Origin of the sequence: Streptomyces sp. NPDC001549, assembly GCF_042894025.1 — a bacterium.
Taxonomy (GTDB): Bacteria; Actinomycetota; Actinomycetes; order Streptomycetales; family Streptomycetaceae; genus Streptomyces; species Streptomyces kutzneri.
Genome location: NZ_JBIAVJ010000024.1, coordinates 1 through 55,346, shown reverse-complemented (window position 1 = coordinate 55,346; position 55,346 = coordinate 1). Strand labels below are relative to the sequence as shown.

Below are 55,346 nucleotides of genomic sequence, written 5' to 3'. Positions count from 1 at the left end.
TCGGTGGCGGCCATCAGCTCGCGCCCGTACCCCTTGCCCTGATGGCGCGGATGGACCATCACCGTGTAGGCCCACAGCCAGTGGAGCTGGAGCCGGTGCGTGTTGTGGGTGAGGAAGGCGGTCGCGGCGACCGTCCCGTCCTCGTCGGACCCGAGGACCAGTCGGCAGCTCCCGTCGGCGACGCCGGCGAGGTGGCTGTCGAGTGCGGGGCGGATGTCGTCGGCGGTGACCGGGGGCACGAAGCCCACGGCGCCGCCCGCGTTGGAGACGTCGGCCCACAGCGCCAGGATCCCCTCACGCAGGGAAGGGCCGACGACCGGGTCCAGGGTGAAAGTAAGAGTCACTCCACAAGATTATCTATTACCTCATGGGCCCGTCCAGAAAAAGCCGAACCCCGGCCCACGGGCCGGGGTTCAACTCATCGGGAAGCGGTCGGACGAGGCGTCAGACGCGCATCGCCTGCGGGGTCTCGCGCAGGTTCGCGTCCGGACCGGGGTACTCGCGGATGATCTCGTAGCGCGTGTTGCGCTCGACCGGGCGGAAGCCCGCTTCCCGGATCAGCTCCAGCAGATCGTCACGGCCCAGCTTGTTCGGGGTGCCGTAGTTGTCCGCGTCGTGCGTGATCTTGTACTCGACGACCGAGCCGTCCATGTCGTCCGCGCCGTGCTGCAGCGCGAGCTGGGCGGTCTGCACACCGTGCATCACCCAGAAGACCTTGACGTGCGGCACGTTGTCGAAGAGCAGTCGCGAGACGGCGAAGGTCTTCAGCGCCTCGGCGCCGGTCGCCATCGTCGTACGCGCCTGGAGCTTGTTGCGCACCTTGCCGTCCTGCATGTCCACGAAGTCGTGCTGGTACCGCAGCGGGATGAAGACCTGGAAACCGCCGGTCTCGTCCTGGAGCTCGCGCAGCCGCAGCACGTGGTCCACGCGGTGGCGCGGCTCCTCGATGTGCCCGTAGAGCATGGTCGAGGGGGTCTTGAGACCCTTCTCGTGCGCGAGCCGGTGGATGCGCGACCAGTCCTCCCAGTGGGTGCGGTGGTCGACGATGTGCTGCCGGACCTCCCAGTCGAAGATCTCCGCACCGCCGCCGGTGAGCGACTCCAGGCCGGCCTCGATCAGCTCGTCGAGGATGTCGGAGGCCGACATCCCCGAGATCGTCTCGAAGTGGTGGATCTCGGTCGCCGTGAACGCCTTCAGCGAGACGTTCGGCAGCGCCTTCTTCAGCTCGGAGAGCGAGCGCGGGTAGTAGCGCCACGGCAGGTTCGGGTGCAGGCCGTTGACGATGTGCAGCTCGGTGAGGTTGTCGTTCTCCATGGCCTTGGCCAGGCGCACGGCCTCCTCGATGCGCATCGTGTACGCGTCCTTCTCGCCCGGCTTGCGCTGGAACGAGCAGTACGCGCACGAGGCGGTGCACACGTTCGTCATGTTGAGGTGCCGGTTGACGTTGAAGTGGACGACGTCACCGTTCTTGCGCGTGCGCACCTCGTGGGCGAGGCCACCGAGCCAGGCCAGGTCGTCCGACTCGTAGAGGGCGATACCGTCCTCACGGGTCAGCCGCTCGCCGGAGCGGACCTTCTCCTCCAGCTCACGCTTGAGCCCAGCGTCCATGTGCCGGTCGCCTCCTCTAGATGCCTCTGCCTGTCCTGCGAACCCTGGCCAACCGTACTCTCAGGCTTCCTCGGGAAGTTCCCCGACCCGGTTCTCCCACTTGGTGGAGAGCACGATGGTGGTGCGGGTGCGCGATACGCCCTTGGTGCCGGAGAGCTTCCGGATGATCTTCTCCAGGCCGTCCACGTCATTGGCGCGCACCTTGAGCATGAAGGAGTCGTCGCCCGCGATGAACCAGCAGTCCTCGATCTCGTTGAGGTCGCGCAGCCGCCGGGCCACATCCTCGTGGTCGGCGGCGTCGGACATCGAGAGTCCGATCAGCGCCGTGACGCCGAGGCCGAGCGAACGCGAGTCCACCGTCGCGCGGTAGCCGGTGATGACGCCGGCCGTCTCAAGCCGGTTGATGCGGTCGGTGACGCTGGGGCCGGAGAGGCCCACGAGACGGCCCAGCTCCGCGTACGAGGCACGACCGTTCTCCCGGAGTGCCTGGATGAGCTGCCTGTCCACCGTGTCCATTTACGTGGAGCCTTCCATTATTCGGCGATCCTGCAAGTCTAGGTATAGAATCTAAGGCACACAGGGTCAACACCCTGTGAAATCTTTCAGCTGATCAATAACGATCTTCAGGAGTGGTTCACCGTGTTCACGATCGAGATGGCCTACGCACACATGCGGGAGCTCCAGGAGCTGGCCAACCGATCCCGTGCCCACCAGCCCGCCGCGGCCCACCGCGTCGACAAGGCCCGCAAGCCGCTGGGCCGCAAGAAGAAGGCCTAGTCACCGGCGCTTGCCTCCCGGGGAGTACGGGAGCCTCCCAGCTCCCCCTCCCAGCGGCGGTACAGCTGGTGCGGCACACCTGCCGCGTCCAGCACCCGCCCCGCGACGAAGTCCACCAGATCCTGGATGTGCGTCGCACCCGTATAGAACGCCGGAGAGGCGGGCAGCACGATCGCGCCCGCCTCGTCCAGCGCCACCAAGTGGCGCAGCGTCTGCCCGTTCAGCGGGGTCTCCCGCACCGCGACCACCAGCCGGCGCCGTTCCTTGAGCGTCACGCTCGCCACGCGCTGGAGCAGGTCCTTCGACAGTCCGAGCGCCACCCCCGCCACGCAGGCCGTGGACGCGGGGACGATGAGCATCCCCTTGACCGGATACGAGCCCGAACTCGGGCCCGCCGCCAGGTCCCCCGCACCCCAGTACCGGACGTCGTCCAGCTCCGGCCGCGCGAAGGTCTCGGGCTTCCCGTCGGCTCCACGTCCCAGCCACTCCCCCAGGTCCTCGCGCCAGTGTGCGTCACGGAAGGCGATTCCGGTCTCGTCCAGCAGGGTGAGGCGGGAGGCGCGGCTGACCACCAGGTCGACACTCTCCCCCGCGGCCAGCAGCCCGCGGAGCACCGCCGCCGCGTACGGCGTCCCGGACGCTCCGGAAACCCCGACCACCCACGGGGTGCGCTTGCGCTCAGTCATACCTCCGAGACTATCCGGCCACCACCGATGGGCACTCAGTAAGGTGTCGGGACGTTCCCGTGACGGGACGCGACGAGGGGGCGAAGATGAGCACGACGGTGGAACCGGGCTGGACGCAGGCCGACCGGACCAAGGCTGCGGCCAAGCTGATGCTGGGCTGGGTGGCCCTGCTGTGGGCCCTGGAGGCCGTCGACTACGCCACCGGCCACGCCCTCGACCAGTACGGGATCATCGCCCGCGACCCGGGCAGCCTGACCGGCGTCGTCTCCGCGGCCTTCCTCCACTTCGGCTTCGACCACGTCGCCTCCAACAGCGTGCCGCTGCTGGTCCTCGGCTTCATAGCGGCCCTGTCCGGGATCCGCCGCTTTCTCGCGGTGTGCGGCCTGATCGTGCTGGGCGACGGCCTCGGCACCTGGCTGATATCCCCGTCCGACACCCTGACGCTGGGCGCCTCCGGCGTCGTCTTCGGTCTCTTCGGCTACCTGCTCGTGCGCGGCTTCGTGGAGCGCAAGGTGCTGGGCGTGGCGGTGGCCGTGGGCGTCACCGCCGTCTGGGGCACCTCGTTCTTCGCCGGCATCCTCCCGACGAACACGGGCGTCAGCTGGCAGGGCCACCTGTGCGGGCTGGTGACGGGCATCGTGACCGCCCTGTACTTCCGCCGCCCGGCCCGCCGGCAGCCCGCCCTCACCGGCTGAGGCAGCTAGAAGGTCAGGCCTCGAACCGCCAGGTCTGCCAGGGCGCACACGAACAGGGCCATGCCGATGAAGCCGTTGACCGTGAAGAAGGCGCGGTTCAGGCGGGACAGGTCGTGCGGGGTCACGATGGTGTGCTCGTAGAAGAAGGCGACGACGACGATCGCCAGGCCCACCCAGAACAGTGCGCCCGCGTCGGTGGCGAGCGCGTACCAGGCCAGCAGGGCCGTGGTCACGACGTGCGCGCCGCGCGCGCCCCAGAGGGCCGCCGGGACGCCGAAGCGGGCCGGGACGGACTTGACGCCGTCCGCGCGGTCCGAGGCCACGTCCTGGGAGGCGAAGATCAGGTCGAAGCCGCCGATCCACACGCCCACCGCCAGCCCCAGGATCACCGCGTCCCAGGACCACTCGCCGGTGACGGCCAGCCAGGCCCCGATCGGTCCTATGGCCTGGGCCAGGCCCAGGATGGCGTGCGGGAAGTTCGTGAACCGCTTGCCGTACGGGTACACCACCATCGGGATCACCGCGACGGGCGCCAGCATCAGGCAGAGCGGGTTCAGCAACGCCGCCGAACCGAGGAAGACGACGAGCGCGATCCCGGCTCCGGTCCAGGCCGCGCGGACCGACACCGCGCCGGTGACCAGCTCGCGGTCGGCCGTGCGCGGGTTGCGGGCGTCGATCTCGCGGTCGATGATCCGGTTCGCGGCCATCGCGAAGGTCCGCAGACCCACCATGCAGAGGGTGACGAGCAGCAGTACGCCCCAGTGGACGTGCCGGTCGAGCTGGAACATGGCGGTGAACGCCGCGATGTAGGCGAAGGGCAGCGCGAAGACCGAGTGCTCGATCAGCACGAGCCTCAGAAACGCCTTGACCTTGCCGGTCGGCTGCGGCGCCGGGTCCCGCCCGATGACCTCGTCGGCGGTCGTCATCATGCGAGGGCTCTCCGGAATTCTTCGAGGCCGGCCAGCAGTTCCGCCGCCGGGAGCGCACCGAGCTCCAGGGTCTGGGGTGCGGCGGCGCCGTCCTCCTCGTCCTCGGGCGGGGTGACCCGGGCGGTCAGCCGCCAGGCGTCGGCCGCCGGGCGGGCGTCGATGCGCAGGAAGTCCCCGGCCTCGACCGTGAACGGCTCGCCCGAAGCCAAGGCGGCCTGGAGCTGCTCCGCGAAGCCGTCCGCCTCGACGTCCCGCGCGCCAGGGAGCTCGAACTCACCGTGGCCGGCGCCGTCCTCGTACATCAGCGCCCAGACGTCGCCGGATCCGGCGAACTCCTCGGGTGTGACGCCCGTCTGCTCGGCGGCCAGCCGGACGCCCGGGTCCGCCGGGTCGATCTTCGGGCGCAGCAGGGCCACGTAGACCTCGCCGGCGCCGAGGAAGAGCTCGGGCCCCCCCACGACAATCGGGCTCACAGGCCGTACTCCTTCCAGCGGCGGTCCACCAGGGCAGCGGTGGCCGGGTCGGACTCCACCATGTCGGGCCAGCCGCCGTCGCGGGTGTAGCCCTCCTCAGGCAGCTTCTTCGTGGCGTCGATACCCGCCTTGCCGCCCCAGAACTGCTGGTACGAGGCGTGGTCCAGGTGGTCCACCGGTCCCTCGACGACGGTGAGGTCGCGGGAGTAGTCGGTGTTGCCGAGGGCTCGCCAGGAGACCTCGTGCAGGTCGTGGACGTCGCAGTCCTTGTCGACCACGATGATCAGCTTGGTCAGCGACATCATGTGCGCGCCCCAGATGGCGTGCATGACCTTCTGCGCGTGCTTCGGGTACTTCTTGTCGATCGAGACGATCGCGCAGTTGTGGAAGCCGCCCGATTCCGGGAGGTGGTAGTCCACGATGTCCGGCACGATGATCTTGAGCAGGGGCAGGAAGAACCGCTCCGTCGCGCGGCCGAGCGGGCCGTCCTCGGTCGGCGGCCGGCCGACGACGATCGACTGGATGAGCGGACGCCTGCGCATCGTCACGCAGTCGATCTTCAGGGCCGGGAAGGGTTCCTGCGGGGTGTAGAAGCCGGTGTGGTCGCCGAAGGGACCCTCCGGGAGCATCTCGCCGGGCTCCAGCCAGCCCTCGATCACGACCTCCGCGTTGGCCGGGACCTGGAGGGGGACCGTCTTGCAGTCGACCATCTCGATCCGCTTGCCCGCGACGAAGCCGGCGAAGAGGTACTCGTCGATGTCGCCCGGCAGCGGCGCGGTGGACGCGTACGTCACCGCGGGCGGGCAGCCGAAGGCGATCGCGACCGGCAGCCGCTCGCCCTTCGCCGCGGCGACGGCGTAGTGATTGCGGCTGTCCTTGTGGATCTGCCAGTGCATGCCGATGGTGCGCTTGTCGTGGCGCTGGAGCCGGTAGAGGCCGAGGTTGCGGACGCCGGTCTCGGGGTGCTTGGTGTGGGTCAGGCCGAGGTTGAAGAAGTCGCCGCCGTCCTTGGGCCAGGTGAAGAGGGCCGGGAGCTGGTCGAGGTCCACGTCGTCGCCGGTGAGGACGACCTCCTGGACGGGCGCGGAGTCGCCCTTCACCTTCTTCGGCGGCACGTGCACCATCGAGCCGAGCTTGCCGAAGGCCTCGCGGACCCCGATGAAGCCCTGCGGGAGCTCCGGCTTCAGCAGGCCGCCGATCTTCTCGCTGATCTCGCCGTACGACTTGAGGCCGAGGGCCTTCAGGAGGCGGCGGTCGGTGCCGAAGACGTTCATGGCCAGCGGCATCGCCGAGCCCCTGACGTTCTCGAAGAGGAGCGCCGGGCCCCCCGCCTTGTTCACTCTGTCGACGATCTCCCCGACCTCCAGGTACGGGTCGACTTCGGCCTTGATGCGCTTGAGGTCGCCCTCCCGCTCCAGAGCCCGGAGCAGCGAGCGGAGATCGTCGTAAGCCATAGGGGTCAGTATCCGTCACCAACTACCCTGGAGGCGTCACCGGGGCCCTGACGCGGGCCCCCCGTCACTGACTGGGAGTCGGTCCCACACCGTGCTGCGCTATCTGCCGTTCCTGCTGATCCTCGCGCTGACCATCTACGCCTTCATCGACTGCCTGAACACTCCGGAGGCGGAGGTGAAGCACCTCCCCAAGGTGGTCTGGGTGATCATCATCCTGCTCTTCTCCATCGTGGGGCCGGTCGTGTGGCTGTTCGCGGGCAAGGACCGGGTGGCCTCGGGCGGGGGCCGGGCGCGCCGGACGCAGTGGGTGGCGCCCGACGACAACCCGGAGTTCCTGAAGTCGCTGCGCGACGAGCAGGAGAAGAAGGACAAGGACCAGGACAAGGACCAGGGCTAGGTCCAGGGCTAGGTCCAGGGCCGGACCGGGGCCGGGTCCTGCGCGTCCACCCGCCCTGCGCGGGCGTCTAGCACGCCCACGGCAGCACGCGGGTGCCCTCCTCCCCCGGGACCGAGACCACGCCGTCCGCGCGCATCACGACGTAGGCCTCGAAGGTCTCGGCGGCGTGGATGCGGCGCACCGTGTCCGGGGGCAGGACGAGGGTCCGGCCGGCGGTGACCTTCTCGGTGCGGCCGGCGCAGGTGACCTCCAGGGAGCCGGCGGTCAGGGTCCACACCTGCTCGCGGCTGACGGAGTGCTCGGGGCCGGTGCTGCCGGCGGGCATGGCCACGTGCCAGCTGCTGAGCTCGGAGCTGCCGCGGCTGGGGGCGGCGAAGCCGGTCATGGTGGCGTTGGGGGTGGCGGTGACGTTCTCGGGGGAAGCGCTGATCACGTGCAAGGCGGGTCCTCGTCTTCTCACGGCATGCGAGTAAAGCTCCTTTACTTCGAGTGAGTAAAGCAGCTTGACTCGACCGTGTCACCATATTTGCGTGACGAGAGACGAGAACGAGGGCGTCGAGCTGCTGTTCCTGCTCGGCCTGGGCTTCCAGATGCTGCTGGGGGAATTCACCCGGCGCGTCGCCGAGGCCGGATACCCGGACCTGCGGCCGGTGCACGGCATGGCCTTCCAGGCCCTCCAGGGCGACGGCGCGACCGCCACCGAGCTCGCCGAGCGGCTCGGGGTGACCAAACAGGCCGCCGGACAGATCGTCGACGACCTGGAGAAGCGCGGCTACGTGCGCCGCGAGCCGCACCCCGGGGGCGGCCGCCGCAAGCTGGTGGTCCTGACCCCGGCGGCCCGTGACCACCTCGCCGTCGCGGGCCGGATCCTGCACGAGCTGGAGGCCGAACTGGGCCGCGGCACCGACCTCACCGCCCTGCGCGAGGGGCTCGGGCAGGTCGTGCGCACCTTCCACGGGGAGGGGGGACTACCGCCGCTGCGTCCGGTGTGGTGAGAGCGGCCTGCGGGACGGGCCTCAGGCGCGGGCGAGGGAGGCGTAGGCCTCGCGCAGGGCCGCCCAGCGGGTGTCCGTCCAGGCGGACCAGTCCGCCGGCCGCCCGGCCAGGGCGGAGTCCAGCAGCTCGAAGTGCTCGTGCCAGCCCGCCAGGCAGTCCAGGCGCTCGTCCTCCGGCCCGCCCCGCTCGTTCACGAACCGGATCACGGTCGAATCGGTCCCGACGGGCTCCAGGTGGAAACGGATCCGCCCGTGCTCGGTGACCGTGTACTCGGCGACCCGCTCCACGTCCCAGGCGGTGACCCGCCCGGTCGCCACGGTCCCGGTGTTCAGCCAGCGCAGCGTGATCGCCCCGCCGAGCCTGCGCTCCAGGACGTCCGCCGCCGCCAGCCAGCCGCGCAGCCCGTCCGGCGTGGTCAGGGCGGGCCACAGGGCCGCGTAGGCGTGCGGCAGGTGCAGCTCGAAGCGGAGCAGCCAGTGGTTCTCGCCGCGCTGCTCGCTGGTGGCATGGCTCACGAGCGTCATGCCACCAGCGTCCCACTCCCGCCGGTCAGACGCCCGCGTACGAGTGCTTGCCGCTGAGCAGGATGTTCACGCCGTAGTAGTTCCAGATCCAGCAGGCGAAGGCGAAGAGCGCGAGGTAGGCGGCCTTGCGGCCCTTCCAGCCGGCGGTGGCACGGGCGTGCAGGTAGCAGGCGTAGGCCACCCAGGTGACGAAGGACCAGACCTCCTTGGGGTCCCAGTTCCAGTAGCGGCCCCAGGCGTCGCCGGCCCAGATCGCGCCCGCGATGATCGTGAACGTCCACAGCGGGAAGACGGCCGCGTTGATGCGGTACGAGAACTTGTCGAGGGAGGCCGCCGAGGGCAGCCGCTCCAGCACCGAGCTGCGGAACCTGCCCGGCGTGCGGCCCGCCTCCAGCTGGCTCTCGTAGGAGTCCCGGAAGAGGTAGAGGACCGCGCCCGCGGCGCCGATGTAGAAGACCGCGCCGCAGAAGATCGCCGTGGAGACGTGGATCCACAGCCAGTACGAGTGCAGGGCCGGGACGAGCTGGTCGCTGTCGGTGTAGAGCCAGGTGACCGCGATGCCGAGGTCCAGCAGGACGGTGGTGACCAGGATCAGGCCGAGCCAGCCGACGTTCTTCTTCAGGGCGAGCAGCACCAGGTACACGCCGACGGCCACCGTGGAGAAGGTGATCGAGAACTCGTACATGTTGCCCCAGGGGGCCCGCTCCACCGACAGGGCGCGGGCGACCACCCCGGCCGCCTCGACGAGGAAGGCGAGCGCGGTCAGCGAGACCGCGATCCGCCCGTACAGGTCGCCCTGCACGGTGCCGCCGGCGGCGCCGGGGCCGTCCGGGACGTCGCGGGTGCCGGCGGCGGAGCGGGTGGTGACCTTGGGCTGGTCGAGGACGGCGGTGGCCCCGCCCTTGCCGCGGACCTGCACGGCGGGGGCGGCCGCGGCCGCTCCGGCCGCGGCCGCGGCCTCCTTGGCGCCGGTCAGCGCGGCGGCCGTACGGCCCACCTTGCTGCGGCTGCCGAAGGTCCACTCGGCGATGTGCGCGAAGAAGGCGAGCATGTAGACCGCCATCGACGAATAGATCAGGTAGTTGCTGATCTCAGCCAGGTTCTCGTTGGCTGCGGCTGCGAGCGGCGTCATCCGCGCTCTCCTTCAGGGGTTTCTTCTACACGTGGTTCGGCCATTGCGGCAGGCGCCGTGGGCGCCTGCCGGTGCAGCTGGGCGGCGAGCTCCGCCAGCTCCTGCGGGAGCCTGGTGGACTCGCTGCGGCCCAGGCCCGCCATCTCGACGACGGTCACGCCGTCCTTGCCGGTCACCGCGCGGACCCAGATCCGCCGGCGCTGGATGAACAGCGATCCGGCCAGGCCCGCGATGGCGGCGATCGCACCCGTGAGGGCGAGGCCGCTGCCGGGCTGGTGGGTGACGGAGAAGGTGGCCCACCGCTCGATGCCCTCGAACTTCACGGTGCCCGCGCCACCCGGCAGGGTCATCGTGTCGCCGGGCGCCAGCTTCTGCTTGAACTGCCCGCCCGACTCGTCCTTGAAGGGCTCCATCTTGGTGGTGGTGAGCCGGTAGACGTTCTGCGGCAGACCCGAGTCCACGCCGAGGCTGCCGTGCCAGGCGTTGAGCATGAGCTGGGGGTTCAGGAGGGCGGGGAACTGCGAGAACATCGTGCCCATGCCCTCACCGGCGAAGCTCGGCACGAAGACGGCGTTGAAGCCGAGCTGCTCCTTCTTCCCGTCCTTGTCCTTGTAGCCGTCGGTGACCTTGACGGCTCCGGTGGAGGTGAGGTTGGCGTCCTGCGGGAGCATCGGCACGGCGTCCTTGAAGATCACCTTGCCGGTGGAGTCGGTCACCGAGACGATCGGCGCGTAGCCGTGGCCGAGCAGGTAGACCTTGGAGCCGTCGACCTCCAGGGGCTTGTTGACCTGGATCTCACGCTTCTGCGGAGCGCCGTGGGCGCCGTCCGAGAAGGTGACGTACGCCTTGAAGTCGCGCGGGGTGCCCCGCTGCGGGCCGGTCATCTCGTACGTCGCGTCGAACCGGTCCAGCGTGAAGCTGAACGGCGGCAGGTCGTCCGGGTCGAAGAGGGTGCCGGACTTGAAGTCGTCGTACTGGGTGAGCGTGTTCGAGAAGCCGGTGCCGCGCAGGACCAGCTTGCCGCCCTCGGACTTGAAGTACTGGCCCCAGGCGAAGGCCACCAGCATCACGATCAGCGCGACGTGGAAGATCAGGTTCCCGGCCTCGCGGAGGTAGCCCTTCTCCGCCGCGACGTGGCCCTCGCCGGCCTCGGTGCGGAAGCGGCTGCCGCGGAGCACCGTGCGCGCGTACGAGAGGACCTCGTCCGGGGTCTTGCCGGTGCGCCAGGTGGTGTGGGCGGGCAGCCTGTCGAGGCGCCGGGGGGCGGCCGGCGGGCGGCCGCGGAGCTGGCCGACGAACTGCCAGGAGCGCGGCACGATGCAGCCGATGAGCGAGATGAACAGCAGCAGGTAGATCGCGGAGAACCACACCGAGCTGTAGACGTCGAAGAGCTGGAGCTTGTCGGCGACGGTCACCCAGGAGGGGTTGTCCCGCTTCCAGTCGACGACCTTCATCGGGTCGACGTTGTTCTGCGGGATGATCGAACCGGGGATGGCGCCCAGGGACAGCAGGAAGAGCAGGATCAGCGCCACCCGCATGGAGGTGAGCTGCCGCCAGAACCAGCGGGCCCAGCCGATCACGCCGATGCCGGCGGCCGGCCCGGTGGGGCTGTCCTCCAGCGGGGCGGTGGAGAGCTGGGCACCTGCCGCGGCGTCGGTGGGGTCCGCCGCGGCGGACGTGTCGGTGCTCGCTTTGTCTGTCGTACTCATGTGCCTTTAGTCCTCAGATCCCCACCGTGAAGCCTTGGGTCCCGCTCTGCCTGTCGCTGACGATGCTGTCCCACGAACCTGTGATGCGGAACATCCGCATCACCCACGAGGTCACTTCTCCGCGAGGACCGGGTCGACCATCGACCGCAGCTGCTCGTCGTTGATCGGGGCCAGGGTGCGGGCGGCGATCCTGCCGTCCTTGTCGAGGACGATCGTGGAGGGGATGGCGTTGGGGTTGAGCGTGCCCTTGGGGAAGCGGAGCATCAGCTTTCCGGCGGGGTCGTAGAGGCTCGGGTAGGTGATCCCGTAGTTCTCTTCGAAGGCGATCGCGTTCTGTTTGCTGTTGTCGCGCGTGTTGATCCCGACGAAGGCGACGTCCTTGCCGGCGTCGGCGTACTCCTTGGAGACCGTCGCGAAGTACTTGGCCTCGTTGCGGCACGGCGGGCACCAGGAGCCCCACACGTTGAGGACCACGACTTTGCCCTTGAGCGTGGTGGTGTCGAGGGTCCCGTCGTCGACGGTCTCGCCGTCGAGCTTGGGGGCCTCGGCGCGCTCCTCCTTGGACACGGTGGAGATGCCGCTCGCACCCGAGACGTAGTTGCCGCCGGACCCGCTGACCGGCTTGCCGCCGTCAGGACCCCCGCACGCCGACAGCGTGAGGGCGCCGGCCAGGGTCGTCACGGCCAGCAGGGTGGCACGGCCGCCGGTCGAGCGGCGGCTACTACGACGGATACGCGCGCGGCTAAGGCTCATGTGAAAAGTTTCGCATGAGCAATTCGCGGATCTTCCGCACCCCCCGGAGCGGTGCCCGCGCCCTGGTCAGGCGAGGCTTCGCGGTCCGGTCAGGCGGCGGTCATGTACGCGCTCCAGCCGCCGGCCGGCGACTGGCCCGGGCCGAGGCCCCGGAGCCTGGCGAGCACCTTGGGGTCCTGGACCTCCAGCCAGTCGGTGAACTGCCGGAAGGACACGAGCCGTACGTCCCTTTTGTCCGCCATGCCTTTGAGTGCCTCCTCGACGGCATCCATGTAGATGCCGCCGTTCCACTCCTCGAAGTGGTTGCCGATGAACAGGGGCGCGCGGTTGGTCTCGTAGGCCCGCCGGAAGCCGCCCAGGTAGGTGGCCGAGGCCTGGGTGCGCCAGCCCGGGTAGTTGGCGGGCACGCCCCTCGTCGTGCTCTTCGACTGGTTGGCGAGGATGTTGTAGTCCATCGAGAGGACCTCGAAGGAGTGCCCGGGGAACGGCAGGGACTGCAGCGGCAGGTCCCAGATGCCGGACCTGCGCACCGGCCAGACCTGGAGGCCGCCGGGAGAGCTGGAGTCGTAGCGCCAGCCCAGCCGCCCGGCCGTCGGCAGCAGGCCGTCCCGGCCGAGGAGGCAGGGGGTGCGGGCGCCCTTCAGTTCCCTGGCGTAGTCGAAGGGCAGGGGTTCGAGGTCGGTGAATCCGGTGTTCGTGCGCCAGTTGGTGACGAACGACACGGCCTGGTCGATCTCGCGCTGCCAGTCGTCCGGCGTCCACCTGCCGACCGAGCCGGAGCCGGCGCAGAAGTGGCCGTTGAAGTGGGTGCCTATCTCGTGCCCGTCGAGCCAGGCCTGGCGCACGTGGGTGAGGGTGGAGCGGACGTTCTCGTCCTTGAGGTAGCCGATGTCCGAGGCCCCGACGGGGTTGTTCGGCGGCCGGTAGAGGTGCCGCTTCGACTCGGGCAGCAGGTAGATGCCCGAGAGGAAGAAGGTCATGGCCGCGCCGTGGTCCTTGGCGAGCTTGAGGAAGCGCGGGAAGAGACCGTTGCCGATCTCCCCCGCGCCGTCCCAGCTGAAGACGACGAACTGCGGCGGGGTCTCGCCCGGCTGGAGCGGCACGGGCGCGTCCGGCTGGTTCGGCTGCGGGCCGGTGTCGGCGGTGGAGCCGTCACCGATGGGCCTGGCCGCCGGCTTCTCACCGGGTTTCGGGTTCTTCGGGTTCCTGGCGGGTCCGGGAGCGCCGGGACCGGACGTGTCCGATGAGCCGCAGCCCGCGATTCCCATCGCGGCGGCCGCACCGAGTCCCAGTCCCAGCAACCCCCTCCGACTGACTCCCCTGATGTCGCGCATGTCACCGTCCCCACTGTCGACCACCCATACCGACCCGAAGTCCATATAAACGGACAATCAGATCGGACATGCGAGCTGACACGGTGATTCCCGCGCGACTTGTATTTACTTGGGCCGAACCGTAACGGCCTGTAACAGTCGGTCGATCAAGACCCGATCAGGCCGGCCGGGCCCGGATCAGGCGCCGAACGCCTTGGACGCACCCTTCACCGGCTTGGCCCCGGCCAGCAGATGGGCCGGGACCAGGTCCCGGGCCGGCTCGCTGTAGCCCACCGACACCAGCTTGTCGCCCTGGAAGGTGAAGGAGGTCATCGAGGCGAGCGTGCACTGCCGGCGCCGCGGGTCGTGCCACAGCCGGCGCTTCTCCGCGAAGCTGCGCACGATCCAGATCGGCAGCTGATGGCTGACCGCCACCGCCTCACGGCCGCGGGCCGCGTCGCGCGCCGCCTCCAGCGCGCTCATCATCCGGACGACCTGCTCGACGTACGGCTCGCCCCAGGACGGCTTGAACGGGTTCGTCAGGTGCTTCCAGTTGCCGGGCTTGCGCAGCGCGCCGTCACCGACGCCGAAGGTCTTGCCCTCGAAGACGTTCTCCGCCTCCAGCAGCCGCGCGTCGGTCGCCAGGTCCAGGCCGTGGACCTTGGCGATCGGCTCCGCCGTCTCCTGCGCGCGCTCCAGCGGGGAGGACACCACGTAGGCGATGTCCCGGCCCTTGAGGTGCTCGGCGACCCTGTCCGCCATCTGCCGGCCCAGTTCGGAGAGGTGGTAGCCGTCACGGCGCCCGTAGAGCACACCCTCGGGGTTGTGCACCTCACCGTGGCGCACCAGGTGCACGACGGTGAGCTCGGGGGCGGCGGGCGTGGCGGGCGTGGCGCTGCTGCTCATGCGGTGGCCTCCGCGGCGGCTCGGGCGGCGGCCGGCAGCGCCGCCGCGATGCGCTCGATCGCCTTCTCGTCGTGGGCGGTGGAGACGAACCAGGACTCGAAGGCGGACGGCGGCAGGTAGACACCCTGCGCCAGCATCGAGTGGAAGAAACCGTTGAAACGGAAGCTCTCCTGCTTCTTGGCGTCGTCGTAGTTGCGCACCTCGTCCTCGGTGAAGAAGACGGAGAACATGTTGGACGCGGTCTGCAGCCGGTGCGCCACGCCCTCCTTGGTGAGCGCGCCGGTGACCAGGCCCTGGATCTCCTTCGAGACCGCGTCGACCTTCTCGTACGCGGCCGCGTCCAGCAGGCGCAGCTGCGCGAGACCGGCGGCGGTGGCGATCGGGTTACCGGAGAGCGTGCCGGCCTGGTAGACGGGACCGGCGGGGGCGAGGTGGCCCATGACGTCGGCGCGGCCGCCGAAGGCCGCGGCGGGGAAGCCGCCGCCCATGACCTTGCCGAAGGTCATCAGGTCGGGCTTGACCCCGTCGACGCCGTACCAGCCGGCGCGGGAGGTCCGGAAGCCGGTCATGACCTCGTCGGAGATGTAGAGCGCGCCGTTCTCCCGGCAGAGGTCCGCGAGCCCCTGGTTGAAGCCCTCGGCGGGGGTCACCACACCCATGTTGCCGGGCGCGGCCTCGGTGATCACGCAGGCGATCTCGCCGGGGTGCGCGGCGAAGGCCGCCCGTACCGCTTCGAGGTCGTTGTAGGGGAGGACGATCGTGTCGCCGGCCTGCGCGCCCGTCACACCGGGGGTGTCCGGAAGCGCGAAAGTCGCCAGACCGGAACCGGCGGCGGCCAGCAGCGCGTCCACGTGACCGTGGTAGCAGCCGGCGAACTTCACGACCTTGGCGCGACCGGTGAAGCCGCGGGCCAGCCGGATCGCCGACATGGTCGCCTCGGTGCCCGAGGAGACCAGGCGGACCTGCTCCACGGGTTCGATGCGCGCGACGATCTCCTCGGCGAGCGCCACCTCGCCCTCACCGGGCGTACCGAAGGAGGTACCGCGGGCGACGGCCGCCTGGACGGCCTCGATCACCTCGGGGTGCGAATGGCCGAGGATCATCGGCCCCCACGAGCACACGAGGTCGACGTACTCACGACCGTCGGCGTCGGTGAGGTACGGACCGGTCCCGGACACCATGAACCGGGGCGTACCGCCCACGGCGCGGAAGGCGCGCACGGGAGAGTTCACGCCGCCGGGGGTCACGAGGGAGGCGCGCTCGAAGAGCGTCTGCGAAACTGGGGCTTCATACGGGTACGGGTAGCTCACACCAGCCATGGTCTCAGAGGCCGCGACAGACTTGCGGACGGGCGTTTCACCGCGTCGCCGCGGGGGAGGTCACTGCCATGATGATCAGGCTGCGTGGCGGGGGCCGCGGGGCCGGGGCGAGCAAGACCAGTCGGGTGGAGATATGCAACGCGGTGGTGGACCGGGCGAGGGAACGGACGGCCTCGATCCGCAGCGCGCCCGCGAGGCCCGCCGCCGGGGCAGGCACCGCCGCCACGGCATGGAGGCGGCCGACGCCGCCCCCGGGCCGGCGACCCCGTCCGAGGACCTGCCCAAGGGCCGTGGCATGGGAGTGACGTACAAGTACTTCGGCGCCCCCGACGGAGCCACGGCTGCCCGGGTCCCGGTCACGATGAGGCCGGAGGAGCTCGGCGGCGACGAGCTCGGCATGGGCGGACTCTTCACCAAGATCAAGCCGGAAACGGTGGCCGCGATGGTCCTCACCGGCATCGAAGGCATACCGCTCCACAAGGTGCCCCCGCTGGAGCTGGTCGTCCTCCACCCCGACTACGCGGTGGTCAAGCTTCCGATGACCGTGGTCGACCCGCTGCGCGGAATCGGCGAGGAATCGGTGGGCGCGGCGGCCTTCATCTGGTCCACGGTCCCGGACCGCGGCGGCCCGAGCGACGCCTTCAACGTCTACCAGCTGCTCCACGAGTGGCAGGATTTCAGCCACCGCCTCCACGAGGCCGGACACCAGCCGTACTGCCTGGTCTGGCCCTGACCCGCCGCGAGGAGCCCGGGCGCCTTCGGCGGGTCCGCCGCGAGGAGCCGGTACAAGGCTGAAGGCCCCGGCATTGCCCTTCAGCACCTGTCCGGGTCTACGCCACGGGTGCACATGGGTAGTGGCAGGTGAGCGGGAGGGGTCTCGTGCGCGCGAAGGCGAATGACCGCAGCGGTTCCACCGGCGAGCAGCCGGTCCGGCCCGACCGCACACCCCGGCCCGGGCAGCCGCGGTCGCCCGTACCGGCGACGGGACGTACCGGCAGGCAGCCGCGGCAGACAGCCTGCAGAGCGGTTGGGTCTTCCCCCGGGTGTGCCCGAACGGGCATGTCGCCGGGCGGACGTCGCGGGTAAGCAGGTGTACGTCCCGCCGCGTCCCCCGAGAGGCATGCCCATGCGTATCCCCGCCCGTGACAAAGCAGCAGCCGATGCCTCCAAGGACAGCTCCGCCCCGTCCCGGCAGGCGCGTACGGCTGAGGAGCGGGCCCCCGCCGCTCCCGCGTCGGCGACACTGCCAGCGCTCCAGCGGTCCGTCGGCAACGCGGCGGTGACGCGCATGCTCGCGGCGGGCCACGGCGCCGGTCCCGGGCACGAGGACGCGCCGGTCCAGCGGGCGACCGCGCATGACGTGCTCCGGTCGCCCGGGCAGCCGCTCGAAGGACCCCTGCGCGAGGAGATGGAGAGCCGGCTCGGCGCCGACTTCTCCGACGTACGGGTCCACTCCGGTCCTCTCGCACAGCGGTCCGCGGCCGAGATGGGGGCCCAGGCGTACACCTCCGGCAGGGACGTCGTGATCGGAGCGGGCGGCGGTGACAAGCACACCCTCGCACACGAGCTCACCCATGTGATCCAGCAGCGGCAGGGGCCGGTCTCGGGGACCGACACGGGCCACGGGCTGCGGGTCAGCGACCCCGGCGACCGGTTCGAGCGGGAGGCCGAGGCCAACGCGAGCCGGGTCATGGCCGGGCCCGCGCCCGTCCAGCGCGCCGCCTGCGAGGAACACGGCACGCACGGCACGCACGGCCCGCACGCCACGCACGCGCCGGGATCCGGCGGGCGGGTCGCCGTCCAGCGCAAGGGGCCCGAGGAGCTCGGCCCCACGCTGCCGGCCGACCCGCCGCGTCCCGGGAAGCTGCTGGGCCGGCTCATGGCGCGCAACCCGGCGCCGGCGGACCCGTTGGTGGCGCAGGTGCGGGCGGGCATCGCCGCGTACGACAGCGATCCCGTCCGCGACCCCATGCACTGCATGATCGAGCTGTCGCGCCTCACGCAGGAGATCGCCCCGGCCGAGGACGACGCGCCCGCGGCCGTCAAGCCCTGGCTGGCCGCCGCGCTCGAGATCGTCAAGGCCGAACTGGTGCTGGTGAACGACCAGCTCGTCCGCGACGCCGAGCTCCCCGACGAGGCGGGGGCGCCGTTCAGCGCGATGACCACGAACGGCATGCTGTGGCAGGAGGCGCAGTGGGCCGACAGCGCGGCCGCGTTCCAGATGCACGGGCCCAGCTACTTCCGCGAGCTGTCGGAGCTCAACCGGGCCGGGATGACCAAGGAGATCGCCGGGGGCCAGGGTGACCGGAACTGGGTCCCCGACGTCAGGACCAAGCTGACGACCGCGCTGCAGCAGAGCGTGCTGTGCCACTACACGGGCAGGTCACGGGCCGAGTCGATGCTCGCCCAGGGACAGATGAAGTCCAAGACCGAGCTGCTCAGGGCGAACCCGGACGCGCCGAACAACTCTGAGGCGTACGACAAGCACGTCCTGGCCAACGAGGGCTTCGTCTTCTTCTTCCTGGAAGTGCAGGACAGCCCGTTCCGGCCGACGCGGTTCAGCGGCGACGACGAACCGGCCCGGATCCAGATCCCGCTCACCGAGTCCCCCCTCATGAGCCAGGGCTGGCTGATGCTCAGCGACTTCGCACAGCGCGAGTACCCCACCGTGCGCGCGCGGCCCGAGGACCCGGCGCAGACGGAGAGCAAGCTGAACACCCGTGAGGACGCCTTCTCGGAGGGGTTCACGCTGCCGGTGCGGAAGTTCGACGTCGGCGCTGGGGCGGCGGCCGGCTCGCTGGACATGGAGGCGGTCATGGACGCGATGGGCAACGAGTCGGACCAGGAGCGAAGGGGGCAGATCCTCTTCTCCACGACCCAGGCTCTGTCGGACGCGCACAGCGCCATGACCTACGGATCCGGTGCGCAGGAGCAGGTCCATTCGGAGCGGCTGCGGTCCAACACCCTGATGGGCCGGGACATCGTGCCGGGTCTGGCGGAGCGGGCCGTCGTGGAGATCCAGCGCCTCGAAGCGGTGAACCCGCAGCTCGCGGACCGGCTCAAGGCGATGTCCGGCGCCGATCTGATGCGTTTCCTCCTCAAGGACCTGCTGCGGCCACAGGCGATGCTGCCGAACACGGTCGACCTCGGCGCGGCCACGGTGGTCCTGGAATCCGGTCAGCAGGTGGGAGTCCCCACGCACTGACCGGACCAAAAGAGAGAGACCAATTCAAGCCATGCTTGGCGCTTCGTCAACTGGCGCCATGGCTACCGGGGTTAACCGTTCCAGGCACTGCCGAAACGAAAGCGTGCGGTTGCGAGGAGAACGCCCGATCGATCCTCAGGAGTACCGATTTCCGGACGCCAGGGCAAAGGCCCCCTTTGCCCTGGCGTACAACCTGACCGACTATGTCCGTGCCGCTCGGGTCACCGGAGGTCGCTCAGCACACCGCTCACGTTGAGCACCTCGTGACACTCCTGCGCCTGACGGCCGGTGGCCGGGGTGCCTGGCTTTGCACAGGTCACCTGCACGGTCACAGTCTGGCTCTCGGCGATGCTGATGGGGGTGACCCAGTGGTAGTCCTGGTTGCGGAACGTCTCCAGCGCGATCGTCGTGATCTTGCGGTCGCCGAAGTCGATCGTCACCACTCCTTCGTCGCCCTGGAAATTCGCGACAACGATGTCCGTGATCCCGAAGGCCTTGCCCGCGGGCACCGTGTAGGTACCGGTCTTGGTCTGCCCGCCACCGGTCTGCAGGTCGATGGTGGCCGAGCTCTGCTGTCCTGCGGCCCCGGTACCGCCGCCTCCGGTACCGCCGCCGGTGCCGCCTCCCGTACCGGCTCCGCCCGCCCCGGGCTGGGTGCCCCTGCCGCCGCCCGGCTGCTTGCCGTCGCCGGTCACCGGGGTCTGCCCGTTCAGGTCCGCGCTGGGCGTCGGCTTCTTCTGGACCGCCTCGTCGGCGGCCTCCTTGGCCGTACTGCGCACGGCCGGACGCACCAGCAGGAACCAGGCGAGCAGCAGCGCGAGCAGCGCGGCCAGTACCGCGAGCAGCCACGTCGGGAAGATCGGGATCTGGACGAACTCCGCATCCAGCGGCGCCCGGACGGGGTCCGGCTCCGGCCGCGCCCTGCCGTCCTCACCGTCACCGTCACTGTGGGCTTCGACTTCGGCCACGGCGACGGTGAACGGCCAGGTCACCGGGGCCCCGAACCACACCGGCCTGCCGGTGCGGACCCGCAGCCCCACCTCCGCCGACTCCCCCGGCTCCAGCTTCAGCGCCGTGGGGGTGAAGGCGAACTTCAGCTCCTCTCCCGCCTGGGCGGGCGTGAAGTCCAGCCGTACGGGGCAGTTGCCCTCGTTGCGCACGGCCAGTCGATAGCGTCCGCGCAGCCAGCCGCGGCGCCGCCTGGGAGCGCTCTCGGCACGCAGCTCCCGGAACTCCTCGATGTGCACGGTGGTCTCGGGGACCCGCACGGCCTCGGGCTGCTCGGTGGGCAGCACACGGACGGCGAGCGGCACGTCCCCCGCCCGTACCTGCGGTGAGCGGGGCGGTGCCAGACGGATCGTCACCGTTTCCGACGTGCCGGGGTAGAGCGAGACGCGCTCGGGTTCCACCGTGGTCCAGGCAGCGCAGTCGCCGACGACCTCCAGGCGGTACGCCTCGACGATGTCGCTGTCGTTGCGGACGGTCAGGCTGGTGGATGCGGTACCGCCCGGCGTCACCGACACCGGCGGAATGTCGAGGCCGGGCGCGCCAGGGCTTGAAGAGGCTGCTGGGGATATCACACCACGACGCTATGCCGCCGCCCCCGCCACCTCCACGGACGCGAGGGCAACGCCCCGGGCAACCCGAATGCCCCTTCAGACGCTCATCAACTACGAGTGCCCAACCACTTGTTGATCATTCCTCTCCATCCGTAACCCCACATACGCATCATGGAACAGGTACGACACATGACCCAGCCTGACAACAACGGACCCGTCTCCTCATCCGGCGCCGGCGAACGGGTCACCGTGGCCGTGTACGCACCGGACCCGATCCTGCACGTCGGGGTCGTCCACCAGCTGCGCCAGCGCCCCGAGATCGAACTCGTCGACGCCGCCGACGGCGCGCAGGTGTCGCTCGTCGCCGTGGACAGCGTGGACGACGAAACGGCCGCCCTGCTGTACCGGCTGCGGCACGACTCCAGCACGCGCACCGGGCTCGTGGTCGGCACGTTCGAATCCGGGGACGCCTTGCAGCGCGCCATCGAATGCGGGGTCACCGCGGTGCTGCGACGCAGCGAGGCCGACCAGGACCAGCTCCTGCGTCTGGTCCTGGCGATAGCCAACGGCGAGGGCATGCTGCCCGGCGACCTGCTCGCCAAGCTCCTCGACCACGTGGGCAGCCTGCAGCGTTCGGCCCTCGACCCGCACGCCGTGTCCCTGTCCACCCTGACCGCGCGCGAGGCCGACATGCTGCGCCTGGTGTCGGAGGGTCTGGACACCGCGGAGATCGCGCGCAAGACCTCGTACTCCGAACGGACCGTCAAGAACGTGCTGCACGAGATCATCACGCGGCTGCACCTGCGCAATCGCACGCACGCGGTCGGCTACGCCCTGCGCAACGGGCTGATCTGACCGTACGGCGGGGAGCCTGCGCGCACGGCGGCAGCCCGCCGGCCCGGGCGGACCGCACCCCCCGCTGCCCGAAAGCGCACCGGGCGCTTCCCCCGGGAGCGGCCCCACGGCCCTGCCGGCCGCACGCGCCGGGCCGCAAGGTGGCGGGGTCATACGTGAAAGCTGTACCGGACTGTGAGGTGGACCGTGATGGGCACGGGTGGCTCCGGCAGTCGTCGACGCCGCTGGGGGAGGGCCGGCGCGCCGTTGCTGCTGCTGGTGCCCTTGCTCGCGGTGACGGCGGCCACCGGCCCGGGCGACGCCGAGGCGCGCCCCCTGGCGGCCGACGCCGGTGACGGCCGGGTCGTGTACGCCGGCACGCGCCACCGCAGCCTGGGCCGGGTGGCGACCGGCACGTCCAGCTCCCCGCTGTTCGGCGAGGGCCCGGCCCACCTGGACACCCAGCCCGCCGCACTGGGCGACCAGCTGGTCTTCGCCGGCCGCCGCGACGAGCGGACCCCGCAGGTCTACCTGCGCTCCGCGGACGGCTCGGTGCGCCGCCTGACCAGCGGCCTGGACGTGGCGAACCCCCGGCTGACCCCGGACGGCCGGTCGGTCGTCTTCGACTCGGCCCAACCCGCCCCGGCCGGCGGCATCCAGCGCGACCTGTGGCTGGTGCGCACCGACGGCACCGCCCTCACCCGGCTGACCGACTCCCCCGCGAACGAGGAACACCCCACGGTGTCGCCGGAAGGCGGACGCCTGGCGTACTCCTCGGACGGCGACGCAGCCGCCGGCCGGCAGGTCTACGTACGCCCCCTGCGGGGCGGCGCAGCCACCCGCGTGACCGACCCCGCCAACGGCAAGGCCACCGAGCCGGTGTGGAACCCGGTGGACGACAAGGCGAACCGGGACGTGATCGCCTACACGGCCACCGGACCGGCCGGGCCCCGCCTGCGGTGGACCGACGGGCGCGGCGACGGCCCGCTGCTGGCGGGCGCCCAGGCGGGCTGGCGTACCCACGGGGCAGCGTGGCTGCCCGACGGGAACGGTGTGCTCTTCCTCAGCCCCGACCGCACCTGTGACTGCGAGGGCGACTGGGACCACGTCTTCCGGGTGCCCGCGCACTCGGCGGACCCGCCCAAGGTGGAGCTCAGCGAGGACCGCGAGGTCGGCTCGCCCACCTGGCTCGGCCCGCTGAACGGCGGCGGCGTCGTCGTCGAGCGGACCTCGGCGGCCGGACCGCACGTGGTGACCCTGCAGGACGCCCGGATGGACGGCTCCGACCCCCGCGACCTCGGCCTGACCATCCTCAAGGAGGACCCGGCGGCCGACACCAACACAGACCCGGCCAAGGATCCGCTGTTCCAGCCCGCACCCGGGTTCGACCCGTGGACCGAGCGGCAGAACTACACGCCCGACGGGCGCCGGATCGTGCTGACCCGCTTCGAGGACACGCCCGACGGACGGATCGAACGGATCTGGACCGCGGACGCCGACGGTTCCCGCGCGGCGGCCATGCCGCTCGCGGGCCGCGGCCCCAAGGACTGGGACACCGACCCCGCGTTCTCCCCCGACGGCCGGTTCCTGGCTTTCACCCGGACCTCGCCCGGCGGCGTCGGCGGTGCCGCGGGCCCCGCGCGCATCCTGATCGCGGACGCCGCCACCGGCGCGATCCGCGGGGAGATCGCCCCGCCCGCCGGCCAGGCCCGGAGCGGCGATGCCCAGCCCACTTGGTCCTCCGACGGCACGACACTGGCCTTCACCCGCAACCTCGTGATCAACGACAAGGGCGGCAACAAGCACATCTGGACCGTGCCCGTGGATCATCTGGACCGGCAGCGCGACCTGAGCGCCACCATGTGTCCCGGTTCCTGCGAAGTCATCGACGACAGCCCGGCGTTCTCACCGGACGGCGCCACCATCGCCTTCAACCGCAAGAACGGCGGCGGCCGCGTCGACGAGCGCAGCGGCATCCTGCTCGCCTCCGCGGCCGGCGGTGCCTGCCGGGTCCTGCTGCCCGACGCCGCCCGCGACCTGCCGGGGGCCTGCGGCCGGGAACTGCCCGAGCCCACGGCCAAGGGACCGTTCCAGCCCCGCGACGCCGCATGGACCGCCGACGGCAAGAGCCTGGTGCTCAGTGCCCGCGGCTCACGGGCCCCCAACAGCCCGGAGAAGCTGAAGCTGGTGGACGTGGCCTCCGGCGACCACAACCTGCTCGTCACGGGCCTGCCGGGCCGCCAGAAGGAGCCCGGCGTGCAGCAGTCGGTGGACCTCGCGGTGCGGGCCCCCGAGAAGGCCGCCCCGCTCACCGTCGGCGGCTCCGGCACGGTCCGGGTGGACGTCGTCAACCAGGGCCCGGCGGCCTCACCCGGTACCCGGCTGACCGTCGCGCCCCCGCTCGGCGTGAGCGTCACCGCGCTCACCGCACCCGGTGCCACGTGTGACGCGGCGGCGCTGACCTGCACCCTGGGCGTGGTGCCCGCCGGCGCCACCGTCCCGGTGACCGTCACCCTCACCGGCGTCACCCCCGGGGACCAGCCGGTGGACTGGTCGGTCACCGGCACCGTGCTCGACCCCCGCCCCAGCGACAACTCCGGACGGACCGTGGTGCCGGTGCGCGAGGCCCCCGTACCCCCGAAGCCGACCCCCACCCCGCCGACTCCGACCCCTGCCCCGCCCACGCCGACTCCGGCCCCGCCCACTCCGACTCCGGCCCCGCCGACGAACCAGCCCACGCCGCAGCCGGAGCCGCCCGCGCCCCCGGCCGGCCCCGGGCTGAGCATCACGGCGCAGCCGAACCCCGGCTACGTCGGCGGCCGCGTCGTCGTCACGTACACCGTCCGCAACGGCCGCAACGCCCTGGCCACCGGCCTGCGGCTGCGCATGGGCCTTCCGCAGGGCGTGCCGAGCGCCGGGCCGCCGCCGGGCTGCGACCAGAACGGGGAGTGCGCACTGCCGGACCTGGCGCCGGGCGCACGGACCGTCCTGCGGGTCGTCCTCAACCCGGACAAGGCGCTCACCGCTCTGGTGACCGGCAGCCTGACCACGACCGGCACGGACGCCGACCCTGGTGACAACACCGCCCAGCAGCAACTGCGCATCCTCCAGCCGCGCATCGTCGCCGTGCCGCCGATCGGCAAGCCCGGCTTCGTCACCTCGGTGCGCGGCGAGGACTTCCCGCCCGGCGTGCCGGTGCGGTTCACGTGGAAGCCGGGCATCACGGCAGCGGCGGCACCGACCTTCCCGCAGCGCGACGGCACGTTCATCGGCCAGCTGCTGATCCTGGCCAAGGATCAGACGGGCCCACGGATCATCACCGCCAGCGGCCCCGGGTTCTCGCCGGTGCAGACCGACTTCCTCGTGGTCAACGGCTCGGTGCAGCCGCCCGACGAGGTGACCCGCCGGTGATCCACGAAGTCGACGAGGGGCTGCGCCGGCTGCTGGCGGAGTCCGGCCTGGAGGCGTCGGGCGTCGAGGTGGTCTTCGACGCCCCGACGAGCGACTGGGCGGCGCGCCGCAGCGCGCCCACGGTCTGCGTGTTCCTGTACGACATCCGCGAGGACCACACCCGGCGCGGCAGCGGCGCGGGCGAGGTGTACGACGCGGACGGGTTCGTCGTCGCGCGCCGCACCCCGCCGCGCTGGTTCGAGCTGACGTACCTGGTCACCGCCTGGGCGAGCCGACCGCAGGACGAGCACCGGCTGCTCTCCCAGGTGCTCTCCTGCCTCGTGAACACCGACACGCTGCCCCCGCACACGCTCACCGGCACGCTCGCCGACCTCGGTCTGCTCGTGGACGTGGACGCGGGCGGCACCGGCATGGACGCACCGGCCGCCTCCGACGTGTGGTCCGCGCTCGGCGGCGAGCTGAAGCCGTCCCTCGGGCTGCGCGTCAAGGCACCGCTGGCGGGCATCAGCAGGACCGCGGCCCCGCCGGTCACCGAGGGGCTCGTCGTGAACTCCGTACCGCAGGCCGCACCGGACGGGGCCGCGGCCGGGCGACGGCTGCGCTACACCGAGCTGGGCGAGCCGGGAGCAGAGGGCTTCGGCGGATCCCGGGAACGACCGGGCGCCCCCGCGCGCCGCCGGCGGGGGGAACGGCAGCCGTGACGCACACCGTCCGGCCGGCGACCGCACCCGCGGTCCCGGCCGACACCACCCCGTACCTGTGGACGCGGCTCCAGCTCGTCGAGGAGCGGGTACGCCGGGCCGTGGAGCTCCGGCGGGCCGTCGATCCCGACCCGGACGACCCCTACCGGGGCCAGTACCTCACGCCCGAGGCGGTCGCCCGTATCCTGGACGCACCGCACGGCCCCGGCCTGCCCGCGCTCGCACCGGCCGCGCCACCGCCCGGCTCTCCGCTCGACGTCCTCGCCGCGCGCTTCGCGCTGGAGCCGCTCGACGTGGACCTGCTCCTGGTGGCCATGGCACCGGACCTGGACGCCCGCTTCGAACGGCTCTACGGCTACCTCAATGACGACCTGACGCGCCGCCGGCCCACCGTCGGCCTCGCCCTCGAACTGTGCGGCCGCACCGGGTCGGCCGCCGCGCGGTTCCGGCTCTCCCCCACCGCACCGCTCGTCGCGGGCGGTCTGGTGGAGGTCACCGAGCCCGAACGGCCGCCCCTGTCACGGGTGCTGGCCGTCCCGGACCGGGTCACCGCCCATCTGCTGGGCGACGCCTCGCCCGACCCGCGTCTGGCCGATGTGCTCGGTCAGGCCCACGACGACCCGGCCGTCGACCCGGCCGAGCTGCGGCGGACCGTCGCCGCGGCCGGCAGCGGCACCCGCCATGTCCACCTGCGGGCCCGCGGCGGCGATCCGCAGGGCCTGGCCGCCGCCGCGCTGCACGCGTGCGGGCCGGGCCCCCTGGCCCTGGACGCGGCGGCACTGGCCCAGCACGCCCGCGCCGTGCCCGAACTCGCCCGCGCCACCGCCCGCGAGGCCCGCCTGACGGGTGCCGGTGTGCTGCTGGGGCCGCTGGAGGAACTGCCCGACAAGCCCGACGAGCGGGCCCGCGTCCTGCGCACGCTGTGCACCGCGCTGCGCGGCATCCCCCTGTTCACCTACGGAACGAGCGGCTGGGAACCCGCCTGGGCGGCCGACACCCCCGTCACCCTGACGGTGGCGGCTCCCACCCCCGACCGGCACGTCACCCGCTGGCGGCACGCGCTGGAGGGCGCCGCCGGAGAACACGGCGCGGGTGGCGACGCCCATGCGCTCGCCCGGTCCGTGTCCGCGCACCGCCTCGACGCCGGGCAGCTGCGGCGCGCCGCCGACACCGCGGTGCGCACCGCCGCGCTCGACGGCCGCCCGCTCTCCCCCGACGGCCTGCGTACCGCCGTACGGGCCCAGAACGGCGCGGGGCTCGCCCGTCTCGCCCGTCGGGTGGAGCCCGCGGTGGGCTGGGACGACCTGGTGCTGCCCGCCCCCACCCACCGCCGGCTGCGTGAACTCGCCGTGCGCGCCCGCCACCGCGACCAGGTGCTCGGGCAGTGGGGCATGCGGCCCGGCGGCGGGCGCGGGCGCGGGGTGATCGCGCTGTTCGCCGGGTCCTCCGGCACCGGCAAGACCATGTCCGCCGAGGTGGTGGCGGCCGACCTGGGCATGGACCTGTACGTGGTGGACCTGTCCACGGTCGTCGACAAGTACGTCGGCGAGACCGAGAAGAACCTGGAGCGGATTTTCACCGAGGCGTCGGCCGTCAACGCGGTACTGCTGTTCGACGAGGCCGACGCGATCTTCGGCAAGCGCTCGGAGGTGAAGGACGCCCACGACAAGCACGCCAACATGGAGTCGGCCTACCTGCTCCAGCGGATGGAGTCGTTCGACGGCATCGCCGTCCTCACCACCAACCTGCGGGCCAACCTCGACGAGGCGTTCACCCGCCGCCTGGACGTGGTCGCGGACTTTCCGGTGCCCGACGCCGCCCAGCGCCTGGCCCTGTGGGAACGGTGCCTGGGCGACCGACTGCCCCGGGCCGGCGACCTCGATCTCGGCTTCTGCGCGGACCGGTTCGAACTGGCCGGAGGCTCGATCCGGGCCTGTGCCGTGACGGCCGCCTACTTCGCGGCCGCGTCGGGTGAACCGCTGACCATGCGCCAGGTGGTGACGGCGGTCGCCCAGGAGTATCGCAAGCTCGGCCGCCTGGTCCTGGAGGGCGAGTTCGGACCGTACCTGAGCCAGGTCACCGGCGTGTGAGCCGTGGCGGCCGACGGGCCGGGCACGGTGCCTGGCCGGTCCGGCGGGGGCGACCGGGAGGGCAGCGCACTTGCCCCCGGCCAGGTCCGAACGCCCTTGTCCCGGGCGGCGGCCGCCGGAAAGGCTGTGGTCAGACCTGATTGCGAAGCCGTAACCCGAAGGAGCGAGCATGCCGACGTACCTCACCCCGGGCGTGTACGTGGAGGAGGTGCAGTCCGGTGCTCGCCCGATCGAAGGGGTCGGCACCGCCGTCGCCGCGTTCGTGGGCTTCGCCCAGAGCGGCCCGTTCCACGAGCCCACGCTGGTCACCAACTGGGACCAGTACAGCCAGCACTTCGGCGGCTTCACCGAGGGCACCTACCTGCCCCACGCCGTCTACGGCTACTTCGCCAACGGCGGCGGCGCCGCGTACGTCGTCCGCATCGGCGGGCCCGCCCAGGGCGCCTCCGCACCGGCCGCCGCGGGCGCCGTCCCCCAGCCCCGCGCCGTCGAGCCGGTCGAGCTCGGCGGGTTCCTGATCGCGGCCCGGCCGGGCGCCACCGGAGTCTCCGTGGAGATCGCCGAAGCGGAGGGCGAGAACCCGCCCGAGGACCGCTTCAAGGTCCTGGTCCGCCAGGGCGAGCAGGTCGCCGAGACCTACGAGGTGTCCGCCCGCAAGAACGTCAAGGGCTACCTCGTCACCCAGGCCCGCGCCTCGAAGCTGATCGAGGTCACCGAGCAGCGTGGCGCCGCCCAGACCCGGCCCGCCGGACAGACCGTCGTCGTGCCCGACGCCTCCGCCGCGTCGCCCGCCGCGGCCGGCCGCGGCGGCGTGGCCCGGCTCGACCCGGCCGAGTACGTCGGCGACTCCGCCGCCCGCACCGGGTTCGCCGGCCTGGAGACCATCGACGAGATCACGATGGTCGCGGTGCCGGACCTGATGAGCGCCTACCAGCGCGGCGACATCGACTCCGAGGGCGTACGCACCGTGCAGCTCGCGGTGATCTCGCACTGCGAGCAGATGGGTGACCGGGTGGCCGTCCTGGACACCCCGCCCGGACTCTCCGCGCAGCAGGTGCGCACCTGGCGCAACGACGAGGCGGGCTACGACTCCCGCTACGCCACCCTCTACTACCCGTGGGTGCGGGTCTTCGACCCGGCCGCCGGGCGCAACACGACCGTCCCGCCGAGCGGCCACGTCGCCGGTGTGTGGGCGCGCAGCGACGCCGAGCGCGGTGTGCACAAGGCCCCCGCCAACGAGGTGATCCGCGGCGCGGTGGACCTGGAACTGCGCCTGAGCAAGGGCGAGCAGGACCTGCTCAACCCGATCGGTGTGAACTGCGTACGGGCCTTCCCCGGCCGGGGCATCCGGATCTGGGGCGCCCGCACCCTCTCCTCGGACCCGGCCTGGCGCTACCTGAACGTGCGCCGCCTCTTCAACTACCTGGAGGAGTCCATCCTCCTGGGTACCCAGTGGGTGGTCTTCGAGCCGAACGACGACCGGCTCTGGTCGAGCATCCGGCGCAACGTCACCGCGTTCCTCACCGAGGAGTGGCGCCGCGGCGCGCTGTTCGGCCGCACGGCGGCGGAGGCGTTCTACGTCAAGTGCGACCGGGACAACAACCCGCAGGAGTCCATCGACCAGGGCCGCGTGGTCTGTGAGATCGGTGTGTCGCCCGTCAAGCCCGCCGAGTTCGTGGTGTTCCGGCTGGCCCAGTTCTCCGACAGCACCAGCCTCATCGACGAGTGACCCTCCGGGGCAGCAAGGAAAGGTGAAGGACAGTCATGGCAGAGGGCGATGCTCTTTCCACCCATATCTTCGGCGTACAGCTCGGCGGCTACCTGGTCGAATCGATCCAGGAGATCAGCGGCCTGACCGTCGAGGAAGAGGTCGTCGAGGTCCGCCAGGTCAGCGCGGAGGGCAAGCAGATCATCCGCAAGCAGCCCGGCGCGCGCCAGGCGGGTGAGGTCACGATCACCCGAGGACTCGACAAGAGCAGCGAGTTCACCAAGTGGATCAAGGAGACCCTGAACAACGGGGCCGTCGACACCGCTCGGCAGAACCTCACCATCGAGATCAAGGACTCCACGGGCGCGACCGTCCGCCGCATCCAGCTGATGCAGGGCTGGGCCTCCAAGTGGGAGGGCCCCTCGCTCAAGGCCGGCGAGTCCGCCGCGGCCACCGAGTCCGTGACCATCGTGTTCGAGGAGATCATCGTCGAATGAGGCGCCGTACGGTGACGGCGGGCAACCTGGAGGAGATACTCCAGGTCACTGCGCCCGCGACGGCCCCGGAGCAGGCGGCGGCGCACCCCTCCGCCGCCGCTCCGGCGGCGCGCGAGGACCACGGGCTGCGGACGGAGTTCGAGTTCGAGCTGCCGCGCGGGTACGTCGACGAGGCGGGCACGGTGCACCGGCACGGCTCGATGCGCCTGGCCACCGCCCGTGACGAACTGCGCCCCCAGATCGACCTGCGGGTCAAGGAGAACCCGGCGTACTTGAGCGTGGTGCTGCTCAGCCAGGTGATCACCCGGCTCGGCACCATCACCGACGTGCACGCCGGGATCGTGGAACGGATGTACGCGACCGACGTCGCGTTCCTCCAGGACTTCTACCGGCGCGTCAACAGCGAGGGGCACACCCGCGCGGCGGTCACCTGCCCGCACTGCGAAGGCGGCTTCGAGGTCGACCTCTCCGGTGGGCGCCTGGGGGAATCGTGACGTACGCCCTCCCCCGGCTCAGGGAGGAGATCGCGTACATCGCCTACCACTTCCACTGGCAACGCGACGAGATCCTCGACCTGACCCACAGCGAGCGCCAGGAGTGGGTCACCGAGATAGCTCGCATCAACACCCGTGTGAACGAAGGCGGTTGAACCCATGGCATGGCGGGACAGGCTGCGTCGGCGCGCCGCCGTGCCGGACGCCGCGACCGCGGCGCCGGTAGCCCGGAAAACGGCTGCCGCGCGGGACGTGACCGTACCCGGCGACTGGGACGGCGGCTGGCGCATGACGGCGCCGCCCGTACTGACCGTGTCCCGCGCGGCCATGAGCGTCAGCGACGGGCTCGCCTTCCGGTCCGGCCTGGCCGCGTGGCGCGATCCGTCGTTCGACACCGGGCTCGCCCACGCCGTGCTGCCGTCCGCTCCGGCCGGCCTCGTGCGCGGGGTCACCCGCCCCGCCGGTCCCCGCTCCGCCGCCAGCGGTGGTGGCCCGCTGCTGCTGCGGGCGCTGCGGCAGCCGCAGGAAGCGGAGCAGCCCCCGGCTCCGGATACACCCGGCGCACCGGGCGCACCGCGGAAGGGCGACACCCCGCAGATCTCGCGCCGGGTGCGCTCCGACGCCCCCTCGTCCGGCGCTACGTCGTCCCGTCCGGGCAACCCGGGCACCCGCGGCCCGGCCACCGATCCGATGACGCCCGGAACGGGCGCGCCCGCGCACTCCTCGGCCGTACTCGGCACACCCGCTCCCGCCGTACAGCGGGCAGGGGCCACGGGCAACGGCGCCGCGGCCCCTGCCGCGCCCGGGCCTGCGCCGGCGGCGCCGCGGTTCCCGCTGGTCCGCCGTATCGCGGTGGTCCCCGACACGTCGGCGAGCCGGGGAGCGTCCGCTGGGGGTGCGGCCCGGTCCCTGTCCGGTCCGCCCGTCCAGCGTGCCGCGGCGGGCCCGTCCGGCTCCACGGAGTCCGCGTCCACCCCGGCGGCCGCAGGTGCCCGTCCCGGCCGCACGGGCGGGGAGCCCGCCGCCGGTGGGGCCCCCGGCACCGCCGTGGTCCGGCCGCGCGCCGTCGGCCGCACGCTCACCGTCGCCCGGGTCCCTGCCGCGCCCCGGCGCCGCGTGCCCGTCGTCCGACCCGCCCCCCTGCACACGGCCACGGCCGCCCCGGTCGCGCCCGTACAGCGCGCGGGCGGTCGCGCACCGCTCGGCACGCCCGTCACCGAACTGCCGTCCACGACCGCGCCGTCCGACCGCCCCGCAACGGCCCCCGCACCCACCCCGGCCATGCCGGTGGTCCAGCGCCAGGCAGAGCCGGCGGCCGAGGACGCCGCCCCGGGTACGCCGCCCGCGCGGCGCGCGGGAAGCCGTCCGGCCACCAGCGCTGCGCCCTCGGACCACTCCGCAGCGGCTCCCGTACCCGTGGTGCCCGTGGTCCAGCGCCAGGCAGAGCCCTCACCCTCCGGTGCGGCCGCCCTCGACCGCGGAGGCCCGCGGCACCGCACGGAGAAGCCCGCCGCGGGGGCCCCGGCACCCGTGCAGCGTGCGGACGGCCGTCCGCCGCTCGGCGCCCCCCTCACCGAACTGCCGCCCACGGCCACGCCGCCGGACCGCCCCACGACGGCCCCCGCACCCACCCCGGCGATGCCCGTCGTCCAACGCCAGGCCGAGCCCTCGGCCGATGGCTCCGCCACGCCCGCCGACAGCGGGCCGAAGCCCACCGCCCAGCACCGGGCGGAGCCCGCCGCCGGCTCCGGCACGGCCGTACAGCGTGTCGAGAGCCGTCCGCCGCTCGGCGCCCCTCCCGCCGAACTGCCGCCCACGGCCACGCCGCCGGACCGCCCCACGACGGCCCCCGCACCCACCCCGGCGATGCCCGTCGTCCAACGCCAGGCGGAACCCTCGGCCGATGGCTCCGCCACGCCCGCCGACAGCGGGCCGACGCCCGCAGCCGGCCCCGAGGCGCCCGTGCAGCGTGCGAGGACCCGCGCACCGCTCGGGGCGCCGCTCACCGAACTGCCCGCCACAGCCGTGCCGTCGGACCGCCCCGCAACGGCTCCGGCGACCGCCCCGGCGATGCCCGTCGTCCAACGCCAGGCGGAACCCTCGGCCGACCCCTCGGCCGACCGCGGGTCAGGCCCGGGACGGTCCGCGCCGCGTGTCCGCACCGGCCTGGGGGCGCCGCTGCCCGCGCTGCCGCCGAGCGCGGCCCTGCCCTCGTCCCCCTCGTCCCGGCCCCGGGCGGCCCGGCCCGTCTCCCCCGCCGACGTCCAGCGCGCGTCCGCGCCCGGGCCGACGGTGCCGACGGTTCATGCGCCCGTGCTGGGAGCAGGCGGCGTACAGAGCCGTACCGCCGCCCCCGGCACCCCCCGGACCGGCCGCCCCGGTGCACCCCCCGGGGCGGCCCACCCGGTTCCGCTGGTCGTCGCCCCCGCTGTCGCCGACCGGAGCGCAGCCCCGCACCGCACCCTCCAGCTCCTGGCGTCCCGGCCCCTGTCCCTCGGCACCCGTGACATGGGGAGCGCGGCCGCCCCCGCTCCCCGCCCGGCGAGCCGTCCCGTGGTCGCCGCCCGCTGGCCCAGCCCGCCCGCCGCACCGCAGCAGGTCCAGCGGGCCGCGGTAGACGCGCCGCGCGGAACGACCCCGCCGCTGCCCGCGCACGCAGTGCGTGCCGTACGTCCCGTGCGCCCCGCACCCGCGAAGGCTCCCACCCGCGCCCCGGCCACTCCTCTCCCCGTGACCCGCACGCACGCACCGCCGCTCGTGGTCCAGCCGGCCCCGGCCGCGTCGCCGGCGCAGCCCGTACCCGTCGTGCGCCCCAGGACACCCGCCCCCGCCGGCAATCCGGGAGCGACCGGCCCGGCGGTACCGGCGCCGGGCGTCCCCCGTCCGGCGGGCCCGCCACCGGTGCAGCGCACCCCGGGCGGGACCCGGACCGGCACCGGACCGGCCGGGGGCGCGGGGCCCGCCCCGGCCGACCGGCACGCGGCACCGCAGGTCCCCGACTCCGATCTGGACGACCTCGCCCGCCGCCTGCTGGATCCGGTCGCCCGCCTGCTGCGCACCGAGTTGCGGCGCGGCCGGGAACGCGCGGGCCGGCCCTTCGACGGCCGCCGCTGAGAACGCGTACGAACGAGAAACGGACGACGGACCGATGACGGACAACATCTTCGCGACCAGCGTGTTCTTCCGGCTGGCGATCGGCGGCAACGACCTGGGCGCCTTCCACACCTGCTCCGGCATGGGCGCCGAGGTCGAGATGGAGAGCTACGCCGAGGGCGGCAACAACGGCTTCACCTGGCAGCTTCCGGGCCGCGTGACCTGGTCGAACATCACCCTCAGCCGGCCCGTCACCGCCGACACGGCGAAGATCGGCCGCTGGCTGGACGAGACGCTGCGCCGGGTCGAGCCCAAGGACGGGGAGATCGTGGCACTGCGGCCCGACCTGAGCCGGATCATCAGCTGGCAGGTGTTCGGGATCGTCCCGGTCCGGTGGCAGGGGCCGTCCTTCGACCCCGCCAACTCCGCGGCGGCGGTGGAGACGTTGGAGATCGCCCACCAGGGGCTGCTGCCCTCCTGACCGCCCTCCGCCCCCGCCCGCATTCGTCCCCCTCGTCGCCCCGCTCCGGAAGGGAGTCCACGCCATGGCCTCATCGGCACGCGCCAGCCGCGCCAGGGCCCAGCTCACCCTCAAGGAGCCCCCGGCCTCGGTGGGGGCCAAGCCGGGCGGGGTGATCGCGAAGCTCGATCTCCAGTTCAACCCGTCGACCCTGCAGCTGGGCAAGACCACCGAGTGGCGGCGCTCCCCGTCCCGGATGGCCGGGCAGTCGGCGCTGCCCGAGTTCGTGGGCAGCGGTCCGCGCACCCTGAGCCTGGATGTGTTCCTGGACGCCACCGCCACCCACGACAACTCGGTGGAGCAGGCGGTGGAGAAGCTGATGAAGGCGTGCGTACCGACCCCGGCCAGCCTCGGCCGCAAGAAGCCGGCGAGCCCCTGGGTGCGCTTCGAGTGGGGCAGCGCGCGGACGACGTCGTTCGACGGTGTCCTGTCGAACCTGTCGGTGTCGTACACGCTCTTCGACGTGGACGGCAAGCCGCTGCGGGCCACCTGCTCGCTGTCCATCGAGGAGGCGAGCGTCGACCCGCCGGGCCAGAACCCGACCTCCGGCTCACGCACCGCCCGCAGCACGCACATCGTGGTGGCGGGCGACAGCCTGGCGATGCTCGCCTGGCGCGAGTACGGCGACGCGACGGCCTGGCGGGCCATTGCGGAGGCCAACGGCATAGACGACCCGATGGCACTCGTCCCCGGCACCGAGATCGTGGTGCCGGGCACGCAGGACCAGCACGGCGAGGAGGAGCAGCGGTGAGCGGATCCGAATCCGGAGGCCGGTCGTTCGCGGCCGACCCGATCGTGGAGGCCCCCGGCGAACTGCCGCCGATCTGGGCGGCGCAACTGGTGAGCTGTGTGGTGGACGAGAACGTGGGCCTGCCGGACACCGCGGTGCTCACCTACCGCGACCCCGACCACGAGTTCCTGCGCGCCACCGGAATCACCATCGGCTCCCCGCTGCGGGTGTCGGTGATGACTGTGAAGGGGCAGGCGCGGGAGCGGCTGTTCAACGGCGAGGTCACGGCCCTGGAGATCGACCGGGACCGCACCGGCTCGTTCACCGTCGTCCGCGCCTACTCCAAGGCGCACCGCCTCCAGCGCGGCCGGAAGGTCGTGGCGTACCGGAACATGACGGCCGCCGCGATCGTCCGCAAGGTGGCCGCCGGAGCCGGCCTGGCCGTCGGGAAGGTGGAGGCGGCGCCGGTGACGTACAAGCAGCTGTCCCAGGCGAACGTCTCCGACTGGGACTTCCTGCAGTACCTCGCGGGCGAGAGCGGCGCGCAGGTGCGCGTCGACGACCAGGGGCTGCTCCAGTTCACCCGGCCCGTGAAGGCGTCCGGGGCGCCCGCCCCGTCGACATCGGCCGTGCGCAATCCGATGGTCCTGGAGTACGGGAGGAACCTCCTCGCCCTGCGGGCCGCACTGTCCGCGGCCGACGGCTCCTCGACCGTGCAGGTGCGCGGCTGGGACGTGACCACCAAGCGGCCACTGGTCGCCCAGCAGCCGTCGGTGGTCAGCGACACGGTCGCGCCGGGCCTCAGCCCCCAGCTCGCCGCACGCTTCGGCAAGTCGGCCGTGGCCGTCACCGACACTCCGTACCGTACGCAGGCCGAGACCACGGCGGTCGCGAAGGCGGCGGCGGACCGGATCAGCTCCGGTTTCGGCGAGCTGGAGGCGGTGGCCGAGGGGAACCCGCTGCTGCGGGCGGGCAAGGCGGTCGCGCTCGGCAACGTGGGGCAGGCGTTCTCCGGCCGGTACACGGCGACTGCCGTGCAGCACGTCCTGGAGCCGCATGGCGGCTACCGCACCACCGTGTGGGTCAGCTCCAGCCCGGACCGCTCCCTCGCCGGCCTGGTGACCGGCGCCAACGCGCCGGGGCGCGGCCCGCGCATCCCGGGGCTCGCGATCGGCGTGGTGACGGACGTGCGCGAGCCGAACGGCTCCCAACGCGGCGCGGTACGGCTGAAGTTCCCCTGGCTGGACGACACCTACGTCACCGACTGGGTGCGCACCGTCCAGTGGGGCGGCAAGGGCGGCGGCGGTGTGGTGAGCCCCGAGGTCAACGACGAGGTGCTCGTCGGGTTCGAACAGGGACTGCTCGACAGCCCGTACGTCATCGGCGGGCTGTACAACGGCGTGGACCAGCCCTCACCGCACGACGTGCCGCTGATCGACAAGACCAGCGGAAAGGTCAACCGCCGCTCGGTGGTGTCGCGTTCGGGCCATCGCGTGGAGCTGCTGGACGCGGCGGCGCCAGGACCCTCCGGGCTGCGGCTGGTGACCGGGGACGAGCGGCTCGAAGTACGCATGGACGACCGCCGGGACCGGATCGAGCTCACCGTGTACGCGGGGCGGGGCCGCCCGCTGACCTCGGTCCTGCTGGACAAGAACGGCATCACGCTCGACGCCCCGCAGGGCACCGTGAAGGTGTCCGGCCGCCAGGTGGACATCGACGGCACCGCCGGGGTCAGCATCGGCGGCCGGTCGGTGCGGGTCAACGGAACCTCGGACGTCACCGTCAACGGCGGTCTGCTCGCCGTCCTCAAGGCCCGGCTCATCCGGATCAACTGAGGCCCCCATGGCCCTTGCCCTTGCCCTTGCCCGCACCCCGACCGCCTTCCCCGAGGAGCCCCCGATGCCAGCCGCAGCCCGTACCGGCGACCCCACCAACCACGGTGGCCGGCTCGCCACGCCGCCGCCCGGCGCCGCCGCGGCGGTGGCGACGGTGCTGATCGGCGGCCTGCCCGCCGCCGTCGTCGGCAGCCTGCACGTCTGCGTGGTCCCGCCGCACGCGGCCATGGGACCGGCCAACGTGATCCTGCCGAACCCGGCCGCCCTCGCCACGGGCACGGTGCTCATCGGCGGGCTGCCCGCCGCACGGGCGCGCGACCAGACCGCGTGCGGCGCGATGGTCCTGACCGGCGCCCCGAACGTCCTGATCGGCGGTGTGTGATGAGCGAACGGTTCATCGGGCGCGGCTGGGCGTTCCCCCTGCGCGTCGGGCCGACCGGCGGGATCGCCATGGTCGAGCGGGAGCGGGAGCTGGAGGAGGCCATCCGCCTGGTCCTGGGCACCGCTCCCGGCGAGCGGCCGATGCGGCCCGAGTTCGGCTGCGGCATCCACGAGTACGTCTTCGCCCCGGGCGACGGCGACACCGCCGGCCGGGTCGCCCAGCAGGTGCGCGAGGCCCTGGAACGCTGGGAGCCCAGGATCGCGGTGGACGAGGTCGTCGTGGCCTTCGACTCCGTGGAGGCGGGCACCCTCTACATCGATGTGCACTACACGGTGCGCACCACCAACGACCGGCGCAACCTGGTCTTCCCCTTCTACACGATCCCCTCCGAGGAGGGGGCCGAGGAAATGGTCGCGGACTGATGGCCCTGCCCTCCCCCAACCTGGACGACCGGCGGTTCCAGCAACTCGTCGACGAGGCGAAGCGGTACGTGCAGCAGCGCGCCCCGGAGTGGACCGACCACAACGTCTCCGATCCGGGCGTCACCCTGATCGAGACGTTCGCCTACCTCGTGGACCAGCTGCTGTACCGGCTGAACCGGGTCCCGGACAAGAACTACCTGGCGTTCCTGGACCTGTTGGACATCCAGCTGTACCCGCCCTCGGCCGCCGCCGCCGAAGTCGACTTCTGGCTGTCGGCTCCACAGCCCGACACGGTGACGCTGCCCGCGGGCACCGAGGCGACCACCGCCGCCGGCGAGACCGAGGAGGCCGTGGTCTTCGCGACCACCGGCGATCTGCGGATCCTGCCGAGCGAGTTGACGCGGCTGGTCACCGCGCCCCGCACCGGCGACCAGACCGACCGGACCGGTGCGCTCGCCGAGGGCCGCGACATACCGTGCTTCCAGGCGACCCCCGAGCCCGGCGACGCGCTGCTGTTCGGCCTGCCGACGGCGGTACCGCGCTGCGTGGTCGCGGTCCGCCTCGACAGCCGCGTCGAGGGCGTCGGTGTCGACCCGCGCCAGCCCCCGCTGGTGTGGGAGGCGTGGGACGGCGGCCGGTGGCAGCGCTGCGAGACCGACTCCGACAGCACCGGCGGCCTCAACCGGCCCGGTGAGATCATCGTGTACGTCCCCGCCGGGCACACCGCATCGCTGATCAGCGGCACCCGCGCGGGCTGGCTGCGCTGCCGGGTCACCGAGCCCGAGCCCGGCCAGCCGTTCTACTCGGAGTCCCCGACCGTGCGCGAGGCCGCCGTCTTCACCGTCGGCGGCACGATGACCGTGGAGCACGCCGAGCGGGTGACCGACGTACCGCTCGGCGCGTCGGAGGGGGTGGCCGGCCAGACCTTCCGGCTCGGCCGCCCGCCCGTGCTGCTCGACGGGGAGCCCCCGGTGGTGGAGGTGTCCTCCCCCGAGGGATGGCAGCGCTGGGACGTGGTGGAGCACTTCGGCCGCTCGGCGCCCGAGGACCGGCACGTCCGCGTGAACGCCACCACCGGCGAGTTCTCGTTCCCACCGGTGCTGCGCGAAGCCGACGGCAGCCTGCGCCCCTGCGGCGCCGTACCGCCCAAGGGCTCCCAGGTCCGTGTGGCCCGCTACCGCACCGGGGGCGGCCCGGCGGGCAACGTCTCGCGCGGCGCCATCTCCGTACTGCGCAGCTCCGTCCCGTACGTCGCCCGGGTCACCAACCGGGAGGCGGCGCGCGGTGGTGTCGCCGGGGAGACGATCGACAACGCCAAGCTGCGGGCGCCGGAGACGCTGCGCATGCAGGAGCGCGCGGTGACCGCCGAGGACTACGAGATCATCGCCCGCCAGGCGGCGCCTTCGGTGCGCCGGGTCCGCTGTCTGCCCGCCACGGACGGTTCCGGCGGCGCGGGCGCGGTACGGGTCCTGGTGGTGCCGGACGCGGTGGCCGACGAGGGCGACCGGCTCCGCTTCGAGCAGATGATCCCCTCCGACCAGGTGCTCACCACGATCACCACGACCCTCGACGAACGGCGCCTGATCGGCACGCGCCTCGTCGTGGAGCCGCCCGTCTACCAGGGCGTCACCGTGGTCGCCCGGCTGTCGGCGCCCGCCGGGGACGCCGACCGGGTGCGCGACGCGGCGCTCGCCGCGCTGTTCCGCCACCTCAACCCGTTGCGCGGCGGGCCCGACGGCACCGGCTGGCCGTTCGGGCGGACCGTGCAGTACGGCGAGGTGTTCGGCGTCCTGCAACGCGCCATCGGGGACGTGCTGGTGGAGGAGATCCGGATGTTCGCCGCCGATCCGATCACGGGGCGGCGCGGCGCCCCGGTCGACCGGATCGACATCGGCGCGGGCGCGCTGGTCTTCTCCTACCAGCACCAGGTGGTCGTGACGGCGCCGGAGCCGGAGGTCCGCGGATGAGCCGCGCCGCCGTCCCCGGCCTGCCCAGCCGGCACCCGATCGGCGAGCAACTCCCCGCGCTGTACGCCGACGACGACTTCGCCCAGCGGTTCACGGCGGGGCTGGACACGGTCCTGGCCCCGGTGTTCACGACCCTCGACAACCTGCCCTCCTACCTCGATCCCCGGCTGGCCCCGGCGGACTTCCTGTCCTGGCTGGCCTCCTGGGTCGGCGGCGTCGACGACCCCCGATGGCCGATCGGGTTGCGGCGCGAGGCGGTGGCACGCGCGGTGGAACTGCACCGATGGCGCGGCACCCGGCGCGGCCTGATCGAGGCCCTGCGCCTGGTACTGGGCGTGTCCGCCGAGGTCAGCGGGGACGGCGGAGCCACCTGGTCCCGTACGGCCGGTGCCGAGCTGCCCCCTCCCCCGGCCGACGAGGTCCTGGTACGGGTGTGGCCGCGCCGCGAGGGCGCGGCGTACGAAGTGGACGCCGACCGGGTCCGCTCGCTCGTCCGCACCCTGTGCCCTGTCCACACGGCCTGTCGGGTGGAGGTCCTGTCCGGGCCGCCCGCGGGTGAGGGGAGGTGACGGCTTTGCGTGCGTGTCCCGTGTGTGGGGCGTCCAACGGCGTGACGGACGATTTCTGCGGCAACTGCGGCGCCTACCTGGGCTGGTCGGAGTCCACCGCTCCCCTGGCCACGGCCCCGGAACGGGTGGACTCCCCGCCGCCCGCCACCGCGGAGTCCGACCCGCCCGCCACCGCCGAGTCCGACCCGCCCGCGCCCTCAGGGGCAGATCCCTCCCCGCCGGAGCCCGCTCCGACGCGGAGGCCGCCGCCGGAGGCCCGTCCGGCCGGTGGGGAGGACCCCACCGCCCGCAGCACGCGCGATGCGCAGAGCACCCCGCAAGCGCCGCCCGCCACCCCGCAGCCCGTCCGGCCCGCGAAGGCTGTCGCGCCGCGCCCGGTCGTGCGTCCCGCTGCGGTGAGCGACGACGTGGCCGGGGTCCCGTGTCCCGCCTGCGGCACGCCCAACCCGCCGGACCGCCGCTTCTGCCGCCGCTGCGCGGCGCCGCTGACGCCCGCCGCCGCACCGGCTCCCCTGCCGTGGTGGCGGACGGTCTGGCCGTTCCGCCGCCGCACGCGGGCGGGCTCGGGCCGGATGGTGCGCTTCCTGGTGATCCTGGCCGTGGTGCTGGCCCTGTGCGCGGTCGGCTTCCTGATGATGCCGGCCGGACGCCACCTGTTCGAGGACACCCGGGACAAGCTCGGCAAGGCCAAGGCGGTGACCCCGACCCGCGTCGAGGCGAGCGCCGAGCTGCCCGGGCACCCGGTGGGCCACGCCACGGACGGACTCAGCAACCGCTACTGGGGCGTGCCCGGCCCCGGTGCCTCGGTGACGTACACCTTCACCAAGCCGTTCCGCCTGGTCGACGTGATCATCACCAACGGCGCCTCGTCATCACCGGAGGAGTACGCGACTCAGGGGCGGGCGCTCCAGATCGACATGGAAGTGACGGCGCGGGACGGCCAGAAGGTCCGCAAGAAGCTCACCCTGAGCGACAAGCCCGGTCCCCAGACCTTCCCCACCGGCATCAGCGACGCCACGACGATCCGTCTGACCCTCGACGCCCCGGCCGGGTTGACCCCGGACCGCCATGTCGCCCTGGCGGAGGTGGAGTTCTTCCAGCGGAGCTGACAGCTCGGCGGCCTGCCCTGGCCTAGCACTACTAGACGCCCGCGCGCAGGGTTTCGGCGGGGAGGATGCGGGCGGCCGCCAGGGCCGGGTAGAGGCCCGCGGCCAGGCCCACCACGAGGCCGACCAGCGGGCCCGCGGTGGTGAGGGCGGGGTCGAGGACCACCAGCCAGTTCTTGGCCAGGCAGGTCACCGCGGTGATCTGGATGCCGAGCACCGTGCCCACCACGCCGCCGGCCAGTCCGACCAGGCCGCTCTCGATGCAGAACTGTCCGGCGACCGCCCGCCGCGAGGCACCCAGGGCCCGGCGCAGGCCGATCTCGGAGCGCCGCTCCAGCACGGACACGTAGGCGGTGTTGCTGACGCCGAGCGCGCCCACGCCGAGGGAGACGGCGGCCAGGCCCAGGAACAGGGCCCGGGTCTGCGACTCGACACCCTGGCGCAGGGACCGGGGGTCCGGCGGCACCAGCGCGACGAGCTTGTCCGGGGCGCCCGGGGCCAGGGCGAAGGGGGCCTCGTCGCCGACCTGGTCGGCGGCGCCCAGATCCGTACGAATGATCATTTCCGCGGGGGCGAAGCTCAGTCCCGCCGGGTCCTGCAGGGCGGCCCAGTACGGGATGACCACCGAGCCGGTGAGGTTCGTGTCGCCGGTGGGGGCGCGGAAGACGCCGAGCACGCTGAAGGCGACCCCGTTGATGTGGATCACGGAGTTGCCCGCCCCGCCGTCCACGGTCAGCCGGGAGGCGGCGGCCGTGTCGATCAGGGCCACCCGTTCGCGCCGGGCGTCGTGCCCCGTGTCGAACCAGCGGCCCTGCGTCAGCTCGGCCGACATGGCGAGCAGCGCTTCCGGCTGCGCGGCCATGACCGTGCTCTCGGGCAGGTCGTTCTCCTTGCCGCCGGGCAGCCGCGAGACGGCCGGCTGCTCGCCGGCCCTGCTGACCAGGCCGGCGCTGCGGACGCCGTTGAGGTCGCGCACCCGCTGGGTGTCGGCGCCGTCGGGCCGCGGCCGGACCCCGGCAACGGCCTCCGACGGGTACTTGACCGTCACCCGCGTCGCCTTGAGGGCGTCGAACTGGTCGGAGACGGCGCCGGCCGCGCTGGCCGTGATGCCCAGCGTGGCGAGGGCGGCGGCCAGCCCCACGGAGATCCCCACCATGGTGAGCAGCGTGCGGAACCGGCGGCCGAACAGCGCGAGGAACGCCTGGACGAGCAGATCCGCCGCCGACGTACGGGGGTGCCCGGGCGGCCGGCCCTTCGCACGCCTACGCAACACGGCCGTCCACCACCTTGAAGACGCGGTCGGCCCTGGCCGCGACATCGGGTTCGTGCGTGACCACGACCACGGCCCGGTCCTCCGCGACCAGTCCGGCCAGCAGATCCATGACCCGGGCCGAGTTGGCGGTGTCCAGGTTGCCGGTCGGCTCGTCGCACAGGACGACCGCGGGCCGGTGGACGATGGCCCGCGCGACCGCGACCCGCTGCCGCTCTCCGCCGGAGAGGGTGGTGGGCTTGACGTCGAGCCGGTGCCCGAGGCCCACGGACTCCAGCGCCCGCACGGCCTGCGGCCGCCGCTGGGCGCGGGGCACGCCCAGGTGCACCAGCGGCAGGGCCACGTTCTGTACGCAGGTCAGGTGCGGGACCAGGTGGAAGGCCTGGAAGACGAAGCCGAGCGTCGAGGCCCGCAGGGCGGTGCGATCCCGTTCGGACAGGGCGGTGGTGTCGTTGCCCTGCAGCAGGTACCGGCCGCGGGTCGGGACGTCGAGCAGTCCGAGCACGCTCAGCAGCGTGGACTTCCCGGAGCCCGAGGGGCCGACGACGGCCGCGAGCCGGCCGGGCCGGATGTCGAGCGTGACGTCGGCCAGCGCGTGCACGGGCGGCGGTCCCGGATACGTCTTCGCTATGCCGGTCATCTCGATGACGGGGGCCGGGTCGTCCTCAGTCATCGGTACCGCCCGAGGCGCCGCCGGAGCCGCCGTCCGCGCCGCCGCCCGCCGGGCTTCCGCGGCGGACGAGGACGACCGTCTGGCCGGCGGCGAGGTTCTCGTCGAGCGCGTGGACCGCGCTGAGACCCTCATGGGTGAACAGCACCTCGACCGGGATGTTGCGCTCCTTGCCGCCCTCGGTGACGGTGACCGTCGACGAGCCGCCGAGGTCGGTCCAGACGGCCGACACCGGAACGGTCAGCGCGCCCTTGGGGCTGCGCCGGAGTTCGACGCTGATCTGCTGGGCCGAGCCCTCCTTGGCCTCCGCGCCGGTCGGCACGAACAGGGCCTCGTGCTGGCCGCCCGCGGTGCCGGAGCCGTTGCCGGTACCCGCTCCCGTACCCGCTGCCGCTCCCGTTCCCGCCGTGGCCGCGCCGTCCTGGCCGCCGCTCTTGCCCTGCTGGTCGCCGCTCTTGCCGTCCGAGGGGCTGTTGAGGGAGCCCAGGGTGCCTTCCCTGCCCTCGTAGGGGCCGGTGCCGAAGCGGATGACCGCGTCGGCCGGCAGATCGCGCAGCTGCGTGCGCTGGTCCGCGCTGAGGGCGGCCCGCACCTGGCGGCCGCCGCTGCCGAGGACGACGAGCGGCTTGTCGGCCGCGTCGCCGACCGCCGCGGTGACCTGCACCACCGTGGCCGGCAGGGCGCTGACGTACGCGACCTCCGCGGCCGGCAGCAGCTCACCGGGCTTGGCCGGCCCGGCGGCGGGCGGCGTGTCCGGACCGCGGGCGGGCGGCGCGCTCGCGCCACCCGTGCCGTTCGCGCCACCCGTGCCGTTCGCGCCGGGGGCCGCCCGGGTCCCGCCGTCGGTCTCCGCGCCGCCCCGGGGAGCCGTGCCGCCTCCCGCGGACGCCCCGCCTCCGCGTGCCGTGCCGGAGGTGGAACCGCTGCCGCCGGTGGTGCTCTGCCCCTGCCCTGCGGGTGCCTCGTACCCGGCCGCCACGTACAGCTTGCGCACCGCGTCGACGGTGGCCGGGCCGTACGTGCCGTTCACCGCCGTCCCGTACAACGGCTGCAGCGCGCGCTGCAGTTGCTGCACGTCCGGCCCCTTGTCGCCCGCCTTCAGGTCCCGGTACGCGGGGAAGCGCCCCGGGAGCAGCAGGACCGGCCGGCCCGACACCTCCGCGACGACCGCCCCGGCCTTGAGGCTCTTGCCCGCGGCCGCGGGCAGGGCCGTCACGACCGCGCGGCTGGTGCCCTGCGGCTGGACGCCGGTGATGGTGGTGCGGGCGGCCGTCTCGACCTTCCCGGTCAACTCCATCCGCTCGACGAGCTGCTGGTCGGAGACCTTCCCGGTGATCCGGGAGGGCGGGGGCGCTGCGGCGTTCGAGGCACGCTGCTCCGGAGTCCTGGCCTGGGAGGCGATCCACCAGACGGAAGCGGAGCTGCCGAAAAGCACGACGACGACCGCGGCGACGATCAGGCCCCGCCTGGACCTCTGCCGCGCACGCGTTGCGACCGCACCGGACGGCTGGGCCGCCTGTGTCTCATCGGGGTGTTCGAGGCTCATGACAGTATTAGGACGTCTCTCGCAGTAGATCCTGGGCCTTGCCCTTGGCCTTCGTGATGAGTTCCAGCCACGCCGTGATTTCCGCTTCGTGCTTCACCAGCGAAGCCGCCGAGGCCTTGCTCTTGGCCTCCCGCGCCTTCGTATTGAGACCGACCTTCGTGCCGCACTCGGCATCGGTGGTGGCCTGCTTGATCTCGGCACGCTGGGCGTTGTCGAGCGCCGCGGTATCACCGTCGGGAATATTCGTGTAATGCGCGAGTGCCGATTCCCTGGCCTTCTCCGGAGTCGCAATTTCCGGATATCCGCCGGATTTCATGCAGGAGGCCCACTCGGAAAGCGCCTTCTGATATCCGTCGTCATCGGCGAGGATACGCGCGCCGTTCTGCTTGACGCTGTTGTAGACCGTCCAGTTGAGCCGGAGGTATTCCTTCACGTCCCCGTACACGGCCTTGAGGGTTTCACCGCGGCAGCCCTTCGACGGCACCATGACCTTGCCGCCGCCGAAGTCGAACTCCACACCGCCCTCGGGCTTGTCGACGTACCCGTCCATGGCCATGCTGTGCGCCCGCTTGACGTCCTCGGGCAGCGCGTCGAAGTCGTCCAGGCCCTCCTGGGCCTTCCGGTTGTCCGACCTGCGCGGGTCCGCCCCGTAGCCCACCGTGCGCGCGGTCTCGGCCGACGGGGAGAGGTCCTCGCTGCGCTTCTTGCCGCTGTCGGTGGCGGAGCCGCTCGCCGGGAAGACCTTGAAGCCCTTGTCGTTCATGCACTTGCGGATCAGTTTGGTCTCCGCGTCACGCTCCTGGTCCAGCGCCGCGTTGGCACTGTCGAGGGCCGTCTGCGCCCTGCGGGCCGTCTCCAGGTCCTGCGGGGCTTCCTCCGAGCAGGCGGAGGCGGCTGCGCCCAGCAGCACCGTCACCGCGATCGCCGTCATACACCGGGTGCGCTTCTTCAATGTCCGTGTCCTCTTGAAGGTGCGGCCGGGCCGCCTCCGCGACGCGGGGCGACCCGGCCTTCAGGCGGTGATCAGCAGCCGTTGCCGTCGTTCAGGGTGTTGCTCGCGCCGTCGTCGTTGGCGTCCCAGTAGTAGTTCACGGAACCACCGGGGACGAGGCAGATCTCCACGCCCCACGACATCCAGCGGCCACCGTAGGTCTTGGACGACTGACCACGGCGGTTCCACCAGGAGCTGTCGGCCTCGTAGACGGCCGGCATGTCGATGTCCCAGCGGGCGGACTCGTACTTCGTCCGGTACATCGAGTTGTTCGTGCTGTAGTTGCTGTCCTTGTAGATGCAGAAGTTGCCGTCGTAACACGTACGGTCCACGGCCGCTGCGGACGGCGCCGCGGCGATGACACCGGCCACGGCCGCCATCGCGATGAATCCGGCCGAAATCCTCTTACTGAGCATTCGTGACTCCCCCTCGTCGGGTGGTGACTGATGCAGTGAGAGGGCAGGGCAGCCGAAGCCCTTCCCCCCGGTCGGCTGAGGTCAGGCTAGGCCACGACCACTGGAAACAAAAGGCCAATTCTCTTTACCCGAGGGGCCGTTGGTGATTGGAATTGATCATTCACCGATCGGTGCCCGATGCGCGAATCCACCATTCCGGCACACCGCCACCCACCTCGCAATAGGGGGTCGGCGCAGGTCAGCCCCGCGGTCACCGGGACGGGACGGCGGAGCGGCGCCGGAACCCCGCCACCCGGAGGCGCGCGGTCCGGACGAACCCCGAACTCGTCCTGAAAATAGACGCGTTCACGACCGCGGCACGCCGTGGAGGCCGAAACCCGTGGAGCGGCCGCGCGCGCCTCCGTAGGGTGGCCCGATGGAGACTCACGTTCGGCTGGAGCCCTGGTCCGCCGGGGACTTCTGGCTGCTGGAGCGCAAGAACGAGCCGGCCATGACCCGGTTCCTGGGCGGCCCCGAGCCGGCCGCGAAGCTCGTCGACCGCCAGCGGCGCTACGAGGCCCTGAGCGCGCGGGAGCCGGCCGCCGGCCGGATGTTCCGCGTCGTGTGGACCCCGGCCGGGGAGGGCCCCGGTGACGGCGGCGGACGCGCCGAGAGCGTCGGATCCGTCGGCTTCTGGGAGCGGGAGTGGCAGGGCGAGCCGGTCTACGAGTCCGGCTGGGGCATCCTGCCCGAGTTCCAGGGCCACGGGCTGGCCGTGGCGGCGCTCACGGAGCTCCTGGCGTACGTCGGCGCCCACGGCTCCCGCGACAGCGTCCACGCCTTCCCCGGCACCGGCCACCCGGCGTCCAACGCGGTGTGCCGGCGGGCCGGCTTCGAGTACCTGGGCGACGTGGACTTCGAGTACCCGCCCGGTGCGCCCCACCCGAGCTGCGACTGGCGCTACCGGGTGGGGCGTCCGCAAGGCGGTCTCACGCCGTCAGGATGATGCGGCCCCGGATCCCGGGCGTCCCGAGGTGGGCGTGGGCCTTCGCGACCTCGCCGAGCGGGAAGGTGTCCGCGACCCGGAGGGTCAGCGCGCCCGCGTCGACCAGCGCCACCAGGCGGGCCAGGTGCGCCCCGTCCGCCGCGACCTCCTGCTCCACGACCCGGACACCGCGCTCCGCGGCCGGAGCGTGGTTCGGGATCAGGCCCACGTAGACCCCGCCGTCGCGTACGGAGCCCAGCGCGGCCTCGCCCAGCACCGCCGCGTCCAGGACCCCGTCCACGGGCCCGGCCGGAGCCGCCCCGCGCGGGACGAACCCGGTCGCGCCCAGGGACCGTACGAACTCCTCGTCCTCGGGGCCCGCCAGGGCCGTCACCGCCAGGCCGGCCCGCACGGCGAGCTGGACGGCCAGGCCGCCGACGACGCCCGCGGCTCCGGTGATCAGCACCGAGGAGCCGGGGGCGAGCCCCAGCAGGTCCACGGCGCGGGCGGCGGTGAGGCCGGCCAGCGGGAGCCCCGCCGCGGCCACCGCGTCCACGGTGACCGGGGCGGACGCGACGGCGGTCGCGTCGAGCACCACGTACTGCGCGTGCGTGCCCAGCAGCTTCACCGGCCCGTAGTGCAGGCCCACGACCCGGTCGCCGACGCGCCGGCCGGTCACGCCGGCGCCGATCTCGTCGATCTCCCCGGACACGTCCCAGCCGAGGCCAAGCTGCTGCCCGGCGCCGCCGAAGATCCCGGCGCGGACCGCGCCGTCCACCGGGTTGAGCCCGGCGGCGGTGACCTTGACGCGGAGCTGGCCGGCCGCGGGGCGGGGCGCCGGGACCTCGGCCAGTCCGACCTGCTCCGGGCCGCCGAACCCGGTCACCACGGCCGCCAGCATCGTCTGCTCGCTCATCTTCATCTCTCCCGTTCGCCGTTTTTCTCGCTCATTCGTTCGCGTGTTCACGCGTTCTCGATGAGCACTAACTTATGGAGAGGTACTCTCTTTTCGTAAGTACGCACTCGAAGGTGCGTACCCGACCCGGAAGTGGGGTACCCATGGCCACCAGCACCGCCGCGGCCCGCCGCGAGGAAGCCCGTTCCGCCTACGACGCCTTCCTCAGGGAGTGCCCCACCAGCCAGCTCCTGGCCCGCATCAGCGACAAGTGGGTCGGCCTCATCGTCAGCGCCCTCGGCCAGGCCGAGAACCGCTCCATGCGCTACAGCGACCTCGGCCGCAAGATCCCCGGCGTCAGCCAGAAGATGCTCACCCAGACCCTCCGCTCCCTCGAACGCGACGGCCTCGTCACCCGCACCGTCACCCCCACCGTCCCCGCCCGCGTCGACTACCGGCTCACCGACCTCGGCAGCAGCCTCGGCTGCCTCCTGTCCTCCGTGAAGCTCTGGGCCGAAAACCACTTCGACGAGGTCAGCACCCACCGCGACACCTACGACCGGGCCACCGCCACCTCATAATTCGGCCGCGGCCACCGCACCGGAAATGGCATGCTGAGCAGGTGAACGGACCCGGCATTCAGCTCACCCTCGCCCCCGAACTGCGCCTCTTCGCCCCGCCCAGCCGGCGCGCCGACCGCGTACCGACCGCCACCGACGGCGCCTCCAGCCTCGGCCACGTCGTCGAATCGGCCGGCGTCCCGCTCACCGAAGTCGGCCGCCTCCTCGTCGACGGCCACGAGGTACCCGTCTCCTACGTGCCCCAGGACGGCCAGAACGTCGAGGTGTACGGCGTCGAGCGGCCCCAACAGGTCCCCGGCGCCCAGCTCCGCTTCCTCCTCGACGTCCACCTCGGCACCCTCGCCCGCCGCCTGCGCCTGCTCGGCGTCGACGCCGCCTACGAGAACGAGGACATCGGCGACCCCGCCCTCGCCACCCGCTCCGCGGCCGAACGGCGCGTACTGCTCTCCCGCGACCGCGGACTGCTGCGCCGCCGCGAGCTGTTCGCCGGCGCGTACATCTACAGCGACAACCCCGACGAGCAACTGCGCGACGTCCTGGGCCGGTTCGCGCCCACCCTCGCACCGTGGACCCGCTGCACCGCCTGCAACGGCCCGCTCCACGAGGCCGACAAGGAGAGCGTCGGCGACCGCCTGGAACACGGCACGCACCGCTCCTACGACGTGTTCGCGCAGTGCACCGAGTGCGAGCGCGTCTACTGGCGCGGCGCCCACCACGCCCGCCTGGAACGGATCGTCGACGAGGCCCTCGTGGAGTTCGGCACGGCCTGAGCCGTGTCCGGCGGGCGGACCGGGCAGGGCGGACCGGGCGGGGCGGACCGGGCGGGCGGTCACAGCACTAGAACGCGTAGGCGTCGCCCGTGTCCAGCGCCAGCACCACGTGCTCGTTGTTGGCGTGGTTCCGGTCCGTCGCACCGCCGTTCCACCACGTGTCGACCCGCACCGCCACCTCCGGCACCCGCTCCCGCAGCTCCAGCATCAGCCCGATGTGCCGCCCCCGCCCGTGCAGCGGCAGCGGCCCCGTCTCGCACACCACCTCGCGCAGACCCGCCCGCGCGCAGCCCCCCGCCAGCTCCTGCCGGTCCGCGAGCTCCGCCGACAGCCGCACCCGCACCGTCGCGTTCGGCAGCGCGGCGGGCCCGTCGTTCTCCGGGACCAGCCAGATCCGCAGCCGCGCCCCGGACAGGGCCACCCGGCCGTGATAGGCCACATCGGCCTCCGGCCCGTCCCCCGCCGATGCCTGCGCCGACCCGGGAACACCCGCGCCGAGCGCCAGCAAACCCGCCACCACCACACTTCGTACGGCACCACGGCGCACCGACACCACCTCCTCGCGCGGAGGCTAGCCACCGGCGCCCCCGACCGGTCGGACCATCACACGAACGAGGGCGCGCCCACCCCCATCTGCCGTGCGTACCTTTGAGCCATGCCGATCACCCTCCTGGCCCGCTCCGCCGCCCTCTTCCTCCTCGCCGCACTCCTGGAGATCGGCGGCGCCTGGCTCGTCTGGCAGGGCGTCCGCGCACACAAGGGCTGGTCGTGGATCGGCGCCGGGGTGATCGCCCTCGGCCTCTACGGCTTCGCCGCCACCCTCCAGCCCCAAGGCGACTTCGCCCGCGTCCTCGCCGCCTACGGCGGGGTCTTCGTCGCCGGATCCCTCGTATGGGGCGCCGTCGCCGACGGCTACCGCCCCGACCGGTGGGACACCACCGGGGCCCTGGTCTGCCTCGCCGGCATGGCCGTGATCATGTACGCCCCGCGCGGCCGCTGAGCCGCGCCTATGCTGGCGGGTAATCGCCCGTACGAACGACCGAGGAGCCCGCACATGAGCACGGCCGCCACCCGAACCGCCGTAGTCACCGGCGCGAGCAGCGGCATCGGCGCGGCCACCGCCCGGCAGCTCGCCGCAGCCGGCTACCACGTCGTCCTCACCGCCCGCCGCAAGGACCGCATCGAAGCCCTCGCCGCCGAGCTCACCGAGGCCGGCCACCAGGCCACCGCGCACGCCCTCGACGTCACCGACCGCACCGCCGTCGACGCCTTCGCCGCCTCCCTGGCCCGCTGTGACGTGCTCGTGAACAACGCCGGCGGCGCCATCGGAGCCGAGCCCGTCGCCACCGGCGACCCCGCCGACTGGCGCACGATGTACGAGGTCAACGTCATCGGCACGCTCCACGTCACCCAGGCCCTGCTCCCCGCCCTCACCGCCTCCGGCGACGGCACGGTCGTGGTCCTCTCCTCCACCGCCGGCCACTCCACCTACGAGGGCGGGGCCGGCTACGTCGCCGCCAAGAACGGCGCCCGCGTCCTCGCCGAGACCCTGCGCCTGGAGATCGTCGGCCAGCCCGTACGCGTCATCGAGATCGCCCCGGGCATGGTCAAGACCGAGGAGTTCGCGAAGACCCGGTTCCGCGGCGACGCGGAGAAGGCCGAGAAGGTCTACGCGGGCGTCGCCGAACCCCTGTCCGCCGACGACGTGGCCGACACCATCACCTGGGCGGTGACCCGCCCCAGCCACGTCAACATCGACCTCCTGGTGGTCCGCCCCCGCGCCCAGGCCTCGAACACCAAGGTCCACCGCGAGCTCTAGAGAACTCCCGCCGCCCTCAGGTGCGGCATGAGGGCCGCCGGCTTCAGCCCGGCGGCCCTCGCCGCGTCCAGGGCCCGCTGGAGGTCCGCCGCCAGCGCCGGCGTGAAGTGCAGCAGCACGATGTCCCCGGCCTGCAGCCGCGGCGTGGGCGGGGTCTCGCCCCAGGTGGTGAAGTCGTACGTCCACGTGACGAGCGCCTTCACCCCGCACGCCTTGGCCGCCAGCCTCACCTCGTCGTTCACCGCCCCGTAGGGCGGCCGCAGCAGCTTCGGCGTCCGCCCGAAGACCGCCCGGAGCTGCTCCCCGGCCCCGCACACCTCGGCGCCCCTGCCGGCGGCGTCGAGCGTGGTGAGGTCCGGGTGGTCGACGGTGTGGTTCTCGACGCCGACCCGCCCCTCCTCCGTGAGCCGGGTGAAGTACCCGGTGTCGTACGAGGCCGCCCCGGGCAGCAGGAACAACGAGGCGGGCAACGCCTTTCCCGCAGGATCCGGGCCGGGTGAATGCACACGGAATGTCGGCGGCCGCGGCTACGCTCCGGGAGCGTGAGCCGAGAGAAGGAGGAAGCTATGGCTGTGATAGAGCACGAGACCACGATCGCGGAGGCCGCCGATCGACTCTCCAGGGAGCTTCCCGGGCACCGAGTGGAAATTCTCCAGGGGAGGCTCACCGTGACACCGCCCGCCGACGGTTCGCACGCGCTGGCACTGAGTTGGCTCATCGAGAAGTTCTACGACGCCGGCGCCCGAAAGGCGGGGCTGAGATACGTCCAGGGGATCGGCCTCTGGCTGCCGACCGGCTCCGACGACTACGCCATCCCGGACTTCGCCCTCGTCGAGGCTGACTTCCGCAACCACAAGGTCCAGAAGAACTGCTACGCGGCCGACGTCTTCCGCCTGGTCGTCGAAGTCACGTCGTCGAACTGGTCCGACGACATCGGCGTCAAGGTCGACAGCTACGCGAAGGCCGACATCCCGGTGTACGTCATCGCCGACCGCCACCACGACGAGGCCGTCCTCTGCAGCGACCCCCGCAACGGCACGTACCGCCTGCGCAGAACCTACAAGCGAGGCACCTCCATCCCGCTTCCCGAGTCCATCGGGGTGTCCTTGGAGCTCCCGGTGGACCTCCTCCTCGACGGCGACGAGGACTGACCCACGACGCGCGGGAGCCCGGACCGTCACCGGTCCGGGCTCCCGCACTCCCCCGACATCCGCGCCCGGGCCTCAGCCCTTGACGCAGATGACCTGCTTGAGCTTGGCCACGACCTGCACCAGGTCGGTCTGCTGGTCGATGACCTGCTCGATGGACTTGTACGCACCCGGGATCTCGTCCACGACGCCCGAGTCCTTGCGGCACTCGACACCCTTGGTCTGCTCCGCCAGGTCGCGCGCCGAGAACCGCTTCTTCGCCGCCGTCCGGCTCATCTTCCGGCCCGCTCCGTGCGAGGCCGAGTTGAAGGACTTCTCGTTGCCGAGGCCCTTCACGATGTACGAGCCCGTACCCATGGAACCCGGGATGATCCCGTAGTCACCGCTGCCGGCCCGGATCGCGCCCTTACGCGTGACCAGCAGGTCCATGCCGTCGTACCGCTCCTCCGCCACGTAGTTGTGGTGGCAGCTGATCTCCCGGTCGAAGGAGACCTTCGCCTTCCGGAACTCCTTCCGGAACACCTCCTTGAACAGGCTCATCATCACGGCGCGGTTGTACTTCGCGTACTCCTGCGCCCAGAAGAGGTCGTTGCGGTACGCCTCCATCTCCGGCGTGGCCGCGAGGAAGACCGCGAGGTCCCGGTCCACGAGGCCTTGGTTGTGCGAAAGCCCCCGGGCCACGTCGATATGGAAGGCCGCCAGCTCGTTGCCGATGTTCCGCGATCCCGAGTGCAGCATGAGCCACACCGAGCCGGACATATCGATACAAACTTCGCAGAAGTGATTTCCTTGGCCAAGGGTTCCCATTTGCCGCATGGCCCGGTCCCGCCGGAACTTCACCGCATCCGTGACGTAGTCGAAGCGCTCCCACAGATCCCCGAAGCCCGCATCCGAGAACCCGTACAGCCGCGACGGGTCCACCGCCTCGCGGTGCATCCCCGCCCCCACCGGAATCGCCCGCTCGATCTTCGACCGCAGCCCCGACAGGTCCCCCGGCAGGTCGTTCGCCGTCAGGGAGGTCTTCACCGCCGACATTCCGCAGCCGATGTCCACGCCCACCGCCGCCGGGCAGACCGCGTCCTTCATGGCGATCACCGAGCCGACGGTGGCCCCCTTGCCGTAGTGGACGTCCGGCATGACGGCCAGGCCCTTGATCCAGGGGAGGGTGGCGACGTTGTGCAGCTGCTGCATCGCGCTGTCCTCGACCGACGCCGGGTCGGTCCACATCCGGATCGGGACCTTCGCCCCGGGTACCTCTACATACGACATAAGGAATCAATCCCCCGAAAACTACAGAAAAGTCAGAATGCGCAAAAGCCTCGCTCTTGATCCCAAATACGACAGGGGACCGGCGCCAGCACCAGCGTGTGCGATAGACATTGTGTCCAGCCGCGCCCAAGTCGCGGCAACGCATTTTCCTGACCGTCGGGGGGCCCGCCGGTCGAAGGGAGCCAGTGGACGTGCAGCGCAAGGCGGTACGGCGGCGAGTCCTGCCAGGCATCGCGATGCTCACCGCGCTCGCGGCCGGGGCGGCCGGCCTGACCGGGTGCACCAGCGGGAGCGAAGGCGGAAGCACCAGCGACTCGAAGGCCGGCGGCAACGCCGCCGCGCCCGCCCAACCGGGGAAGTACCGCAGTCTGCCCGCGCCCTGCAAGGCCGGCGCCGACAGCAAGAAGCTCAAGGGCATGCTCCCGGCCGGGGACAGCCTCACCCCCGAGCAGCGCGACCAGATGTACGCCGGTGTCGCGGACGCCTCGTACGACGGCGACCGGCACGTCGGCTGCCGCTGGACCGGGCAGAGCCCCGAGGAGACGCGGCTGCTGTCGGTCGGCTTCGAGCGCGTGGTCTCGTACGACCGGACCACCACCAGCGACGACGACAAGGCCAAGCAGGTCTACGTCCGCCGGCTCACCGACGCGAAACTGCCCTTCCCCGGCCCGACCGCGAGCCCCACCCCGGCGGCTATCACCCCTGCCGCCCCCACCCCCGCCGCCCCCACCCCGGCGGCCCCGGTCCAGGGCGCGCCCGCCTCCGGGGCGCCGGCGTCCCCCGGCGCGAGCCCGTCGGCGCCGGTCGAGCTCGGATCACGCGTCCTGGAGGGCCTCGGCAGCGACGCCTTCCTGGAGGACAAGCTCAGTCCCGCCGGGGCCAGCGCCGCGCAGTCCCGCACCGTGCGCATTGTGTTCCGCACCTCGAACGTCATCGTCACCATCGAGTACAGCGTGCAGCCCGCACTGCCCGGCACGGTCCCGCCGAGCACCGAAACCCAGGACAGGGCACGGCAGTTGGCACAGGCCCTGGCCGAGCGTTTCAGCGAATGAGCGGTGCGCGCCGTGGTCTCGCGTGACGGCGCGCACAGCAGGGGGGTACCCGGTCGGGCTACCGTTGCCCGGGTCCGGCGTCCGAAGAACAACCGACAAACGTACTGAAGGAACCATGCACCGATCAGCCTCGCGCCTCACCCGCGTTCTCGCCTGCGCAGCCGTCCCGGTGATCCTCACCGTCGCCGGGTGTTCGTCCGACTCGGGCAAGGACACGGGCTCGAACGGCGAGAAGAAGTCCGGTTCGTCCTCGTCCGCCAAGCCCAACCCGAAGACTTCCAAGGCCCTGGAGAAGGCGGCTTTCGCCACGCTCCCGGATCCCTGCAAGGCGCTCCAGACGCCGACGATAGACACGCTCGTCCCGGAGGCGAAGGACAAGAACGGGACGGCGACGAAGTCGAACGACCTGGCCACCCGTGCCAGCTGCTCCTGGAACGGTCTGGACGAGGACGGCCTGAAGGGCTCGCAGTACCGCTGGCTCTCGCTCTCCTTCTTCCGCTACGACTCCCACGCCACCCTCGGCGACGCCAACAAGCGTGCGGAGGAGCAGTACAACAAGGAGGTCGGGACGGCGAAGACCGAGGAGGGCGCGCAGGACCCGCAGACGGAGGCGGTGGCCGGGATCGGCGACCAGGCGACGTCGGTGATCTACAAGGCGAAGAAGGACGTCGACTCCTTCAACACCTCGATCGTGGCGCGCGTCCAGAACGTGGTCATCCGGCTCGACTACAACGGGGCCGCGTACGAGGGGGCCGGCGCGCCGGACCACGCGAAGCTGCTCCAGGACGCGATCACTGCGGCCAAGGAGGCTGTGACCTCGGTGGACACGGCCAACAAGGCGCCGGCGGAGCAGCCGCAGTCCCCGCAGCCCCAGTAGGGATGAGCGCGGGGCCCGGCAGCGATGAGCGCGGGGCGGGGCCTCCTGGGGCGCTGACATCGAGTCACCCGTACGCTGTGCCTGCCGCAGCTCGGTAAAGGCGCGGTAAGTGCCCAGCACTCAGCACCAGCACTCTGCGCTCGGTATGTGCTCGACAAGGGGAGGGGATCGCGGGTGGCCGCGATGCAACTGACTCGTACGCACCGGATACTCATAGGCGTGGTGGTCGCGGGTGCCGTGGTCATCGCGGGGATCGGGTTCGCGGGCTCGTACTCCGCGGTGCG

The 55,346-nt window shown here is 72.3% G+C and carries 56 protein-coding genes (1 of these 56 running past the window's edge); 31 read left to right on the top strand and 25 right to left on the bottom strand.

Annotated elements, in window-relative coordinates:
• The 3 genes from ACFY04_RS31950 to ACFY04_RS31940 all read right to left on the bottom strand — a co-directional run.
• Positions 1-344 carry the 5' portion of a GNAT family N-acetyltransferase gene (locus ACFY04_RS31950; protein WP_389122110.1) on the bottom strand. It extends 181 nt beyond the left edge of the window, so only the first 344 of its 525 coding nucleotides appear in the window; its start codon is at positions 342-344; its stop codon lies beyond the left edge, outside the window.
• A gap of 100 nt (positions 345-444) precedes the next feature.
• The gene (gene mqnE, locus ACFY04_RS31945; protein ID WP_150258694.1) at positions 445-1,608 is read right to left on the bottom strand and encodes an aminofutalosine synthase MqnE; all 1,164 of its coding nucleotides are present in this window, start codon (positions 1,606-1,608) and stop codon (positions 445-447) included.
• 60 nt (positions 1,609-1,668) lie between these two features.
• Entirely contained in the window at positions 1,669-2,124 is a 456-nt protein-coding gene (locus ACFY04_RS31940; protein ID WP_389122108.1) for an Lrp/AsnC family transcriptional regulator, read from the bottom strand.
• Between the two features lie 123 nt (positions 2,125-2,247).
• Between ACFY04_RS31940 and ACFY04_RS31935 the strand changes: the two genes are divergently transcribed.
• A complete protein-coding gene (locus ACFY04_RS31935) occupies positions 2,248-2,385 on the top strand; it encodes a hypothetical protein (RefSeq protein ID WP_189733807.1) in 138 nt (45 codons plus the stop codon).
• Here the strand turns inward: ACFY04_RS31935 and ACFY04_RS31930 are convergent.
• Positions 2,382-3,071 carry a UbiX family flavin prenyltransferase gene (locus ACFY04_RS31930; protein WP_373038216.1) on the bottom strand — a complete coding sequence of 230 codons (690 nt, stop codon included), beginning with the start codon at positions 3,069-3,071 and terminating at the stop codon, positions 2,382-2,384. The two genes, ACFY04_RS31935 and ACFY04_RS31930, sit on opposite strands and share 4 nt — an antisense overlap.
• Before the next feature lie 86 nt (positions 3,072-3,157).
• Here ACFY04_RS31930 and ACFY04_RS31925 point away from each other — a divergent pair, with 86 nt between their 5' ends.
• On the top strand, positions 3,158-3,766 hold the full coding sequence (locus tag ACFY04_RS31925) for a rhomboid family intramembrane serine protease (RefSeq protein WP_389122106.1): 609 nt from the start codon (positions 3,158-3,160) through the stop codon (positions 3,764-3,766).
• 5 nt (positions 3,767-3,771) lie between these two features.
• Here ACFY04_RS31925 and mqnP read toward each other — a convergent pair whose 3' ends face one another.
• From mqnP to ACFY04_RS31910, 3 genes are read right to left on the bottom strand one after another with little or no spacing between them, the layout of a single operon-like run.
• Positions 3,772-4,695: a menaquinone biosynthesis prenyltransferase MqnP gene (mqnP, locus tag ACFY04_RS31920; RefSeq protein WP_389122104.1), complete on the bottom strand. Its 924-nt coding sequence runs from the start codon at positions 4,693-4,695 to the stop codon at positions 3,772-3,774.
• A complete protein-coding gene (locus ACFY04_RS31915; RefSeq protein ID WP_389122103.1) occupies positions 4,692-5,168 on the bottom strand; it encodes a hypothetical protein in 477 nt (158 codons plus the stop codon). Before ACFY04_RS31915 ends, mqnP begins: the two co-directional genes overlap by 4 nt.
• Entirely contained in the window at positions 5,165-6,622 is a 1,458-nt protein-coding gene (locus ACFY04_RS31910) for a menaquinone biosynthesis decarboxylase (RefSeq protein WP_301368058.1), read from the bottom strand. The genes ACFY04_RS31915 and ACFY04_RS31910 overlap by 4 nt, the downstream gene beginning before the upstream one ends.
• Positions 6,623-6,713: 91 nt before the next feature.
• Here ACFY04_RS31910 and ACFY04_RS31905 point away from each other — a divergent pair, with 91 nt between their 5' ends.
• Entirely contained in the window at positions 6,714-7,019 is a 306-nt protein-coding gene (locus tag ACFY04_RS31905) for a PLD nuclease N-terminal domain-containing protein (protein ID WP_373038206.1), read from the top strand.
• A 67-nt stretch (positions 7,020-7,086) separates the two neighbouring features.
• Here the strand turns inward: ACFY04_RS31905 and ACFY04_RS31900 are convergent, their stop codons facing one another.
• Entirely contained in the window at positions 7,087-7,452 is a 366-nt protein-coding gene (locus tag ACFY04_RS31900; RefSeq protein WP_389122101.1) for a cupin domain-containing protein, read from the bottom strand.
• Positions 7,453-7,549: 97 nt separating this feature from the next.
• Between ACFY04_RS31900 and ACFY04_RS31895 the strand changes: the two genes are divergently transcribed.
• Complete coding sequence (locus tag ACFY04_RS31895) at positions 7,550-8,014, top strand: MarR family winged helix-turn-helix transcriptional regulator (RefSeq protein ID WP_389122099.1); 465 nt, start codon at positions 7,550-7,552, stop codon at positions 8,012-8,014.
• Between the two features lie 21 nt (positions 8,015-8,035).
• Here the strand turns inward: ACFY04_RS31895 and ACFY04_RS31890 are convergent, their stop codons facing one another.
• From ACFY04_RS31890 to hemL, 7 genes are all read right to left on the bottom strand, one after another.
• On the bottom strand, positions 8,036-8,539 hold the full coding sequence (locus ACFY04_RS31890) for an SRPBCC domain-containing protein (protein ID WP_389122096.1): 504 nt from the start codon (positions 8,537-8,539) through the stop codon (positions 8,036-8,038).
• Positions 8,540-8,564: 25 nt separating this feature from the next.
• Positions 8,565-9,671 (bottom strand): c-type cytochrome biogenesis protein CcsB, encoded by a 1,107-nt coding sequence (gene ccsB, locus ACFY04_RS31885; RefSeq protein WP_389122094.1) that lies wholly within the window; start codon positions 9,669-9,671, stop codon positions 8,565-8,567.
• Positions 9,668-11,380, bottom strand: a complete 1,713-nt coding sequence (locus tag ACFY04_RS31880; RefSeq protein WP_389122092.1) for a cytochrome c biogenesis protein ResB — start codon at positions 11,378-11,380, stop codon at positions 9,668-9,670. The genes ccsB and ACFY04_RS31880 overlap by 4 nt, the downstream gene beginning before the upstream one ends.
• A gap of 111 nt (positions 11,381-11,491) precedes the next feature.
• Positions 11,492-12,133 (bottom strand): TlpA family protein disulfide reductase, encoded by a 642-nt coding sequence (locus ACFY04_RS31875; protein WP_389122091.1) that lies wholly within the window; start codon positions 12,131-12,133, stop codon positions 11,492-11,494.
• A gap of 89 nt (positions 12,134-12,222) precedes the next feature.
• Complete coding sequence (locus ACFY04_RS31870; protein ID WP_389122274.1) at positions 12,223-13,458, bottom strand: hypothetical protein; 1,236 nt, start codon at positions 13,456-13,458, stop codon at positions 12,223-12,225.
• 186 nt (positions 13,459-13,644) lie between these two features.
• A complete protein-coding gene (locus tag ACFY04_RS31865; protein WP_389122089.1) occupies positions 13,645-14,352 on the bottom strand; it encodes a histidine phosphatase family protein in 708 nt (235 codons plus the stop codon).
• Complete coding sequence (gene hemL, locus ACFY04_RS31860; RefSeq protein WP_314247881.1) at positions 14,349-15,671, bottom strand: glutamate-1-semialdehyde 2,1-aminomutase; 1,323 nt, start codon at positions 15,669-15,671, stop codon at positions 14,349-14,351. The genes ACFY04_RS31865 and hemL overlap by 4 nt, the downstream gene beginning before the upstream one ends.
• A gap of 133 nt (positions 15,672-15,804) precedes the next feature.
• On the opposite strand from hemL, the gene ACFY04_RS31855 reads away from it, so the two are divergent.
• The gene (locus ACFY04_RS31855; RefSeq protein ID WP_389122087.1) at positions 15,805-16,404 is read left to right on the top strand and encodes a hypothetical protein; all 600 of its coding nucleotides are present in this window, start codon (positions 15,805-15,807) and stop codon (positions 16,402-16,404) included.
• Between the two features lie 387 nt (positions 16,405-16,791).
• On the top strand, positions 16,792-18,876 hold the full coding sequence (locus tag ACFY04_RS31850; RefSeq protein ID WP_389122084.1) for a DUF4157 domain-containing protein: 2,085 nt from the start codon (positions 16,792-16,794) through the stop codon (positions 18,874-18,876).
• Positions 18,877-19,097: 221 nt separating this feature from the next.
• On the opposite strand, the gene ACFY04_RS31845 is transcribed toward ACFY04_RS31850, so the two are convergent.
• Entirely contained in the window at positions 19,098-20,408 is a 1,311-nt protein-coding gene (locus ACFY04_RS31845) for a hydrolytic protein (RefSeq protein ID WP_389122273.1), read from the bottom strand.
• Between the two features lie 216 nt (positions 20,409-20,624).
• Between ACFY04_RS31845 and ACFY04_RS31840 the strand changes: the two genes are divergently transcribed.
• The 17 genes from ACFY04_RS31840 to ACFY04_RS31760 all read left to right on the top strand — a co-directional run bounded on the left by ACFY04_RS31840 (position 20,625) and on the right by ACFY04_RS31760 (position 40,797).
• On the top strand, positions 20,625-21,290 hold the full coding sequence (locus tag ACFY04_RS31840; protein ID WP_328962158.1) for a response regulator transcription factor: 666 nt from the start codon (positions 20,625-20,627) through the stop codon (positions 21,288-21,290).
• A 189-nt stretch (positions 21,291-21,479) separates the two neighbouring features.
• Positions 21,480-24,680, top strand: coding sequence for a hypothetical protein (locus ACFY04_RS31835; RefSeq protein WP_389122081.1), 3,201 nt, complete (start codon positions 21,480-21,482; stop codon positions 24,678-24,680).
• The gene (locus tag ACFY04_RS31830; RefSeq protein WP_389122079.1) at positions 24,677-25,381 is read left to right on the top strand and encodes a DUF4255 domain-containing protein; all 705 of its coding nucleotides are present in this window, start codon (positions 24,677-24,679) and stop codon (positions 25,379-25,381) included. Before ACFY04_RS31835 ends, ACFY04_RS31830 begins: the two co-directional genes overlap by 4 nt.
• Positions 25,378-27,471 carry an ATP-binding protein gene (locus tag ACFY04_RS31825; RefSeq protein WP_389122077.1) on the top strand — a complete coding sequence of 698 codons (2,094 nt, stop codon included), beginning with the start codon at positions 25,378-25,380 and terminating at the stop codon, positions 27,469-27,471. The genes ACFY04_RS31830 and ACFY04_RS31825 overlap by 4 nt, the downstream gene beginning before the upstream one ends.
• A gap of 169 nt (positions 27,472-27,640) precedes the next feature.
• Positions 27,641-29,200, top strand: coding sequence for a phage tail sheath family protein (locus ACFY04_RS31820; RefSeq protein ID WP_389122075.1), 1,560 nt, complete (start codon positions 27,641-27,643; stop codon positions 29,198-29,200).
• 35 nt (positions 29,201-29,235) lie between these two features.
• Positions 29,236-29,676, top strand: coding sequence for a phage tail protein (locus ACFY04_RS31815; RefSeq protein ID WP_030388073.1), 441 nt, complete (start codon positions 29,236-29,238; stop codon positions 29,674-29,676).
• The gene (locus tag ACFY04_RS31810) at positions 29,673-30,170 is read left to right on the top strand and encodes a zinc-ribbon domain-containing protein (RefSeq protein ID WP_030722527.1); all 498 of its coding nucleotides are present in this window, start codon (positions 29,673-29,675) and stop codon (positions 30,168-30,170) included. The genes ACFY04_RS31815 and ACFY04_RS31810 overlap by 4 nt, the downstream gene beginning before the upstream one ends.
• On the top strand, positions 30,167-30,325 hold the full coding sequence (locus ACFY04_RS31805) for a DUF6760 family protein (protein WP_389122073.1): 159 nt from the start codon (positions 30,167-30,169) through the stop codon (positions 30,323-30,325). The genes ACFY04_RS31810 and ACFY04_RS31805 overlap by 4 nt, the downstream gene beginning before the upstream one ends.
• 4 nt (positions 30,326-30,329) lie before the next feature.
• A complete protein-coding gene (locus ACFY04_RS31800; RefSeq protein ID WP_389122070.1) occupies positions 30,330-33,284 on the top strand; it encodes a hypothetical protein in 2,955 nt (984 codons plus the stop codon).
• Between the two features lie 34 nt (positions 33,285-33,318).
• Positions 33,319-33,744: a phage tail protein gene (locus tag ACFY04_RS31795; RefSeq protein WP_030722533.1), complete on the top strand. Its 426-nt coding sequence runs from the start codon at positions 33,319-33,321 to the stop codon at positions 33,742-33,744.
• A 64-nt stretch (positions 33,745-33,808) separates the two neighbouring features.
• Positions 33,809-34,534 carry a LysM peptidoglycan-binding domain-containing protein gene (locus ACFY04_RS31790; protein WP_389122067.1) on the top strand — a complete coding sequence of 242 codons (726 nt, stop codon included), beginning with the start codon at positions 33,809-33,811 and terminating at the stop codon, positions 34,532-34,534.
• Entirely contained in the window at positions 34,531-36,348 is a 1,818-nt protein-coding gene (locus ACFY04_RS31785; RefSeq protein WP_389122065.1) for a VgrG-related protein, read from the top strand. Before ACFY04_RS31790 ends, ACFY04_RS31785 begins: the two co-directional genes overlap by 4 nt.
• Before the next feature lie 64 nt (positions 36,349-36,412).
• Positions 36,413-36,730 carry a PAAR domain-containing protein gene (locus tag ACFY04_RS31780; protein WP_389122062.1) on the top strand — a complete coding sequence of 106 codons (318 nt, stop codon included), beginning with the start codon at positions 36,413-36,415 and terminating at the stop codon, positions 36,728-36,730.
• Positions 36,730-37,152, top strand: a complete 423-nt coding sequence (locus ACFY04_RS31775; protein WP_030722541.1) for a GPW/gp25 family protein — start codon at positions 36,730-36,732, stop codon at positions 37,150-37,152. Before ACFY04_RS31780 ends, ACFY04_RS31775 begins: the two co-directional genes overlap by 1 nt.
• Complete coding sequence (locus ACFY04_RS31770; RefSeq protein WP_389122059.1) at positions 37,152-39,119, top strand: putative baseplate assembly protein; 1,968 nt, start codon at positions 37,152-37,154, stop codon at positions 39,117-39,119. The genes ACFY04_RS31775 and ACFY04_RS31770 overlap by 1 nt, the downstream gene beginning before the upstream one ends.
• Positions 39,116-39,688 carry a phage tail protein gene (locus ACFY04_RS31765; RefSeq protein ID WP_389122057.1) on the top strand — a complete coding sequence of 191 codons (573 nt, stop codon included), beginning with the start codon at positions 39,116-39,118 and terminating at the stop codon, positions 39,686-39,688. The genes ACFY04_RS31770 and ACFY04_RS31765 overlap by 4 nt, the downstream gene beginning before the upstream one ends.
• 41 nt (positions 39,689-39,729) lie before the next feature.
• Positions 39,730-40,797 (top strand): NADase-type glycan-binding domain-containing protein, encoded by a 1,068-nt coding sequence (locus tag ACFY04_RS31760; protein WP_389122055.1) that lies wholly within the window; start codon positions 39,730-39,732, stop codon positions 40,795-40,797.
• Positions 40,798-40,828: 31 nt separating this feature from the next.
• Here the strand turns inward: ACFY04_RS31760 and ACFY04_RS31755 are convergent, their stop codons facing one another.
• From ACFY04_RS31755 to ACFY04_RS31735, 5 genes are all read right to left on the bottom strand, one after another.
• A complete protein-coding gene (locus ACFY04_RS31755; RefSeq protein ID WP_389122053.1) occupies positions 40,829-42,067 on the bottom strand; it encodes an ABC transporter permease in 1,239 nt (412 codons plus the stop codon).
• A complete protein-coding gene (locus ACFY04_RS31750; RefSeq protein WP_389122051.1) occupies positions 42,057-42,737 on the bottom strand; it encodes an ABC transporter ATP-binding protein in 681 nt (226 codons plus the stop codon). The genes ACFY04_RS31755 and ACFY04_RS31750 overlap by 11 nt, the downstream gene beginning before the upstream one ends.
• Positions 42,730-44,280: a hypothetical protein gene (locus tag ACFY04_RS31745; RefSeq protein ID WP_389122050.1), complete on the bottom strand. Its 1,551-nt coding sequence runs from the start codon at positions 44,278-44,280 to the stop codon at positions 42,730-42,732. The genes ACFY04_RS31750 and ACFY04_RS31745 overlap by 8 nt, the downstream gene beginning before the upstream one ends.
• Before the next feature lie 7 nt (positions 44,281-44,287).
• Positions 44,288-45,211 (bottom strand): hypothetical protein, encoded by a 924-nt coding sequence (locus ACFY04_RS31740; protein WP_389122047.1) that lies wholly within the window; start codon positions 45,209-45,211, stop codon positions 44,288-44,290.
• A 92-nt stretch (positions 45,212-45,303) separates the two neighbouring features.
• Positions 45,304-45,687, bottom strand: coding sequence for a hypothetical protein (locus ACFY04_RS31735; RefSeq protein WP_389122045.1), 384 nt, complete (start codon positions 45,685-45,687; stop codon positions 45,304-45,306).
• Between the two features lie 415 nt (positions 45,688-46,102).
• On the opposite strand from ACFY04_RS31735, the gene ACFY04_RS31730 reads away from it, so the two are divergent.
• The gene (locus ACFY04_RS31730) at positions 46,103-46,672 is read left to right on the top strand and encodes a GNAT family N-acetyltransferase (protein WP_389122043.1); all 570 of its coding nucleotides are present in this window, start codon (positions 46,103-46,105) and stop codon (positions 46,670-46,672) included.
• On the opposite strand, the gene ACFY04_RS31725 is transcribed toward ACFY04_RS31730, so the two are convergent.
• Positions 46,656-47,552, bottom strand: coding sequence for an NADP-dependent oxidoreductase (locus ACFY04_RS31725; RefSeq protein WP_389122271.1), 897 nt, complete (start codon positions 47,550-47,552; stop codon positions 46,656-46,658). The genes ACFY04_RS31730 and ACFY04_RS31725 overlap by 17 nt on opposite strands.
• A 158-nt stretch (positions 47,553-47,710) precedes the next feature.
• Between ACFY04_RS31725 and ACFY04_RS31720 the strand changes: the two genes are divergently transcribed.
• Both ACFY04_RS31720 and ACFY04_RS31715 read left to right on the top strand, forming a co-directional pair.
• Positions 47,711-48,127 carry a winged helix-turn-helix transcriptional regulator gene (locus tag ACFY04_RS31720; protein WP_389122042.1) on the top strand — a complete coding sequence of 139 codons (417 nt, stop codon included), beginning with the start codon at positions 47,711-47,713 and terminating at the stop codon, positions 48,125-48,127.
• 41 nt (positions 48,128-48,168) lie between these two features.
• On the top strand, positions 48,169-48,897 hold the full coding sequence (locus ACFY04_RS31715) for a Mut7-C RNAse domain-containing protein (RefSeq protein ID WP_389122040.1): 729 nt from the start codon (positions 48,169-48,171) through the stop codon (positions 48,895-48,897).
• 67 nt (positions 48,898-48,964) lie between these two features.
• Here ACFY04_RS31715 and ACFY04_RS31710 read toward each other — a convergent pair whose 3' ends face one another.
• Entirely contained in the window at positions 48,965-49,414 is a 450-nt protein-coding gene (locus ACFY04_RS31710) for a hypothetical protein (protein WP_389122038.1), read from the bottom strand.
• Between the two features lie 138 nt (positions 49,415-49,552).
• On the opposite strand from ACFY04_RS31710, the gene ACFY04_RS31705 reads away from it, so the two are divergent.
• A complete protein-coding gene (locus tag ACFY04_RS31705) occupies positions 49,553-49,897 on the top strand; it encodes a YnfA family protein (protein WP_389122036.1) in 345 nt (114 codons plus the stop codon).
• Between the two features lie 54 nt (positions 49,898-49,951).
• A complete protein-coding gene (locus ACFY04_RS31700) occupies positions 49,952-50,716 on the top strand; it encodes an SDR family NAD(P)-dependent oxidoreductase (protein WP_301368079.1) in 765 nt (254 codons plus the stop codon).
• Here ACFY04_RS31700 and ACFY04_RS31695 read toward each other — a convergent pair.
• Complete coding sequence (locus ACFY04_RS31695; protein WP_389122034.1) at positions 50,713-51,186, bottom strand: polysaccharide deacetylase family protein; 474 nt, start codon at positions 51,184-51,186, stop codon at positions 50,713-50,715. The two genes, ACFY04_RS31700 and ACFY04_RS31695, sit on opposite strands and share 4 nt — an antisense overlap.
• A 96-nt stretch (positions 51,187-51,282) precedes the next feature.
• Here ACFY04_RS31695 and ACFY04_RS31690 point away from each other — a divergent pair, with 96 nt between their 5' ends.
• Positions 51,283-51,867 (top strand): Uma2 family endonuclease, encoded by a 585-nt coding sequence (locus ACFY04_RS31690; RefSeq protein ID WP_389122032.1) that lies wholly within the window; start codon positions 51,283-51,285, stop codon positions 51,865-51,867.
• Positions 51,868-51,939: 72 nt separating this feature from the next.
• Here ACFY04_RS31690 and ACFY04_RS31685 read toward each other — a convergent pair whose 3' ends face one another.
• Positions 51,940-53,133, bottom strand: coding sequence for an RtcB family protein (locus tag ACFY04_RS31685; protein WP_389122029.1), 1,194 nt, complete (start codon positions 53,131-53,133; stop codon positions 51,940-51,942).
• Between the two features lie 191 nt (positions 53,134-53,324).
• Here ACFY04_RS31685 and ACFY04_RS31680 point away from each other — a divergent pair, with 191 nt between their 5' ends.
• Together ACFY04_RS31680 and ACFY04_RS31675 are read left to right on the top strand one after the other, a co-directional pair.
• On the top strand, positions 53,325-54,185 hold the full coding sequence (locus tag ACFY04_RS31680) for a DUF3558 domain-containing protein (protein ID WP_389122026.1): 861 nt from the start codon (positions 53,325-53,327) through the stop codon (positions 54,183-54,185).
• A 115-nt stretch (positions 54,186-54,300) separates the two neighbouring features.
• A complete protein-coding gene (locus tag ACFY04_RS31675; RefSeq protein ID WP_389122023.1) occupies positions 54,301-55,062 on the top strand; it encodes a DUF3558 family protein in 762 nt (253 codons plus the stop codon).
• Positions 55,063-55,346 lie beyond the last annotated feature (284 nt).

What these genes read in the sequence shown, in the direction of transcription:
- mqnE (WP_150258694.1), bottom strand. Translation starts at nt 1,608, where the DNA reads ATGGACGCTGGGCTCAAGCGTGAGCTGGAGGAGAAGGTCCGCTCCGGC.
- ACFY04_RS31940 (WP_389122108.1), bottom strand. Translation starts at nt 2,124, where the DNA reads ATGGACACGGTGGACAGGCAGCTCATCCAGGCACTCCGGGAGAACGGT.
- ACFY04_RS31930 (WP_373038216.1), bottom strand. Translation starts at nt 3,071, where the DNA reads ATGACTGAGCGCAAGCGCACCCCGTGGGTGGTCGGGGTTTCCGGAGCG.
- ACFY04_RS31925 (WP_389122106.1), top strand. Translation starts at nt 3,158, where the DNA reads ATGAGCACGACGGTGGAACCGGGCTGGACGCAGGCCGACCGGACCAAG.
- mqnP (WP_389122104.1), bottom strand. Translation starts at nt 4,695, where the DNA reads ATGATGACGACCGCCGACGAGGTCATCGGGCGGGACCCGGCGCCGCAG.
- ACFY04_RS31910 (WP_301368058.1), bottom strand. Translation starts at nt 6,622, where the DNA reads ATGGCTTACGACGATCTCCGCTCGCTGCTCCGGGCTCTGGAGCGGGAG.
- ACFY04_RS31890 (WP_389122096.1), bottom strand. Translation starts at nt 8,539, where the DNA reads ATGACGCTCGTGAGCCATGCCACCAGCGAGCAGCGCGGCGAGAACCAC.
- ccsB (WP_389122094.1), bottom strand. Translation starts at nt 9,671, where the DNA reads ATGACGCCGCTCGCAGCCGCAGCCAACGAGAACCTGGCTGAGATCAGC.
- ACFY04_RS31880 (WP_389122092.1), bottom strand. Translation starts at nt 11,380, where the DNA reads ATGAGTACGACAGACAAAGCGAGCACCGACACGTCCGCCGCGGCGGAC.
- ACFY04_RS31875 (WP_389122091.1), bottom strand. Translation starts at nt 12,133, where the DNA reads ATGAGCCTTAGCCGCGCGCGTATCCGTCGTAGTAGCCGCCGCTCGACC.
- ACFY04_RS31865 (WP_389122089.1), bottom strand. Translation starts at nt 14,352, where the DNA reads ATGAGCAGCAGCGCCACGCCCGCCACGCCCGCCGCCCCCGAGCTCACC.
- hemL (WP_314247881.1), bottom strand. Translation starts at nt 15,671, where the DNA reads ATGGCTGGTGTGAGCTACCCGTACCCGTATGAAGCCCCAGTTTCGCAG.
- ACFY04_RS31855 (WP_389122087.1), top strand. Translation starts at nt 15,805, where the DNA reads ATGCAACGCGGTGGTGGACCGGGCGAGGGAACGGACGGCCTCGATCCG.
- ACFY04_RS31850 (WP_389122084.1), top strand. Translation starts at nt 16,792, where the DNA reads ATGCCCATGCGTATCCCCGCCCGTGACAAAGCAGCAGCCGATGCCTCC.
- ACFY04_RS31840 (WP_328962158.1), top strand. Translation starts at nt 20,625, where the DNA reads ATGACCCAGCCTGACAACAACGGACCCGTCTCCTCATCCGGCGCCGGC.
- ACFY04_RS31835 (WP_389122081.1), top strand. Translation starts at nt 21,480, where the DNA reads ATGGGCACGGGTGGCTCCGGCAGTCGTCGACGCCGCTGGGGGAGGGCC.
- ACFY04_RS31820 (WP_389122075.1), top strand. Translation starts at nt 27,641, where the DNA reads ATGCCGACGTACCTCACCCCGGGCGTGTACGTGGAGGAGGTGCAGTCC.
- ACFY04_RS31815 (WP_030388073.1), top strand. Translation starts at nt 29,236, where the DNA reads ATGGCAGAGGGCGATGCTCTTTCCACCCATATCTTCGGCGTACAGCTC.
- ACFY04_RS31810 (WP_030722527.1), top strand. Translation starts at nt 29,673, where the DNA reads ATGAGGCGCCGTACGGTGACGGCGGGCAACCTGGAGGAGATACTCCAG.
- ACFY04_RS31800 (WP_389122070.1), top strand. Translation starts at nt 30,330, where the DNA reads ATGGCATGGCGGGACAGGCTGCGTCGGCGCGCCGCCGTGCCGGACGCC.
- ACFY04_RS31795 (WP_030722533.1), top strand. Translation starts at nt 33,319, where the DNA reads ATGACGGACAACATCTTCGCGACCAGCGTGTTCTTCCGGCTGGCGATC.
- ACFY04_RS31790 (WP_389122067.1), top strand. Translation starts at nt 33,809, where the DNA reads ATGGCCTCATCGGCACGCGCCAGCCGCGCCAGGGCCCAGCTCACCCTC.
- ACFY04_RS31780 (WP_389122062.1), top strand. Translation starts at nt 36,413, where the DNA reads ATGCCAGCCGCAGCCCGTACCGGCGACCCCACCAACCACGGTGGCCGG.
- ACFY04_RS31775 (WP_030722541.1), top strand. Translation starts at nt 36,730, where the DNA reads ATGAGCGAACGGTTCATCGGGCGCGGCTGGGCGTTCCCCCTGCGCGTC.
- ACFY04_RS31770 (WP_389122059.1), top strand. Translation starts at nt 37,152, where the DNA reads ATGGCCCTGCCCTCCCCCAACCTGGACGACCGGCGGTTCCAGCAACTC.
- ACFY04_RS31765 (WP_389122057.1), top strand. Translation starts at nt 39,116, where the DNA reads ATGAGCCGCGCCGCCGTCCCCGGCCTGCCCAGCCGGCACCCGATCGGC.
- ACFY04_RS31750 (WP_389122051.1), bottom strand. Translation starts at nt 42,737, where the DNA reads ATGACTGAGGACGACCCGGCCCCCGTCATCGAGATGACCGGCATAGCG.
- ACFY04_RS31745 (WP_389122050.1), bottom strand. Translation starts at nt 44,280, where the DNA reads ATGAGCCTCGAACACCCCGATGAGACACAGGCGGCCCAGCCGTCCGGT.
- ACFY04_RS31740 (WP_389122047.1), bottom strand. Translation starts at nt 45,211, where the DNA reads ATGACGGCGATCGCGGTGACGGTGCTGCTGGGCGCAGCCGCCTCCGCC.
- ACFY04_RS31735 (WP_389122045.1), bottom strand. Translation starts at nt 45,687, where the DNA reads ATGCTCAGTAAGAGGATTTCGGCCGGATTCATCGCGATGGCGGCCGTG.
- ACFY04_RS31730 (WP_389122043.1), top strand. Translation starts at nt 46,103, where the DNA reads ATGGAGACTCACGTTCGGCTGGAGCCCTGGTCCGCCGGGGACTTCTGG.
- ACFY04_RS31725 (WP_389122271.1), bottom strand. Translation starts at nt 47,552, where the DNA reads ATGCTGGCGGCCGTGGTGACCGGGTTCGGCGGCCCGGAGCAGGTCGGA.
- ACFY04_RS31720 (WP_389122042.1), top strand. Translation starts at nt 47,711, where the DNA reads ATGGCCACCAGCACCGCCGCGGCCCGCCGCGAGGAAGCCCGTTCCGCC.
- ACFY04_RS31705 (WP_389122036.1), top strand. Translation starts at nt 49,553, where the DNA reads ATGCCGATCACCCTCCTGGCCCGCTCCGCCGCCCTCTTCCTCCTCGCC.
- ACFY04_RS31700 (WP_301368079.1), top strand. Translation starts at nt 49,952, where the DNA reads ATGAGCACGGCCGCCACCCGAACCGCCGTAGTCACCGGCGCGAGCAGC.
- ACFY04_RS31690 (WP_389122032.1), top strand. Translation starts at nt 51,283, where the DNA reads ATGGCTGTGATAGAGCACGAGACCACGATCGCGGAGGCCGCCGATCGA.
- ACFY04_RS31685 (WP_389122029.1), bottom strand. Translation starts at nt 53,133, where the DNA reads ATGTCGTATGTAGAGGTACCCGGGGCGAAGGTCCCGATCCGGATGTGG.
- ACFY04_RS31675 (WP_389122023.1), top strand. Translation starts at nt 54,301, where the DNA reads ATGCACCGATCAGCCTCGCGCCTCACCCGCGTTCTCGCCTGCGCAGCC.